The organism is Pseudomonas sp. P1.31 (assembly GCF_001269815.1).
Taxonomy (GTDB): Bacteria; Pseudomonadota; Gammaproteobacteria; order Pseudomonadales; family Pseudomonadaceae; genus Aquipseudomonas; species Aquipseudomonas rustica.
This window is the reverse complement of sequence record NZ_LHVN01000008.1, coordinates 1-55,507: the sequence shown is the minus strand read 5'-3', so window position 1 is coordinate 55,507 and position 55,507 is coordinate 1. Positions and strand designations below refer to the sequence as shown.

At 59.8% G+C, this 55,507-nt stretch carries 55 protein-coding genes, 1 tRNA gene, 1 pseudogene and 1 riboswitch (1 of these 58 cut by a window edge); of the genes and pseudogenes, 34 read left to right on the top strand and 23 right to left on the bottom strand.

Annotation, left to right across the window (positions count from 1 at the left end; all coding sequences use genetic code 11):
* A protein-coding gene (locus AD669_RS06730) for a M48 family metalloprotease (protein WP_053118065.1) crosses the window boundary here: on the top strand, window positions 1–1,353 show its 3' portion. 81 nt of this gene lie to the left of the window's left edge; only the last 1,353 of its 1,434 coding nucleotides appear in the window; its start codon lies beyond the left edge, outside the window; it ends in the stop codon at window positions 1,351–1,353.
* 81 nt (window positions 1,354–1,434) lie between these two features.
* On the opposite strand, the gene AD669_RS06725 is transcribed toward AD669_RS06730, so the two are convergent.
* The 4 genes from AD669_RS06725 to rpoE all read right to left on the bottom strand — a co-directional run bounded on the left by AD669_RS06725 (window position 1,435) and on the right by rpoE (window position 5,248).
* Window positions 1,435–2,868: a DegQ family serine endoprotease gene (locus AD669_RS06725; RefSeq protein WP_053118063.1), complete on the bottom strand. Its 1,434-nt coding sequence runs from the start codon at window positions 2,866–2,868 to the stop codon at window positions 1,435–1,437.
* A gap of 209 nt (window positions 2,869–3,077) precedes the next feature.
* On the bottom strand, window positions 3,078–4,040 hold the full coding sequence (locus AD669_RS06720; RefSeq protein WP_053118061.1) for a MucB/RseB C-terminal domain-containing protein: 963 nt from the start codon (window positions 4,038–4,040) through the stop codon (window positions 3,078–3,080).
* A gap of 8 nt (window positions 4,041–4,048) precedes the next feature.
* Entirely contained in the window at window positions 4,049–4,636 is a 588-nt protein-coding gene (locus AD669_RS06715; RefSeq protein WP_053118059.1) for a sigma-E factor negative regulatory protein, read from the bottom strand.
* 30 nt (window positions 4,637–4,666) lie between these two features.
* Window positions 4,667–5,248: an RNA polymerase sigma factor RpoE gene (rpoE, locus tag AD669_RS06710; protein WP_003172477.1), complete on the bottom strand. Its 582-nt coding sequence runs from the start codon at window positions 5,246–5,248 to the stop codon at window positions 4,667–4,669.
* Between the two features lie 558 nt (window positions 5,249–5,806).
* Here rpoE and nadB point away from each other — a divergent pair.
* Window positions 5,807–7,423, top strand: a complete 1,617-nt coding sequence (nadB, locus tag AD669_RS06705) for an L-aspartate oxidase (protein ID WP_053118057.1) — start codon at window positions 5,807–5,809, stop codon at window positions 7,421–7,423.
* Here the strand turns inward: nadB and AD669_RS06700 are convergent.
* A complete protein-coding gene (locus tag AD669_RS06700) occupies window positions 7,392–7,844 on the bottom strand; it encodes a protein YgfX (protein ID WP_053118055.1) in 453 nt (150 codons plus the stop codon). The genes nadB and AD669_RS06700 overlap by 32 nt on opposite strands.
* On the bottom strand, window positions 7,828–8,082 hold the full coding sequence (locus AD669_RS06695) for a succinate dehydrogenase assembly factor 2 (protein WP_053118052.1): 255 nt from the start codon (window positions 8,080–8,082) through the stop codon (window positions 7,828–7,830). Before AD669_RS06695 ends, AD669_RS06700 begins: the two co-directional genes overlap by 17 nt.
* A gap of 150 nt (window positions 8,083–8,232) precedes the next feature.
* Between AD669_RS06695 and AD669_RS06690 the strand changes: the two genes are divergently transcribed.
* Window positions 8,233–9,174, top strand: a complete 942-nt coding sequence (locus tag AD669_RS06690) for a folate-binding protein YgfZ (RefSeq protein WP_053118051.1) — start codon at window positions 8,233–8,235, stop codon at window positions 9,172–9,174.
* A 34-nt stretch (window positions 9,175–9,208) separates the two neighbouring features.
* Window positions 9,209–10,030, top strand: coding sequence for an HDOD domain-containing protein (locus tag AD669_RS06685; protein ID WP_053118049.1), 822 nt, complete (start codon window positions 9,209–9,211; stop codon window positions 10,028–10,030).
* 153 nt (window positions 10,031–10,183) lie between these two features.
* On the opposite strand, the gene AD669_RS06680 is transcribed toward AD669_RS06685, so the two are convergent.
* The gene (locus AD669_RS06680) at window positions 10,184–11,569 is read right to left on the bottom strand and encodes a sensor histidine kinase (RefSeq protein WP_053118047.1); all 1,386 of its coding nucleotides are present in this window, start codon (window positions 11,567–11,569) and stop codon (window positions 10,184–10,186) included.
* A complete protein-coding gene (locus tag AD669_RS06675; RefSeq protein ID WP_053118046.1) occupies window positions 11,562–12,233 on the bottom strand; it encodes a response regulator in 672 nt (223 codons plus the stop codon). The genes AD669_RS06680 and AD669_RS06675 overlap by 8 nt, the downstream gene beginning before the upstream one ends.
* A 236-nt stretch (window positions 12,234–12,469) precedes the next feature.
* On the opposite strand from AD669_RS06675, the gene AD669_RS06670 reads away from it, so the two are divergent.
* From AD669_RS06670 to AD669_RS06650, 5 genes are all read left to right on the top strand, one after another.
* Complete coding sequence (locus tag AD669_RS06670; RefSeq protein ID WP_053118044.1) at window positions 12,470–13,762, top strand: OprD family porin; 1,293 nt, start codon at window positions 12,470–12,472, stop codon at window positions 13,760–13,762.
* A gap of 104 nt (window positions 13,763–13,866) precedes the next feature.
* Window positions 13,867–14,844: a tripartite tricarboxylate transporter substrate binding protein gene (locus AD669_RS06665; RefSeq protein WP_053118042.1), complete on the top strand. Its 978-nt coding sequence runs from the start codon at window positions 13,867–13,869 to the stop codon at window positions 14,842–14,844.
* 56 nt (window positions 14,845–14,900) lie between these two features.
* Complete coding sequence (locus AD669_RS06660) at window positions 14,901–15,359, top strand: tripartite tricarboxylate transporter TctB family protein (RefSeq protein ID WP_053118040.1); 459 nt, start codon at window positions 14,901–14,903, stop codon at window positions 15,357–15,359.
* 1 nt (window position 15,360) lies between these two features.
* A complete protein-coding gene (locus AD669_RS06655) occupies window positions 15,361–16,875 on the top strand; it encodes a tripartite tricarboxylate transporter permease (protein WP_053118038.1) in 1,515 nt (504 codons plus the stop codon).
* Window positions 16,868–17,902: an AbrB family transcriptional regulator gene (locus tag AD669_RS06650; RefSeq protein ID WP_053118036.1), complete on the top strand. Its 1,035-nt coding sequence runs from the start codon at window positions 16,868–16,870 to the stop codon at window positions 17,900–17,902. Before AD669_RS06655 ends, AD669_RS06650 begins: the two co-directional genes overlap by 8 nt.
* Window positions 17,903–18,055: 153 nt before the next feature.
* On the opposite strand, the gene ung is transcribed toward AD669_RS06650, so the two are convergent.
* On the bottom strand, window positions 18,056–18,751 hold the full coding sequence (gene ung, locus AD669_RS06645; protein ID WP_053118204.1) for a uracil-DNA glycosylase: 696 nt from the start codon (window positions 18,749–18,751) through the stop codon (window positions 18,056–18,058).
* 132 nt (window positions 18,752–18,883) lie between these two features.
* Between ung and AD669_RS06640 the strand changes: the two genes are divergently transcribed.
* On the top strand, window positions 18,884–19,996 hold the full coding sequence (locus tag AD669_RS06640) for an enoyl-CoA hydratase/isomerase family protein (RefSeq protein ID WP_053118034.1): 1,113 nt from the start codon (window positions 18,884–18,886) through the stop codon (window positions 19,994–19,996).
* Window positions 19,997–20,050: 54 nt separating this feature from the next.
* On the opposite strand, the gene AD669_RS06635 is transcribed toward AD669_RS06640, so the two are convergent.
* Window positions 20,051–20,458 (bottom strand): hypothetical protein, encoded by a 408-nt coding sequence (locus AD669_RS06635; protein WP_053118032.1) that lies wholly within the window; start codon window positions 20,456–20,458, stop codon window positions 20,051–20,053.
* 180 nt (window positions 20,459–20,638) lie between these two features.
* Window positions 20,639–20,911 carry a hypothetical protein gene (locus tag AD669_RS06630; protein WP_053118030.1) on the bottom strand — a complete coding sequence of 91 codons (273 nt, stop codon included), beginning with the start codon at window positions 20,909–20,911 and terminating at the stop codon, window positions 20,639–20,641.
* A gap of 285 nt (window positions 20,912–21,196) precedes the next feature.
* Window positions 21,197–21,297, top strand: a riboswitch (guanidine-I (ykkC/yxkD leader).
* 63 nt (window positions 21,298–21,360) lie between these two features.
* On the opposite strand from AD669_RS06630, the gene AD669_RS06625 reads away from it, so the two are divergent.
* From AD669_RS06625 to AD669_RS06550, 17 genes and pseudogenes are all read left to right on the top strand, one after another.
* Window positions 21,361–22,428 carry a putative urea ABC transporter substrate-binding protein gene (locus tag AD669_RS06625; protein ID WP_053118028.1) on the top strand — a complete coding sequence of 356 codons (1,068 nt, stop codon included), beginning with the start codon at window positions 21,361–21,363 and terminating at the stop codon, window positions 22,426–22,428.
* A gap of 18 nt (window positions 22,429–22,446) precedes the next feature.
* The gene (locus tag AD669_RS06620; protein WP_053118026.1) at window positions 22,447–23,262 is read left to right on the top strand and encodes an ABC transporter permease; all 816 of its coding nucleotides are present in this window, start codon (window positions 22,447–22,449) and stop codon (window positions 23,260–23,262) included.
* Window positions 23,259–24,047 carry an ABC transporter ATP-binding protein gene (locus tag AD669_RS06615; protein WP_053118025.1) on the top strand — a complete coding sequence of 263 codons (789 nt, stop codon included), beginning with the start codon at window positions 23,259–23,261 and terminating at the stop codon, window positions 24,045–24,047. Before AD669_RS06620 ends, AD669_RS06615 begins: the two co-directional genes overlap by 4 nt.
* A gap of 25 nt (window positions 24,048–24,072) precedes the next feature.
* On the top strand, window positions 24,073–24,798 hold the full coding sequence (locus tag AD669_RS06610) for an urea amidolyase associated protein UAAP1 (RefSeq protein WP_053118201.1): 726 nt from the start codon (window positions 24,073–24,075) through the stop codon (window positions 24,796–24,798).
* Window positions 24,799–24,809: 11 nt separating this feature from the next.
* A complete protein-coding gene (locus tag AD669_RS06605; protein ID WP_053118023.1) occupies window positions 24,810–25,451 on the top strand; it encodes an urea amidolyase associated protein UAAP2 in 642 nt (213 codons plus the stop codon).
* Window positions 25,452–25,704: 253 nt separating this feature from the next.
* Entirely contained in the window at window positions 25,705–29,352 is a 3,648-nt protein-coding gene (gene uca / locus AD669_RS06600) for an urea carboxylase (protein WP_053118021.1), read from the top strand.
* 24 nt (window positions 29,353–29,376) lie between these two features.
* Window positions 29,377–31,149, top strand: a complete 1,773-nt coding sequence (atzF, locus tag AD669_RS06595; protein WP_053118019.1) for an allophanate hydrolase — start codon at window positions 29,377–29,379, stop codon at window positions 31,147–31,149.
* A gap of 214 nt (window positions 31,150–31,363) precedes the next feature.
* Entirely contained in the window at window positions 31,364–32,851 is a 1,488-nt protein-coding gene (locus AD669_RS06590) for a sensor domain-containing diguanylate cyclase (protein ID WP_053118017.1), read from the top strand.
* Window positions 32,844–33,074: a cysteine-rich CWC family protein gene (locus tag AD669_RS06585; RefSeq protein WP_053118015.1), complete on the top strand. Its 231-nt coding sequence runs from the start codon at window positions 32,844–32,846 to the stop codon at window positions 33,072–33,074. The genes AD669_RS06590 and AD669_RS06585 overlap by 8 nt, the downstream gene beginning before the upstream one ends.
* 33 nt (window positions 33,075–33,107) lie before the next feature.
* A complete protein-coding gene (locus tag AD669_RS06580) occupies window positions 33,108–33,800 on the top strand; it encodes a pseudouridine synthase (protein ID WP_053118013.1) in 693 nt (230 codons plus the stop codon).
* A gap of 318 nt (window positions 33,801–34,118) precedes the next feature.
* On the top strand, window positions 34,119–35,003 hold the full coding sequence (locus tag AD669_RS06575) for an alpha/beta fold hydrolase (RefSeq protein ID WP_053118011.1): 885 nt from the start codon (window positions 34,119–34,121) through the stop codon (window positions 35,001–35,003).
* A 156-nt stretch (window positions 35,004–35,159) separates the two neighbouring features.
* Window positions 35,160–35,233: transfer RNA gene (locus AD669_RS06570), tRNA-Gly, on the top strand.
* Window positions 35,234–35,520: 287 nt separating this feature from the next.
* Window positions 35,521–35,823, top strand: a complete 303-nt coding sequence (locus AD669_RS06565; RefSeq protein WP_053118010.1) for a type II toxin-antitoxin system HigB family toxin — start codon at window positions 35,521–35,523, stop codon at window positions 35,821–35,823.
* Window positions 35,823–36,179, top strand: a complete 357-nt coding sequence (locus AD669_RS06560) for a type II toxin-antitoxin system HigA family antitoxin (RefSeq protein WP_053118008.1) — start codon at window positions 35,823–35,825, stop codon at window positions 36,177–36,179. Before AD669_RS06565 ends, AD669_RS06560 begins: the two co-directional genes overlap by 1 nt.
* Window positions 36,180–36,415: 236 nt before the next feature.
* Window positions 36,416–36,596 (top strand): annotated as a pseudogene (locus tag AD669_RS27990) (type II toxin-antitoxin system HicA family toxin).
* 36 nt (window positions 36,597–36,632) lie between these two features.
* Window positions 36,633–37,040, top strand: coding sequence for a type II toxin-antitoxin system HicB family antitoxin (locus AD669_RS06555; RefSeq protein WP_053118006.1), 408 nt, complete (start codon window positions 36,633–36,635; stop codon window positions 37,038–37,040).
* Window positions 37,041–37,113: 73 nt separating this feature from the next.
* Window positions 37,114–37,842, top strand: coding sequence for a bifunctional 2-polyprenyl-6-hydroxyphenol methylase/3-demethylubiquinol 3-O-methyltransferase UbiG (locus tag AD669_RS06550; RefSeq protein ID WP_053118004.1), 729 nt, complete (start codon window positions 37,114–37,116; stop codon window positions 37,840–37,842).
* 222 nt (window positions 37,843–38,064) lie between these two features.
* Here AD669_RS06550 and tam read toward each other — a convergent pair whose 3' ends face one another.
* Window positions 38,065–38,880 (bottom strand): trans-aconitate 2-methyltransferase, encoded by an 816-nt coding sequence (gene tam / locus AD669_RS06545; RefSeq protein ID WP_256218815.1) that lies wholly within the window; start codon window positions 38,878–38,880, stop codon window positions 38,065–38,067.
* Window positions 38,881–39,019: 139 nt separating this feature from the next.
* Here tam and AD669_RS06540 point away from each other — a divergent pair, with 139 nt between their 5' ends.
* Window positions 39,020–39,430, top strand: a complete 411-nt coding sequence (locus AD669_RS06540) for a low affinity iron permease family protein (RefSeq protein ID WP_053118000.1) — start codon at window positions 39,020–39,022, stop codon at window positions 39,428–39,430.
* A 180-nt stretch (window positions 39,431–39,610) separates the two neighbouring features.
* On the opposite strand, the gene AD669_RS06535 is transcribed toward AD669_RS06540, so the two are convergent.
* The 5 genes from AD669_RS06535 to AD669_RS06520 all read right to left on the bottom strand — a co-directional run bounded on the left by AD669_RS06535 (window position 39,611) and on the right by AD669_RS06520 (window position 42,617).
* Window positions 39,611–40,114 carry a DUF4142 domain-containing protein gene (locus AD669_RS06535; protein WP_053117998.1) on the bottom strand — a complete coding sequence of 168 codons (504 nt, stop codon included), beginning with the start codon at window positions 40,112–40,114 and terminating at the stop codon, window positions 39,611–39,613.
* 74 nt (window positions 40,115–40,188) lie between these two features.
* Entirely contained in the window at window positions 40,189–40,347 is a 159-nt protein-coding gene (locus AD669_RS27985; RefSeq protein WP_082341401.1) for a KGG domain-containing protein, read from the bottom strand.
* Between the two features lie 168 nt (window positions 40,348–40,515).
* Entirely contained in the window at window positions 40,516–41,154 is a 639-nt protein-coding gene (locus AD669_RS06530) for a LysE family translocator (RefSeq protein ID WP_053117996.1), read from the bottom strand.
* 60 nt (window positions 41,155–41,214) lie between these two features.
* Complete coding sequence (gene fos / locus AD669_RS06525) at window positions 41,215–41,631, bottom strand: fosfomycin resistance glutathione transferase (RefSeq protein ID WP_053117993.1); 417 nt, start codon at window positions 41,629–41,631, stop codon at window positions 41,215–41,217.
* 74 nt (window positions 41,632–41,705) lie between these two features.
* On the bottom strand, window positions 41,706–42,617 hold the full coding sequence (locus tag AD669_RS06520; protein ID WP_172680084.1) for a LysR substrate-binding domain-containing protein: 912 nt from the start codon (window positions 42,615–42,617) through the stop codon (window positions 41,706–41,708).
* A gap of 77 nt (window positions 42,618–42,694) precedes the next feature.
* Between AD669_RS06520 and AD669_RS06515 the strand changes: the two genes are divergently transcribed.
* Window positions 42,695–43,180: a DMT family transporter gene (locus AD669_RS06515; RefSeq protein WP_053117990.1), complete on the top strand. Its 486-nt coding sequence runs from the start codon at window positions 42,695–42,697 to the stop codon at window positions 43,178–43,180.
* An 89-nt stretch (window positions 43,181–43,269) separates the two neighbouring features.
* Here AD669_RS06515 and AD669_RS06510 read toward each other — a convergent pair whose 3' ends face one another.
* From AD669_RS06510 to AD669_RS06495, 4 genes are all read right to left on the bottom strand, one after another.
* Complete coding sequence (locus AD669_RS06510) at window positions 43,270–44,601, bottom strand: MFS transporter (RefSeq protein ID WP_053117988.1); 1,332 nt, start codon at window positions 44,599–44,601, stop codon at window positions 43,270–43,272.
* 168 nt (window positions 44,602–44,769) lie between these two features.
* Complete coding sequence (locus AD669_RS06505; protein ID WP_053117986.1) at window positions 44,770–45,696, bottom strand: hydroxymethylglutaryl-CoA lyase; 927 nt, start codon at window positions 45,694–45,696, stop codon at window positions 44,770–44,772.
* Window positions 45,693–46,886: a CaiB/BaiF CoA-transferase family protein gene (locus tag AD669_RS06500; protein WP_053117984.1), complete on the bottom strand. Its 1,194-nt coding sequence runs from the start codon at window positions 46,884–46,886 to the stop codon at window positions 45,693–45,695. The genes AD669_RS06505 and AD669_RS06500 overlap by 4 nt, the downstream gene beginning before the upstream one ends.
* A gap of 228 nt (window positions 46,887–47,114) precedes the next feature.
* On the bottom strand, window positions 47,115–48,017 hold the full coding sequence (locus AD669_RS06495) for a LysR family transcriptional regulator (protein WP_053117982.1): 903 nt from the start codon (window positions 48,015–48,017) through the stop codon (window positions 47,115–47,117).
* 232 nt (window positions 48,018–48,249) lie between these two features.
* On the opposite strand from AD669_RS06495, the gene AD669_RS06490 reads away from it, so the two are divergent.
* Together AD669_RS06490 and AD669_RS06485 are read left to right on the top strand one after the other, a co-directional pair.
* Window positions 48,250–49,485 (top strand): aminotransferase class I/II-fold pyridoxal phosphate-dependent enzyme, encoded by a 1,236-nt coding sequence (locus AD669_RS06490; protein WP_256218812.1) that lies wholly within the window; start codon window positions 48,250–48,252, stop codon window positions 49,483–49,485.
* A 15-nt stretch (window positions 49,486–49,500) separates the two neighbouring features.
* Complete coding sequence (locus AD669_RS06485) at window positions 49,501–50,667, top strand: MFS transporter (protein ID WP_053117978.1); 1,167 nt, start codon at window positions 49,501–49,503, stop codon at window positions 50,665–50,667.
* On the opposite strand, the gene yiaY is transcribed toward AD669_RS06485, so the two are convergent.
* Window positions 50,664–51,812 carry an L-threonine dehydrogenase gene (gene yiaY / locus AD669_RS06480; protein WP_053117976.1) on the bottom strand — a complete coding sequence of 383 codons (1,149 nt, stop codon included), beginning with the start codon at window positions 51,810–51,812 and terminating at the stop codon, window positions 50,664–50,666. The two genes, AD669_RS06485 and yiaY, sit on opposite strands and share 4 nt — an antisense overlap.
* Before the next feature lie 156 nt (window positions 51,813–51,968).
* Here yiaY and AD669_RS06475 point away from each other — a divergent pair, with 156 nt between their 5' ends.
* Window positions 51,969–52,988 (top strand): DUF4917 family protein, encoded by a 1,020-nt coding sequence (locus tag AD669_RS06475; RefSeq protein ID WP_053117975.1) that lies wholly within the window; start codon window positions 51,969–51,971, stop codon window positions 52,986–52,988.
* A gap of 92 nt (window positions 52,989–53,080) precedes the next feature.
* On the opposite strand, the gene AD669_RS06470 is transcribed toward AD669_RS06475, so the two are convergent.
* A complete protein-coding gene (locus AD669_RS06470) occupies window positions 53,081–53,623 on the bottom strand; it encodes a helix-turn-helix domain-containing protein (RefSeq protein ID WP_053117973.1) in 543 nt (180 codons plus the stop codon).
* A 106-nt stretch (window positions 53,624–53,729) separates the two neighbouring features.
* Between AD669_RS06470 and AD669_RS06465 the strand changes: the two genes are divergently transcribed.
* Together AD669_RS06465 and AD669_RS06460 are read left to right on the top strand one after the other, a co-directional pair.
* Window positions 53,730–54,512: an aldolase gene (locus AD669_RS06465; protein ID WP_053117971.1), complete on the top strand. Its 783-nt coding sequence runs from the start codon at window positions 53,730–53,732 to the stop codon at window positions 54,510–54,512.
* 23 nt (window positions 54,513–54,535) lie between these two features.
* On the top strand, window positions 54,536–55,417 hold the full coding sequence (locus tag AD669_RS06460) for a dihydrodipicolinate synthase family protein (RefSeq protein ID WP_053117969.1): 882 nt from the start codon (window positions 54,536–54,538) through the stop codon (window positions 55,415–55,417).
* Window positions 55,418–55,507: the final 90 nt, after the last annotated feature.

Genomic DNA, 55,507 nt, shown 5'->3' with positions numbered 1-55,507 from the left:
GGCGACGCCAGTTCTGCCATCGTCTCACCGCAACAGGAATACCAACTCGGTCGCGCCTGGCTGGCGATGTTGCGCAGCCAGGTCTCGCAGCTCAACGATCCGCAACTCAAGGACTACGTCGAGTCCAGCGTGTACAAACTGGTCGAGACCAGCCAGGTCACTGACCGACGCCTCGAATTCATTCTGATCAACAGCCCGCAGCTCAACGCCTTCGCGGCGCCGGGTGGCGTGGTCGGGGTCAACGGTGGTTTGTTCCTCAATGCCCAGACCGAGGGCGAATACGCTTCGGTACTCGCGCACGAATTGGCTCACTTGTCGCAACGCCACTTCGCTCGCGGCGTCGAAGCCTCGCAGCGTATGCAAGTGCCGATGATGGCCGCGCTGCTGGCCGGTATCGTCATTGCGGCGGCCGGTGGCGGTGATGCCGGCATCGCCGCGATTGCCGGCACCCAGGCAGCGGCGATTCAATCGCAACGCACGTTCTCGCGGCAGAACGAACAGGAAGCCGACCGCATCGGCATCCTCAATCTGGAAAAGGCCGGTTACGACCCGCGCTCGATGCCGACGATGTTCGAACGCTTGATGCGTCAGTACCGTTTCGACGCCAAGCCACCCGAATTTCTGCTGACTCACCCGGTGACCGAATCGCGTATCGCCGATACCCGCAACCGCGCCGAACAGGCGAAACCGGGCGGCATCGAAGACACCATGCGCTATCAACTGATTCGTGCACGCGTGCAGTTGATCTACGAAGAAACCCCGGGCCTTGGCGCCAAGCGTTTCCGCGCGCAGCTGGACGAAAACCCGAAAAACGATGTGGCGCGCTACGGTCTGGCCATCGCGCAGATCAAGGGTGGACAGTTGAATGAGGCTCGCGAGAACCTGAAACAACTGCTGGCCAAATCGCCAAACGAGATCATCTACAACCTCGCGCAAGTCGATCTGGACATCACCAACAATCGCCTGCCCGACGCGCAATCGCGTGTTGACCGCATGCTCACGCAGTATCCGGGCAACTATCCGCTGAACCAGGTGCGTGTCGATTTGCTGTTGAAGCAGAATCGCTCTGCCGATGCCGAGAAAGCACTGGAAGGTCTGTTGAAGTCGCGCCCCAACGATCCGGACGTCTGGTACCAAGTTGCCGAGACACGTGGTTTGTCCGGCAACATTATCGGTTTGCATCAGGCTCGCGCCGAATACTTCGCGCTGGTTGGCGATTACCGTCAGGCGATTCAGCAACTCGACTTTGCCAAGCGCAAGGCCGGCAACAACTTCCCATTGTCGTCACGCATCGATGCCCGTCAGCGCGAGCTGATGGAGCAAGAACGCATGATCAAGGACATGATGGGCTGAGTTTTACCCAGTAACACAAAATCTTCGGACACAAAAAAACCGCCTCTTTCGAGGCGGTTTCTTTTTTACCTTGCCGCTGGTTTATTCAGCCAGTTTGAAGGTGATGAAGCTCGCACGACCCTGACGCAGAACGCGCATCGACACCGAACGATTCTTCGGCAACGCTTTGGCGATCTCGCCGAACTCCTTGGTGGAGCCGATGGCCTGGTTGTTCAGGTGCGTGATGACGTCACCCGGTTGCAGACCGATCAGGGCAGCTGGGCCGTCCTGCACTTCCTTGATCACCACACCACCTTTGAGGTCGTAGGTTTTCTTCTGCTCGGCGGTCAGCTCGCCCACGGCAACACCGAGACGGTTGCTGGTGGTTTCAGCGCCAGACTTCGGCAGTGCATCCAGTTCTTTGTCTTCGTCCGGGATGGCGCCAACAGTCAGTTCGACGTTCTTGCGCTTGCCTTCACGAATCACTTCCAGATTGGCTTTGGCGCCAGCCTTCAGTGCGCCAACCAGGTGCGGCAGGTCAGCGGACATAACGATCGGCTGACCGTTCATGCTCAGAATCACGTCGCCAACTTGCAGGCCGCCCTTGGCTGCCGGGCCGTCATCCTGAATCTGTGCAACCAGCGCACCGGCCGGTTTGTCCAGACCGAACGACTCGGCCAGATCCTTGTTCACTTCCTGGATGACCACACCCAACCAGCCACGGCTTACTTTGCCACCGCTCTTCAGCTGATTGGAAACGTCCATCGCCACGTCGATCGGGATGGCGAACGACACGCCCATGAAGCCACCGGAACGGGTGTAGATCTGCGAGTTGATGCCGACCACTTCACCGTTCAGGTTGAACAGCGGGCCCCCGGAGTTGCCCGGGTTGATCGGCACGTCGGTCTGGATGAACGGCACGTAGTTTTCGTTCGGCAGGCTGCGGCCGACGGCGCTGACGATGCCTTGGGTCACGGTGTGGTCAAAGCCAAATGGCGAACCGATCGCGACAACCCATTGGCCGGCTTTCAGATCCTGGGATTTGCCGAGTTTGAGTACTGGCAGGTCTTTGCCTTCGATTTTCAGCAGGGCCACGTCGGAACGCGGGTCGGTGCCGATCAGCTTGGCTTTCATTTCGCTGCGATCAGCCAGACGCACGAGAATTTCGTCAGCATCAGCGATCACATGGTTGTTGGTCAGGATGTAGCCATCCGGAGAGATGATGAAGCCCGAGCCCAGCGATGTCGCTTCACGCTGACGACCACCACCGCCCGGCGAGCGCTGCTGAGGCGGCATGCCGCGCTCGAAGAACTCGCGCAGCATCGGCGGCAAGCCTTCCAGATCCGGCATCTGCTGGTTCACTTTGCGATCCGGCAGTTTCTGCGTGGTACTGATGTTCACCACAGCCGGCGACGCTTGTTCGACCAGTTGCGTGAAGTCCGGCAGGTCGGCCGCTTGCGCAGCAGGCACCGCCTGACCGAGCAATAGCACGGTGGCGAAAATGGACAGATAAGATTTCAAGCTAGGTATCGACATACAGCTCCCGTTACGACGAGCAGGTTTAAGCGATATGGAACAAGAATCACCGGCAACCACAGGCTGGCGCTTTTATTCCAGGAACAACAACAAGGCCAGAGCCGTGAGGCTCTGACCTATAAAAAATTTTCGGGTTATTTGCAAATGAAAATGCTCAGCAAACATTTCATCTCCGTCTCGACGAAGAAGTGGTAGTGACTGGAATCAGCTCACTGCTTGCTGGTGGCGGCACTGTCGTTTCGCATCGACAAGGCGATCCGTTCGGCGGTGCCGATTGGAATCTCGCCAACCACGGTCACCATCATTTCGCCTTCGGGTGTGGTCAGGCGACGGGAAACGGCAACGGTCGGGCCCAGTTGAGTCCGGGTGTCGGTGACGGTCGCGCCGTTCAACGGTTCAAGGAACACCGAAAAACGTGCCAGGCCATCGTCATACATCAGGCTGTTGACCTGTGTTTTGGTTTGCGGATCTTTGTGCGAGGTGCTGCTGGTCAGTTCGAAACCGGGCGGCAACCAGTCCGAACGCCAGACCTGGGCGGTCTTGACGGCGGAGGCCTTGTCGCTGTCCAGCGTCACAGCCTTGCAACCGGCATCGGCTTGCAAGTCTTTGTCGGACGGGACTTCGTCGGTATCTAGACTGGTGAACTGGAAACGTTCGAGCAACTGGCCCTTGTCATTCAACAGCAATGACTTGAGCGGCAGGCCCGTCTGTTTATCCAGATGCAATTCAAAACCGTAACGGTGCTGGTCACGAGGCGTCAGTGAAACGATCACTGCATCGCGACCGGCCACACGCGACTTGCCGATGACAGCAAGGTCATACCAGTTTTTCAGCTTTTTAGGATCCAGGGCACGAGCGGTCGAGTTGGGAGAATCCCCCAGCCCCGCGATCAGGGTGCCGCTGACGCATTGAGTGTGTCCATCAATGCGCACGACTTCCTGAGCCGAGCCGTCGAGCTGAAGCAAACGCTCGCGGACTTGACCGTTCTGGACGCGATGCCAGATGTTGTGGGTAGAAAAACTACCGTTACGCTCGTAAACAAAAGTACCGTGAAAGCTTTGCTGCTGCTCGGCCTGGCCCAGACGGGTCAACCAGTCCTGGGCCTCATCGGCATGGGCTGGAACAATGAACCAGCCACTGAGCAGAAGCGAAAGTAGAGGTATGGCGCGCATGATCCTCCTTAACGGTTTTCCAGGCTTGCGGCACGTGCGTATGGCAGCGCGCTTTCAGTACCTTTCAATGCAGCCTGCTGAGCGTGCTGACGCAGGTAACCTGGCAGACGCTGATCGTGCCAGCCTGGCTGACCTTGCAGTACGCCGTTGGCCATAGGGCCAGTGGCTTCCGAGCTCTCGCTGTAGCCTGCCAGAACAGCCGGGCCTTTCACCTGAGGGGTGGCCAGGGTTGTCTGGTTGCTTTGCTGAGCCAGTTCCACACCAGCGATTTCGTCCTGGTTGTACAGGCGAACACCGGCCAGAACGGCAACAGTTACCGAGGCTGCAACAGCCAGACGGCCAAGGTTGCGCCATGGGCTGCGGGATACTTTGGCCGGAGCCGTTTCGTCTTCCAGCGCAGCAGACACAGCCGCAGCGATATCCAGACGTGGCAGCAGCAGATCCTTGTGCATGGCTGCCCGAGCGATCTGGTAACGAGCCCAGGTCTCACGGGTTTCGACGTCATCAAGTGCATTAATCACTCGACGCAATTCCAGTTCGTCCGCTTCGTTATCCATCACTGCGGACAGCGATTCCTGCAGGGCTTCACGACTCATGGCGTTCCTCTCTTGGCTATCGCCGCTGTCTCAGTTTTCCTGCAACAACGGCTGCAGGGCTTTATCGATGGCCTCCCGAGCGCGGAAAATCCGGGAGCGCACGGTACCCACCGGACACTGCATGACGCTCGCAATGTCCTCGTAACTCAGACCATCGAATTCACGTAAAGTTAACGCCGTACGCAAATCCTCTGGCAGTTGCTGGATGGTTCGATGGACGGTGCCTTCGATCTCATCCCGCAGCAACGCACGTTCTGGTGATTCGAGATCCTTGAGGCCGTGATCGCCGTCGTAGAACTCCGCATCCTCTGAACTTACATCACTATCCGGCGGCCGACGGCCGCGAGAAACCAGGTAGTTCTTTGCCGTGTTAATGGCAATACGGTACAGCCACGTATAAAACGCACTGTCGCCGCGAAAGTTTCCAAGTGCTCGATACGCCTTGATAAAGGCTTCCTGAGCCACGTCCTGGGCTTCATGGGTGTCGTGCACAAAACGCACGATCAACCCGAGAATCTTGTGCTGATATTTCAGCACCAACAGATCGAAAGCTCGCTTGTCGCCGCGTTGAACGCGCTCGACCAGCTGCTGATCCTCTTCCTGGGTTAGCATGAACACTCCTCGATAAGCCCGAAGGAGACTTGCATAACTAAACGACCAGACTTGCAAACATAGACTCGGGCTTTTCGCAAAAGTTCTCCCCCTCCAGGCAAGTTTCCTGCGGGCTCTGATTTGGCACGCACGAAAAACGCAGCACGGGATAAACCGGCTGCGCGAATAATCTTGTTATCGGTTTCGCCGGGCAGGAATCCAACCGCAGATTCCGCACTGAAGCCGACACGTCCCTTGTTTCTGGCACCGACTATTGATCTTGGGCCTTTGGCAAAAGTTCCAATTATTTATAGCCGTGCCTACCCGACATTGGGCAACCCTGGGCGGAAAAAGGCTGTTTCAGCGCCGATACAGTCGTCTTTTCCCAAAACCGGCGAAAAAAACTTCCGACGAAGCACCCGGTTTTTCCCGTCACAGTAGTTTCACAATGCCATATAGGCCCGGCTATTGTGCCGCCCCACCCCTCTATATACTAGTGGGCTGTGTGGCTGACTTGACTCGCCGATCCAGGCGAATCGCGCCACCCCCGACCCGGGTCGCTTTGAGCGGAATCCTGTAATGAGCCAACAATTCCAACATGATGTTCTGGTCATTGGCAGCGGCGCTGCCGGTTTGAGTCTCGCGCTGACCCTGCCGGGTCATTTGCGCATTGCCGTATTGAGCAAGGGCGATCTCGCCAACGGTTCGACCTTCTGGGCCCAGGGTGGCGTTGCCGCCGTGCTGGACGATACCGATACTGTCGAATCCCACGTCGACGACACCCTGAATGCTGGCGGTGGTCTGTGCCACGAAGACGCCGTGCGTTTTACCGTCGAGCACAGCCGTGAAGCCATTCAGTGGCTGATCGACCAAGGTGTGCCATTCACCCGCGACGAACAGTCCGGCACTGAAGACGGTGGATTCGAATTTCACCTGACCCGCGAAGGCGGCCACAGCCATCGGCGCATCATTCATGCCGCTGATGCCACCGGTGCAGCCATCTTCAAAACCCTGCTGGCCCAAGCCAAAGAGCGCTCGAACATCGAACTGCTCGAACAGCGCGTTGCCGTTGATCTGATTACCGAACGCCGCTTGGGCATGGAAGGCGATCGTTGCCTCGGCGCTTATGTGCTGAACCGCAAGACTGGCGAAGTCGACACCTACGGCGCACGATTCGTGATCCTCGCGTCGGGCGGCGCCGCCAAGGTCTACCTCTATACCAGCAACCCCGATGGCGCTTGCGGCGACGGCATCGCCATGGCCTGGCGTTCGGGCTGCCGCGTGGCGAATCTGGAATTCAACCAGTTTCACCCGACCTGCCTGTATCACCCGCAAGCGAAAAGCTTCCTTATTACCGAAGCCCTGCGTGGCGAAGGCGCCCATCTGAAGCTGCCCAACGGCGAACGCTTCATGTATCGCTTCGACAAACGCGCCGAACTGGCCCCGCGCGACATCGTTGCCCGCGCCATCGACCATGAAATGAAGCGTCTGGGCGTCGACTGCGTCTATCTCGACATCAGCCACAAACCCGAAGAATTCATCAAAAGCCACTTCCCGACTGTGTATGAGCGCTGCCTCGGGTTCGGCATCGACATCACTAAACAGCCCATCCCGGTCGTCCCCGCCGCGCATTACACCTGTGGCGGCGTGATGGTCGATCAGCAAGGCCGCACCGATGTGCCAGGTTTGTATGCGATCGGCGAAACCAGCTTCACCGGCCTGCACGGCGCCAACCGCATGGCCAGCAACTCGCTGCTGGAATGCTTCGTCTATGCCCGTTCGGCGGCGGCGGACATTCTTGCGCAACTCGACGATATCGATGCGCCAAGCGCCCTGCCCGTCTGGGACGCCAGCCAGGTCACCGACTCCGACGAGGACGTGATCATTGCGCACAACTGGGATGAGCTGCGCCGGTTCATGTGGGACTACGTCGGCATCGTGCGCACCAACAAGCGTCTGCAACGGGCGCAGCACCGCGTGCGTTTGCTGCTGGACGAGATCGACGAGTTCTACAGTAACTATAAAGTCAGCCGCGACCTGATCGAGCTGCGCAATCTGGCGCAAGTGGCGGAATTGATGATCAGCTCAGCCATGGAGCGCAAGGAAAGTCGCGGTCTGCATTACACCCTCGACTACCCGAACCTGCTGCCCGAAGCGCTCGACACTATTCTGATACCGCCCACCTACGCCGGCTGAACTTGAGCCGCACTCGCAGGCGTCGATGCACATCGGCGACCTGCGAGTCCCGCGGCACACAGATCGATCTGACCCGCCACTCGCCGCGCAAACGAAAGCGCAGCACCACGATCAATGGCAGCGCCAGACTGTCCGGGCGCAGCTGCACCGCTTGCCAGCCAGCCGCCTGATTCCACAATTGCCAGCCATCGGCATCACGGCGCAATCCGCAGAATGCTCGTGGATGACTCAGCAGGATCTGCCGTGGCAACACCCAAACGCCATGCAGCAGACAAGCAAAAGCCCCGAGCAGACTGGCCCAGAGTGGAATAGATAGAAGAAACAAAGCACCCAGTGCGAACGCCTGGGCCAACAGATACGCCGCCAGCAACTGCCGTGAGGCATGCCAGCGGCATTCGAACGTATTACTTGGGCTGGACACGATCCAGGATCATGCGAACCATGCGCTGCAGTTCCGGATCTTCAGACTCGCTGCGCTCCATGAACCAGCCGAACATGTCCTGATCCTCGCACGTCAGCAGACGCACATACAGATCGCGATCCACCTGATTCAACGTCGCGTAGACCTCCTTCACGAACGGCACCAGCAACACGTCAAGCTCAAGCATGCCGCGACGGCTGTGCCAAAAGAGGCGATTCAGTTCAACTTGTTCGACCATGGGGCCCTCCTCAAATTTGGCGGCAAGTATACAGCCCCCAAGCGGGTCGCACAGTCGGCTTTGGTCGGGCACCACCGATCCTTTATCAACTACCCATTTCAACAACGCACCCTTATGATGTGCCCCAGACTTTTTACCCTGCGAAGACCCATGGCCGATTCTGCTTTTTTCTGCACCCTGTCTCATGAAGGCGTTCTCGCGGTTCGCGGCGCGGATGCCGGAAAATTCCTGCAAGGCCAGCTGACCTGCAACCTCAATTACCTCAGTGACACCAAGGCCAGCCTCGGCGCGCGCTGCACGCAGAAAGGCCGGATGCAGTCGAGTTTCCGCATTCTGCTCGAAGGTGACGGCGTGGTGCTGGCGATGGCCAGCGAGTTGCTCGAGCCGCAATTGGCCGATCTGAAAAAATACGCGGTGTTCTCCAAATCGAAACTGACCGACGAAAGCGCCGCCTGGGTGCGTTTTGGTCTGGCGCACGCTGACGCCGCCCTGAGCAGCCTTGGTCTGGACTTGCCGGCAGAAACCGACAGTGTCGTGCGCAACGAAGGGTTGATTGCGATTCGCGTCTCGCCGGATCGCGCCGAACTGTGGGTACCGGCCGATCAAGCCGATGCAATCAAAACCAAACTGTCCGCCGCACTGCCAGAAGCCGCATTGAATCAATGGCTGCTGGGCCAGATCCGCGCCGGCATCGGTCAGGTCATGCCGAGCACGCGCGAGCTGTTCATTCCGCAGATGCTCAATCTGCAAGCCGTCGGTGGCGTGAGTTTCAAGAAAGGCTGCTACACCGGCCAGGAAATCGTCGCGCGCATGCAGTACCTCGGCAAACTCAAACGTCGCCTGTATCGCTTGAGCCTAGACGCGAGCGAACTGCCAGAACCTGGCACACAGCTGTTCGCTCCGAGCCACAACAGCTCCATCGGTGAAGTGGTGCTGGCCGCCAACGCCGAGCAAAACATTGAACTCCTGGCGGTGCTGCAGGCCGAAGCTGCCGAAGCGGGCGATCTGCATCTGGGCAGCCTTGAAGGGCCTGCGTTGCAAGTGCTCGATTTGCCCTACGAACTGGATCGCGACCGCGAAATCCAGCGTTGATCGCAGCCTGGTTGCAACACCCTAGAGAGTCCAAATGAGCGAACTGGCGGAAAAGGTCCAACGGGATTTGGTTGAGGCCATCGATAACGATGACCTGGTTCTGCCAACGTTGCCGGAAGTGGCCCTGCAAATTCGCAAGGCTGCTGAAGATCCGGAAATCAGTGTCAGCGACCTTAGCAAAGTCATCGGTCGCGACACCGCACTGTCGGCGCGCCTGATCAAAGTGGTCAACAGCCCGCTACTGCGCGCCGCGCAAGAAGTGACCGACCTGCACACCGCGATCACGCGGCTGGGCATCAACTACAGCAGCAACCTGGCGATCGGTCTGGTGATGGAGCAGATTTTCCACGCCCGCTCCGAAGTGGTCGAACAGAAGATGCGCGAAGTCTGGCGTAGCAGTCTGGAAATCGCCGGGGTCAGCTATGCGCTGTGCCGCCGCTACACCCAGCTCAAGCCGGATCAAGCGGCGCTGGGCGGGCTGGTGCATCAGATTGGTGTGCTGCCAATTCTGACTTACGCCGAAGATCACTACGAGTTGCTGTCGGATCCGGTCAGCCTCAACCATGTGATCGACCGCATTCATCCGTTGCTCGGTGACAAATTGCTGCGGGTCTGGGAGTTTCCGGAACGGCTGGTGGAATTGCCGGGGCGTTATCAGGATTTCAAACGCGATTCGACGCAGATTGATTATGTCGATCTGGTGCAGGTGGCGAATCTGCATTGCCGTAAAAGCACCGATCATCCGTTTGCGCGGATTGATCTGACGACTGTGCCGGCGTTCAGGAAGTTGGGGATTGATCCGGAGAACAGAGCGCTGTGCGTGGATCTGGAAGAATCGCGGTCGATGTTTTACTAAAATTTGTGGCGAGGGGATTTATCCCCGATGGGTTGCGAAGCGACCCTGAAATCAGTCGACTCGGTTTACCTGACACACCTTAAATTGAGGAATTGCGACTGCTGCGCAGCCGATCGGGGATAAATCCCCTCGCCACAAAAGCCAATTTGCCCATCACCCGGCAACAAAACTCACCCGCACCTTCAACCCCGCCTCCTCGCCATCATGCAGACTGATCTGCGCCAGATGTGCCCGGCAAATCTCGCCGACAATCGCCAGTCCCAACCCTGACCCGGCCACCTGCTGATTGCGCCGGTAAAACCGTTCAAACACGCGATCACGCTCTTCCAGCGGAATCCCCGGCCCGTCGTCTTCAACCTCAAGCACCGCCGGCGCCGTCACGCGCAGAATCACATTGCCGCCCGGTGGTGTGTGCGCCAAGGCGTTGTCCACCAGATTGCTCAGCAACTCATTGAGCAACGTCGGCTCACCGCGCAACCACACCGGCTCGTCCGCTTCCAATGCCAACGCAACACCGCGTTTGTGCGCCAGCGGCGCCATGGCCATGCCCAATTCACGGGCCAACTGGCTAAGGTCGAGTAACTGCGCGCCACCCTCGGCAATCGCCCGCGCGCCGTTTTCGACACGTGCCAGCGACAGCAACTGGTTGGCCAGATGCGTCAGGCGATCGGTGCTTTGCGCTGAAGATTCCAAGGTCGTGCGCCACGTCTCGGGCTCGTTCGAGCGCAGCCCCAACTCAAGCCTCGCCTTCAACGCGGCCAGCGGAGTGCGCAACTCATGCGCGGCATCGGCAATGAACTGGGCCTGACGCTCGAACTGCACGCGCAACCGCTCGGTGAAATGGTTGAGCCCGCGCACCAACGGCCACAGCTCATGCTGCACTTCAACCAGCGGCAATGGCCGCAAATCATCCGGCTGACGCTCTTCCACCGCCGTGCGCAGACGCTCCAGCGGGCGCAACGCCGCACTGACGGCGAACCAGACGAGCAGCAACGCGCCAATCGCCAACATGCCCAGACGCAGCAACGTATCGGCGGCCAGACTGCGCGCCATGCTCACGCGCGCCTCGTCGGTTTCGGCGACACGGATTTCCGCCATGCCGTTCATGTTCGGTTCGGTAACGGCTTTCAGCAGGCTGACCACGCGAACGTTTTGGCCCTTGTAAGTGGCGTTGTAGAAACGTGCCAGCGCCGGATAACTGTCCGTTCGAGGCGTGCCCGGTGGCGGGCCGGGCAGATTCTCATAACCGGAAATCAGCTTCTGATGGATGTCGTTGACCTGGTAATAGATACGCCCGGCGCTGTCGTAGGCGAAGGTATCGAGGGCCACGTAAGGCACATCGGCACTGAGACTGCCATCGCGTTGCGATAACCCTGCGGCGATGGTTCGCGCCGAGGCCAGCAGCGTACGGTCGTAGGCGATGTCGGCGGCTTCGCGACCGTTCCAGTACGCGCTCAATCCGCTGGCGAGCATCAACACCACCAGCAACAACGCGAGGTTCCACAGCAACCGCCAGCGCAGGCTGCTGGGCTTATGCATCGCGGCTTTCCAGCAGATAGCCGAGGCCACGGAAGGTGACGATCGCTACGGGTTGACCATCCAGTTTTTTGCGCAAGCGATGCACGTAGATTTCGATGGCGTCGGGGCTGGCTTCTTCGTCGAGACCGAACACCTGCGCGGCCAGTTGCTCCTTGCTCATCACGCGGCCCGGTCGGGCGATCAGCGCTTCCAGTACGGCTTGCTCGCGGGAGGTCAGCGTCAGCAATTCTTCGCCGAGACTGAAGCGTCGCGTGTCGAGATCATAGGCCAGCACACCGCAGCGCTGCTGGCGTTCGCCGCCGAGCACACTGCGGCGCAACAAGGCTTTAACCCGCGCCTCCAGCTCTGTCAGTTCGAACGGTTTGGCGAGGTAATCGTCGGCGCCGAGATTGAGACCGTGCACGCGATCTTTCACATCACTGCGCGCGGTCAGCATCAGCACCGGCAGGTTTTTGCCGCGTGCGCGCAACCGCGCCAACACTTCAAAACCGTCCATGCGCGGCAGGCCGACATCGAGGATCGCCACGGCGTATTCCTCGCTGCTCAAGGCCAGATCAGCGGCCACGCCATCGTGCAACACGTCCACGGTCAGACCGGTGCTCTTGAGCGCCTGGGCAACACTTTCGGCCAGTTGCAGATGGTCTTCGACGAGCAGGACACGCATGGATTTTTACCTCGTTCAGGGATGGCCGACGCCACTCTTTGCCGCGGAGTTTACAGCCGCAACCGCCGCTGTGAAGCCCGAAAACCGTGAAAGTCAGCTGAAAGGTTAGTGAAAGGTTAGCCGGTTAGAGTCGGCGCACGGACAGTCCCGACTGCCGTCGCTGCTGCCACACAGCGATACGAAAAACGCCACGAAGCGTTTTCGACCAATAAGAACAATAAACGGAGTACACCCGCATGCCGTCCATGCAGCCTCAGGCATTCACGCCTGTTCGCCCTTCCCGTTTCAGCCACACCGCCCTCGCCAGTGCCGCCGCCCTTGCCGGTTTTTCGCCGCTGAGTTTTGCCGACTTCATTGAAGACAGCAGCGCCACCTTCGAAACCCGCAACATGTATTTCAACCGCGACTTCCGCGATGGCACCAGCGCCCAGCAATCCAAGCGTGACGAATGGGCTCAGGGCTTCATGCTCAATCTGCAATCGGGATACACCGATGGCACCGTCGGTTTTGGTGTCGATGCGCTGGGCATGCTCGGCGTCAAACTCGATTCCAGCCCGGATCGTACCGGCACCGGCCTGCTGCCGACCCACGATGACGGACGCGCGGCGGACGAATACTCCAAGCTCGGCCTGACCGGCAAAGTGAAAATCTCCGCCACCGAACTGAAAATCGGCAGCCTGATTCCTGAACTGCCGATTCTCAAACCGAACGACGGACGCATCCTGCCGCAGACGTTTGAAGGCGGTTTGCTGACCTCCAAAGAGATCAAAAACCTGACCTTCACCGGTGGCCGACTGGAGAAAGCCAAGGATCGCGACAGCACCGATTTCGAGGACATTGCCCTCAACAACAAGAACAGCCGTTTCGCCGGTACCGCTGCCGGCAAGCACTTCGACTTTGGCGGCGTCGATTACAAGTTCACCGACAAGATCACCGGCAGTTACCACTTCGCCCAACTCGACGAAGTCTACAACCAGCACTTCTTCGGCCTGGTCGCCTCGCGGCCGATGGGCCCGGGCACGTTTGGCACAGATCTGCGTTTCGCCGTCAGTGATGATCAGGGCGCGGCCCGTGGCGGCGAGATCGACAACCGCTCGCTCAACGGTCTGGTCAGCTATGCGCTGAGCGGGCACAAGTTCAGCGCCGGTTATCAACACATGTCCGGCGATAGTGCGTTCCCGTACGTCGATGGCAGCGACCCGTATCTGGTCAACTTCGTGCAGATCAACGACTTCGCCGGCGCGGAAGAACGCTCCTGGCAGGCACGTTACGACTTCGACTTCGCCAAGCTCGGCATCCCCGGCCTGACCTTCATGAGCCGCTACTTGAGCGGTGACAACATCAAGCTCAAGACCGGCGAGGAAGGCAAAGAGTGGGAGCGCAACACCGAGATCAAATATGTAGTACAAAGCGGCGCTTTGAAGGATGTCGCCGTGCGTTTGAGGAATGCCACTTACCGTTCCAATTACTCGGCTCGCGATGCGGATGAAGTGCGGTTGCTGGTGAGCTATAGCGTTGCTCTTTGGTAATTGATTGAAATGCCTTGGCGCTGTGATCGGAAGATCAAAAGATCGCAGCCTTCGGCAGCTCCTACACAAAAAGCCCTTACAACAAGAAATCTGTGGAGAGACCAATGAATTTTTCACTGCGTAAAGTTGCTTTAGCGGCCGGCATGATGCTGGTGGCCGGGCAGTTGATGGCCGAACCGAAACGTCCGGAGTGTATCGCCCCGGCCTCGCCCGGCGGTGGTTTTGACCTGACCTGCAAACTGGTGCAGAGCGCACTGGTCAACCAGAAGCTGCTGAGCAAACCGATGCGCGTGACCTACATGCCCGGCGGTGTCGGCGCGGTGGCGTACAACGCGGTGGTCGCTCAGCGTCCGGCCGATGCCGGCACGCTGGTCGCGTGGTCGAGCGGTTCGTTGCTGAACCTGGCGCAAGGCAAGTTTGGTCGTTTCGATGAAACCAACGTGCGTTGGCTGGCAGCCGTCGGCACCAGCTACGGCGCCATCGCAGTGAAAAACGATTCTCCCTACAAGACCCTCGACGATCTCGTTCAAGCGCTGAAGAAAGATCCAGGCTCGGTGGTGATCGGTTCCGGCGGCACCGTCGGCAGCCAGGACTGGATGCAAACCGCGCTGATCGCCAAGGCAGCCGGGATCAACCCGCGTGAGTTGCGTTACGTCGCCCTCGAAGGTGGTGGCGAAATCGCTACCGCCCTGCTCGGCGGCCACATCCAGGTCGGCAGTACCGACATCTCCGACTCCATGCCGCACATTCAAAGTGGCGACATGCGTTTGCTCGCGGTGTTCTCCGACAAGCGCCTCGACGAGCCGGAAATGAAAGACATCCCGACCGCTCGCGAGCAAGGCTACGACATCGTCTGGCCGGTGGTGCGCGGGTTCTACCTGGGGCCAAAAGTCAGCGACGAAGACTATGCCTGGTGGAAAGACTCGTTCGACAAACTGCTGGCCTCCGACGAGTTCGCCAAGCTGCGCGATCAGCGTGAACTGTTCCCGTTCGCCATGACTGGCCCGGAGCTGGACACCTACGTGAAGAAGCAAGTTGCCGACTACAAAGTGCTGGCCAAAGAGTTCGGCCTGATCCAGTGATCGCCTCTGTCTAGCGGCTGCGTTCCCGATTGCGGGGACGCGGCACAGGAGCTCCCATGCTTATTCAACGCATTTTCGCCTCGGTGCTGTTGCTGGTCTGTGTCGGCCTGGCACTGATGGCATGGCCGTACCAAGCGGCTTTTTCCTACGAACCGGTCGGCCCGCGCGCCTTCCCGCTGCTGATGCTCGGTCTGATGGGCGCGGCACTGTTGTACATGGTGTTTCGCCCGGCACCGATCAAACACAGTGAGGACGAGCCGCCACTGGATCGCGAAACCCTGACCAAGATTGCTATCTGCGTCGCCCTGCTGCTGGTGTTCGCCGGTCTGTTCGAACCGCTGGGTTTCATCCTCAGCAGCATCCTCATCGGCATCCCGATGGCGCGCCTGTATGGCGGTCGCTGGATGCCGAGCATCGTAGTCACCACGCTGATGGCCATCGGTCTGTACCTGCTGTTCGACCGCGTGATGGACGTTCCGCTGCCCCTTGGCCTGCTCGACGTGCTGGAGAACTGATATGGATACCCTCGGTTATTTGGGCCAAGGCTTCGGCGTCGCGCTGAGCCCGTACAACCTGGTCACGGCCCTGACCGGCACGCTGATCGGCACCGTCGTTGGCTTGCTCCCGGGCCTCGGCCCGATCAACGGCGTGGCACTGCTGATCCCGATTGCCTTTGCTCTTGGTTTGCCGCCGGAATCGGCGCTGATTCTGTTGGCAGCGGTGTATCTGGGCTGCGAATACGGCGGCCGGATCAGCTCTATTTTGCTGAATATTCCGGGCGAAGCATCGACCGTGATGACCACCCTCGACGGTTACCCGATGGCCCGCAAAGGTCTGGCCGGTGTAGCGCTGTCGTTGTCGGCGTGGAGTTCGTTCATCGGTGCATTTATCGCCACTTGCGGCATGGTGCTGTTCGCCCCGCTGCTGGCGAAATGGGCGATAGCCTTCGGCCCGGCGGAATACTTCGTGTTGATGGTGTTTGCGATTGTCTGTCTCGGCGGCATGGCCGGGGATCGACCGTTGAAGACGTTTATCGCGGCGTTGATCGGCCTGTTCCTGTCGAGTGTCGGCATCGACGCCAACAGCGGCGTGTATCGCTTTACCGGCGACAACATTCACCTGACTGACGGCATTCAATTCGTCGTGCTGGTATTGGGCCTGTTCTCGGTCAGTGAAATTCTGTTGCTGCTGGAGAAAACCCATCGCGGCCAGGAAGCAGTGAAAGCCACCGGGCGCATGATGTTCAACTTCAAGGAAGCGTCTTCGGTGTTCGTGGTGAACATTCGCTGCGGCCTGCTTGGTTTCATCATGGGCGTGTTGCCGGGTGCTGGCGCGACGCTGGCCAGCGCCGTGGCGTACATGACCGAAAAACGCATTGCCGGTGCCAGCGGCAAATTCGGTCAGGGTGATGCCCGTGGCCTCGCCGCGCCGGAAACCGCTATCGGTGCGTCGGCTTGTGGTGCTTTGGTGCCGATGCTGACGTTGGGTGTGCCAGGTTCGGGCACCACGGCGGTGATGATCGGCGCCCTGTCGCTGTACAACATCACCCCGGGCCCGCTGCTGTTCCAGCAACAACCGGACATCGTCTGGGGCCTGATCGCCTCGTTGTTCATTGCCAACATCATGCTGGTGATCCTCAACATCCCGATGATCCGCATCTTCACCCGCATCCTTGCCGTGCCGAACTGGGCCCTGGTGCCGGTGATCGCGATCATCACCGGGATCGGCGTTTATGCGGTGCACGCCACTACGTTCGACCTGTTCCTGATGGTCGGCATCGGCATCTTCGGTTACATCCTGCGCAAGCTCGACTTCCCGTTGTCGCCGGTACTGCTGGGCTTCATCCTCGGCGGTCTGATGGAGCAGAACCTGCGTCGTGCGTTGTCGATCTCTAATGGCGCACTGGAGATCCTCTGGTCGAGCCCGATCACCTTCGGTGTCTGGGTGCTGACCGCGCTGATGCTGGCCTTCCCGCTGATCCGCATCTGGCGCAAACGTTCGGTCGCGCGTCGCGCCATTGCCGATGTTTGATCGCGCCTCACTGAAATCCTGGTGGGGAACCCCGCTGGTCGGTCTGCTCGGCGGTTACCTCGCCAGCCAGATCGGCTGGCCACTGCCATGGATGGTCGGCTCGTTGCTGGCGATCATCCTCGTGCGCTGCCTGACGCCGTGGCAGCTCACCGAGATTCCTGGCGGCCGCAAGTGTGGTCAGTGGATCGTCGGGATTGGCATCGGGCTGCACTTCACCCCGGTGGTGATGGAGCAGGTGCTCAGTCATTTCGGCTTGATCTTCTTCGGTGCGCTGGTCACCAGTGTGTCGGCGGTGGTTGGCGTGTGGTTGATGCGCCGCACCGGTGAGGATCGCGCCACGGCGTTTTTCTCGAGCATGCCCGGCGGCTCCGGCGAGATGGTCAATCTCGGCGCGCGCAATGGCGCGATGCTTAGCCATGTGGCGGCGGGGCAAAGTTTGCGGGTGCTGGTAGTGGTGTTGTGCGTGCCGGCGGCGTTCAAGTATTTGCTCGGTGACGGCAACCCGATTTCTCACGCTGGCAGCGTCGATTGGCGCTGGCTGGCGATTCTGTTTCCGGCGGGCGGTTTGCTCGCTTGGCTTTGGCAGCGTTTGCGCCAACCCAATCCGTGGTTATTCGGGCCGTTGCTGGTGAGTGCGACGGTCAGCATTGCCTGGGATTTGCACATCGGTTTGCCCGATGGCGGTAGTCAGATTGGCCAGTGGTTGATTGGTAGCGGCTTGGGTTGTCACTTCAACCGGCAGTTCTTCCGGCGTGCGCCTTCATTCATGGGGCGGACGTTGATTGGCACGGCACTGACCATGTTGATTGCGACACTGGCGGCACTGGGTTTGAGTGCGCTGACCCATCTGGATCTGCGTTCGCTGACGCTGGGCATGATGCCTGGCGGGATTGCCGAGATGAGTCTGACGGCGGAAACACTGCAGTTGTCAGTGCCGCTGGTGACGGCGATGCAGGTGATGCGGTTGTTGTTTGTGCTGTTTCTGGCGGAGCCGTTGTTCAAGTACTGGAATCGTAGTCCGGAGTAAGCCTGCAAGACCGAGTTGCCTTCTTCGCGAGCAAGCTCGCTCCCACATGATCGTTCCCACGCTCTGCGTGGGAATGCAGCCCGGGACGCTCCGCGTCCCAAGCGGACGCAGAGCGTCCATTGAGGCATTCCCACGCAGAGCGTGGGAACGAGATTACGCGACAGGCGGCAAGCGCCACTCGATCGGCGTTTCGCCATTCTGCTCAAGAAACTTGTTCGTCCGGCTAAAGTGCCCACACCCCAAAAACCCGCGATAAGCCGACAACGGCGACGGATGCACCGACGTCAGCACCAGGTGCTTGGTCGCGTCGATCAGCTTCTGCTTGCTCTGCGCATGCGCGCCCCAGAGCATGAACACCAGATGCGGTTGGCGCTCGCTGACCAGTTCAATGATCCGGTCAGTGAAAAACTGCCAACCCTTGTCCTTGTGCGCATTGGCGTTGGCGCGTTCGACGGTCATGGTGGTGTTGATCATCAACACGCCCTGATCGGCCCAGCTCTGCAGGTAGCCGTGAGTGGGAATATCGATGTTCAGGTCGCGCTTCAACTCTTTATAGATGTTGACCAGCGACGGCGGCGCCGGCACGCCCGGTTGCACCGAGAAGCACAGGCCATGGGCCTGACCCGGGCCGTGATACGGATCCTGGCCGAGGATCACCACCTTCACTTTTTCCAGCGGCGTCGAGTTCAAGGCATTGAAAATCATCGGCCCCGGCGGGTAGATTTCCTTGCCGGCCGCCCGCTCCTGCTGCAGAAAATTGCGCAACTCTGTCATGTAGGGCTGGTCGAACTCAGCACGCAGTGCCTCCTTCCAGCTCGGTTCGAGTTTGATACGGTCGTCAGCAGTCATGGTCATACCCGGCAAAAACAATGGGGCGAACCCTAGGAAAGCCGACCACGCTTGTCAATTGATCTGATGCAGATCCGGCACTTTCCCCCACAACGATCATACTGATCGTTCAAATTCCCGATCGAGGTCACGATGAATCTGCACTTCGAAGAACTCACCGGCACCGACGGCGCCCGCATCGGTATCGCCAGCCTGGATGCTGAAAAGTCGCTGAACGCGCTGTCCCTGCCGATGATCAACGCCCTGAGCGACAAACTCGACGCCTGGGCCAAGGATCCACAAATCGTCTGCGTATTGCTGCGCGGCAACAGCGCCAAAGCCTTCTGCGCCGGCGGTGAAGTGCGCAGCCTGGTTGAAGCCTGCCGTGCCCACCCCGGAGAAGTGCCGCCGCTGGCCGCGCAGTTTTTCAGCGCGGAATATCGATTGGATTACAACCTGCATACTTATCCGAAACCGCTGATCTGCTGGGGCCACGGTTATGTGCTGGGCGGCGGTATGGGCCTGTTGCAAGGCGCGAGCACGCGGATCGTCACGCCGAGCAGCCGCTTGGCGATGCCGGAAATCACCATTGGCCTGTATCCGGATGTCGGCGCCAGTTGGTTTCTCGCGCGGCTGCCGGGCAAGCTCGGTTTGTTCCTCGGCCTGACCGGCGCGCACATGAATGGGCGCGATGCGATCGATCTGGATCTGGCCGACCGCTTCCTGCTCGACGAACAGCAACCGGAACTGATCGAAGGCCTGCTCCAGCTCAACTGGCAGGAACAGATCGATCGGCAGCTCAACAGTCTGCTCAAAGCGCTGCAACAGGAAGCCGTGGCGCAAATGCCCGAAGCGCAGTGGTTGCCGCGTCGTCAGCAGATCGACGAATTGCTCGACGTCAGCGATGTGGCCTGCGCTTGGAAAGCCATCAGCCTGCAACGCGACAGCAGCGATCCATTGATCGCCCGGGCCGCGAAGACCATGAGCGAAGGCTCGCCGCTGACCGCGCATCTGGTCTGGGAACAGATCATTCGTGCGCGGCACCTGTCGCTGGCCGAGGTTTTTCAGATGGAATACACCCTGAGCCTCAATTGCTGCCGGCATCCGGAGTTCAGCGAAGGCGTGCGCGCGCGGTTGATCGACAAGGATCAGAAACCGCACTGGCACTGGCCGGACATCAACAACGTGCCGGACGCGGTGGTTGAGGCGCACTTTCACAAGGTTTGGGAAGGTCGGCACCCGTTGGCGGATTTGACGCAGTATTAAAATTCGCGCACAAAAAAAGCGGCGCTTCATGCGCCGCTTTCTGTTTGCGGATGATTACCAGCGGTTGCCACGTCCGTTGTGATCGCCGCGACCGCTGTGTCGGTCGTAGTTGCCACGACCACGGCGATCATTGTCCCAACCGCCGCGACGGTGGCCGTCCCAGTTGCCGCGGTCATTGCCGTGCCAGCGACGGCTTTCGTAGTAGCGTGGGGCCGGTTGATAGTGGCGCGGCGTCGATTGGTAATAACGCGGTTGCTGGTAGTAGCGCGGTGCCGGTTGATAGTAACGCGGCTGGGCGTAATAGCGGCTGCCGCCGTTGTAATAAGTGCCGCCTGTGTTGTAGTAGGCCGGTGCCGGTGACGTGTAAACCTCGGAGCTGTAATACGAGTCCGCGTAGGAGTAAGGGGCGCAACCGGTAACCGAAAACATCAACGCAGCAAGCAGAAGAATTCGTCTATACATGGCGGCCTCCTGGACCGCGGGTTGGCCGTACCAGCGACGCTGGCAGGCGACAGCCATTTAATCGGTGACTGTCGAAAAATCAGACAGCGTTTTCCGAATCTGGTGCGACCCTGCAACAAGTTGAAACAAGTGATTTATGAAAGCTTGTTCATCCGCCAGACGCGGTCATTCAGCCGCTGATTAATGGTGGCCACCGTGATATCCGCCGCCGTGATAACCGCGTCCATAACCGCCACGATAACCGTAGCCATACCCGCCGTAGTAATAACGCGGGCCGCCGTAAAAGTAGCGCGGGCCGTAATAACCACCGTAGTAATAGGGCGAGTAGTAACCGGGATAGTAGGAAGGGGCGTAATACACATCGGCGGGTGGCCCGTAGTAATAACAACCGGACAGCCCCAGACCGAGCACTGCGCACAGCAGCACCCGACGCAACGTTTTGTGAGTGAGCATGGCGGCCTCCTGAAAGACCTGCGAGCGCAGTCGACGCAGGCCGGCTGACACCTGTTTTGACTGGCATTCGCAAACCAAGTGCCAGCCGCAAGATGACATCGGATCAGCGGCATTCACGCTGCATCGCGGTGCATCGGCGCACCAACACAAAGCGCCGCCCCGTCGTCGCGTCAAATCCGATCCGACCCACAGCCCCGTGCCAGAGCGCTCTCCGTAACTTGGCACGCCTCTCGCTTTAGCAAAACTGTGCAGGAGTCATATCACAGGTTCGCGGCACCACAATTTGCAATGGCTGACTAGGGTTCCGGCTCGCAATCGCGAGTGGCTGGTCCGAGAGTTGGCGACCTCCAGTTGAGGTTACACGGCGGGACAAAAGCCCGGGAGACAAGCCACCGTTCGCGGTGCCGCGTTGCCTTCCTGTCCGCCCTTGATCAACTGGAGAATCCGCCATGACTCGACTACGTTTGCCCGCCCTGCTCGCCGCCGCGTTCGCTGCGCTCATCAGCAGCCAAGCCCCCGCCGCTCAGAAAGGTCACTTCAGCGTCTGCTGGACGATTTACGCCGGCTGGATGCCATGGGAATACGCCGGCAGCCAGGGCATCGTCGATAAATGGGCGAAGAAATACGGGATCAAGATCGACGTCGTGCAGCTCAACGATTACGTCGAATCGATCAATCAATACACCGCTGGCCAGTTCGACGGCTGCACCATGACCAACATGGATGCGCTGACCATTCCGGCCGCCGGCGGCGTCGACAGCACGGCGCTGATTGTCAGCGACTTCTCCAACGGCAACGACGGCATCGTCCTCAAGGGCGACGGTAAAAAAGTCGCCGACCTCAAGGGCATGGACGTCAATCTGGTTGAACTGTCGGTCTCGCACTACCTGCTGGCCCGCGCGCTGGATTCGGTCGACCTCACCGAGAAAGACCTGAAAGTGGTCAACACCTCCGACGCCGACATCTCCGCCGCTTTCAACACCGACCAGGTCAACGCAGTGACGACCTGGAACCCGATGCTCTCGGACATCAAGGCCAAACCGGGCGTGACCGAAGTGTTCAATTCCAGCCAGATTCCCGGCGAGATCATGGACATGATGGTGGTCAACAGCGCCACCCTCAAAGACAACCCGGCACTGGGCAAAGCCCTGACCGGCGCGTGGTTCGAAGTGGTCGATCTGATGAACGCCAAGAACGCCGCGAGCAAGGCTGCGCTGGAGCACATGGCCAAAGCTTCGGGCACCGACCTCGCTGGATTCCAGGCACAACTCGACACCACCAAACTGTTCGCCACGCCAAGCGAAGCGCTGAACTTCGCCACCAGCCAACAACTGCCGGAAACCATGCGCAAGGTCGCTGAATTTTCCTTCCAGCACGGCTTGCTCGGTGAAGGCGCAAAAGACACCAGCGCGGTCGGCATGGCCTTCGCCAACGGCGTGACCAGCGGCGACACCGGCAACCTCAAGCTGCGTTTCGATCCGACTTACGTGCAGATGGCTGCCGACGCCAAGCTGTAAGCCACGGAGGATTTGGCCATGCGCCTGATCAATCGCCACCCGGATCGCCCCAGTCGCCTGTTGTTGGTGATCCTCCCGTTCGCTCTGCTGCTGTTCGCCTATTTCATGGGCTCGGCCGAGCGCCTGGCGGACAACCCTAACGACAAACTGCTGCCCAGCGCCATGCAGATGACCGATGCGGTCAAACGTCTGGCCTTCAATGCCGACAGCCGCACCGGTGACTACCTGTTGTGGCAGGACACCGCGTCGAGTCTGCGGCGCTTGGCCATTGGGCTCGGCATCGCTGCACTCGCCGGGCTGTGCCTGGGCATTGCCGCCGGCACACTGCCGCTGTTCGGCGCGCCGTTGTCGCCATTATTGACGGTGTTGTCGATGGTGCCTCCGCTGGCGATCCTGCCGATTCTGTTCATCGTTTTCGGTCTGGGCGAGTTGTCGAAAGTCATGCTGATCGTGATCGGCATCACACCGGCGCTTGCTCGTGATCTGGAGCAGCGTGCCCGCGAAATACCGGTCGAACTGCTGATCAAGGCGCAAACCCTCGGCGCTTCGACCTGGACGCTGATGCTGCGCGTGGTGCTGCCGCAACTGTTGCCGCGCTTGCTGATCTCGTTGCGGCTGATGCTCGGCTCGGCGTGGTTGTTCCTGATTGCCGCTGAAGCAATCGCCTCCACTGACGGCCTCGGCTACCGGATTTTTCTGGTGCGGCGTTATCTGGCGATGGACGTGATTCTGCCGTACGTGGTGTGGATCACCCTCCTCGCCTGGCTGATGGATTGGGGCCTGAAATACCTGACGCGGCGGGCGTTCCCTTGGTATGAGGGGGCGGCCAAATGAGCTTCATCACCGTGAAAAACGTCTGGCAGCAATACGCCGATCAAGTGGTGCTCGAAGGCTTGAATCTGAACGTCAACGAAGGTGAATTTTGCACCTTGGTCGGCGCCTCCGGTTGCGGCAAATCGACCTTCCTGCGTCTGCTGCTCGGTCAGGAAACGGCGAGTCGCGGCGAGATTCTGCTCGACGGTCAAGCGCTGGCCAGTGAGCCGGATGCCAGTCGTGGCGTGGTGTTTCAGCGCTACTCGGTGTTCCCACATTTGAGCGTGCTCGACAACGTCGCCCTCGGCCTTGAACTGCCGCGTGCGCCGCTGCTGGGGCGGTTGTTCGGCAGCGGCAAACGTGACGCGCGCGAACAGGCTGCAGCGCTGCTGCACAAAGTCGGCCTCGGTCATGCGCTGGACAAGTACCCGGCGCAGTTGTCCGGCGGTATGCAGCAGCGGCTGGCGATTGCTCAGGCGCTGATCATGAAACCGCGCGTGCTGCTGCTCGACGAGCCGTTCGGCGCGCTCGATCCGGGCATCCGTAAAGACATGCACGCCTTGCTGCTGGAGCTGTGGCGCGAGACCAGACTGACCGTGTTCATGGTCACCCATGATCTGTCCGAAGGCTTCAGCCTCGGCACGCGTCTGCTGGTGTTCGACAAAGTGCGCCTCGACCCGCACGCCCCCGGCGCCTATGGCGCACGCATCACCTACGACATCCCTTTGAACAGCGACCGCCGCGCCCAACGCGCCGCCGTCGACGCCCTGCCGTTGCCACTGGCAGGCGCCCTTCGCACCGCTTGAGAGGACTGCTCTGATGAATAAGCCGATGACTGATTCGACCCAACTGTTTCTACCCTTCGCCGAAGAAATGCTCCCCGGTGGCGGCCACCGTTCCTTCGTGTTGAAGCGCGGCCAATTGCTGCGCCTGACCGACCTGCGCGGCGGCGCCAACGTCAGCCTGACCCTGCTCAACGCCAACGAAAAAACCGAGCGGCTGAACCTGCCCGACAGCCTCAAATGCCAACACACCGCCAAGCTCACCAGCGGTCACTGCCTGTACTCGGACATGGGTCGCGTGCTGGCCGCAATCACCGCCGACACGTGCGGCTGGAGCGACAGCCTCGGCGGTGTGCTCTGCGCCGAAGAAGTCGCCGAAAAGTATGGTCAGGGCCGCTATCAGGAACTGCGCAATGGCTTCTACCGCAACGGCACCGACAACCTGTTGGTGGAACTCGGCAAGTGGGGTTTGGGCCTGTCCGACCTGTTGATGACCCTCAATTTGTTCAGCCGCGTCAACGTCGATGAGGCCGGGCGTTTCCACTTCGTCGAGGGCAATTCCAAGGCCGGCGACTACATCGAACTGTACGCGCCGATGGACACGCTGGTGGTGCTCACCGCACTGCAACACCCGATGGATCCGGCGCCGGAATATGCACCAAAACCGCTGAAGCTGAGCTGGATGAACGCCGACGCCAGCGTCGCCGAACACTGCCGCACTTCGCGCCCGGAAAATGAGCGCGGCTTTATCAACACCGACCGTTTGTTCGCCTGAGGATCGCTGCCATGTCAGTTGCTATCGCCACTTCGCAAAAACAACCCGACGCTGCGGTGTACCGCGCCACGATCCCGGCCGGTGAGCCGTGGCTGATGGAGGTCAAGGCCGGGCAGACCCTGCGCATCCTTGATCTGGAAGGTAATCAAGCGGTCGATACGTTGTTCTACAGCGTCGCCAATCCCAAGGAACGCTACGACGTGCAACGCACTTTGCGCCGGCAGAACAGCGTCTATCTGAGCACCGGCAGCGTGCTCTATTCCAACCTCGGCCACGCGATGCTGACCATCGTCGCCGACACCTGCGGACGCCACGACACCCTCGGCGGTGCGTGCGCGCAAGAGAGCAACACCGTGCGTTACGCCCTGGAAAAACGCTACATGCACAGCTGCCGCGACAACTACCTGCGCGCGTGTGTGCATGACGGACGCTTGGGCAAAAGCGACATCGGGCCGAACATCAATTTCTTCATGAATGTGCCGGTCACGGCGGACGGCGGGCTGACGTTTGAAGACGGAATTTCGGCGCCGGGCAAGTATGTGGATTTGCGCGCGGAGATGGACGTGATCGTTCTGATTTCCAATTGTCCGCAGTTGAATAATCCGTGCAATGCCTACAACCCGACACCTGCGGAGCTGCTGGTATGGAACTGACTATCCGCCGTTTACGCCGCTTGCTTTTCGCCCTGTGCCAGGCACGTTCCGGGCAGTGCATCAAATAACCGCTCCCCTGTAGGAGCTGCCGCAGGCTGCGATCTCTTGATTTTGCTTTTTGAAAATTCAAGATCAAAAGATCGCAGCCTGCGGCAGCTCCTACAGGTGCAGCGTGGATTTAAGTCATCCGGGACGGCCCGGATGTCTGTCGAAAAACGGCGGGACGGCCCGCTTCCCCTTCAGGGGTTATGCCATGTTCGAAAAAATCCTTATCGCCAACCGTGGCGCCATCGCCTGCCGCATCCTGCGCACCCTCGCCTCATTGCAGGTCAAAGGCGTCGCCGTGTACTCCGAAGCCGACGCCGCCAGCCTGCACATCCTGCAAGCCGATGAAGCGCACAGCCTCGGTGAAGGCGCCGCTGCCGGTACCTATCTGGCCGTCGACAAGATCCTCGCCATCGCCAAGCACAGCGGTGCCGCGGCGATCCATCCCGGCTACGGGTTTCTGTCCGAGAACGCCGCGTTCGCCGAAGCGTGCGAGGCGCAGAACATCGCCTTCATTGGCCCGACGCCAGAGCAGCTGCGCGTGTTCGGCCTCAAGCACACCGCTCGCGCCCTGGCCAAACAGCACGGCGTGCCGATGCTCGAAGGCACCGAACTGCTCGACAGCCTCGACGCTGCGCTGATCGCTGGCGAACAAGTCGGCTACCCGGTGATGCTGAAAAGCACCGCTGGCGGTGGCGGCATCGGCATGCGCGTCTGCCGCAGCGCCAGCGAATTGAGCGAATCGTTCGAGGCAGTCAAACGCCTCGGTCAGAACAACTTCAGCGACGCCGGCGTGTTCATCGAGAAGTACATCCAGCGCGCCCGCCATCTGGAAGTGCAGGTGTTCGGCGATGGTCGCGGTGAAGTCATCGCCCTCGGCGTGCGCGACTGCTCGGTGCAACGGCGCAATCAGAAAGTCCTCGAAGAAACCCCGGCACCAAACCTGCCCGACGGCATGGCCGAAGAGCTGTGCGCGGCGGCGATCAAACTGGCGAAAGCCGTTAACTACCGCAGCGCCGGCACCGTGGAATTCGTTTTCGACAGCGAGGCGCAGCGCTTCTATTTCCTCGAAGTGAACACGCGCTTGCAGGTCGAGCACGGTGTCACCGAACAGGTCTGGGGCGTGGATCTGGTGCGCTGGATGGTGGAGCTGGCCGCCGGTGATCTGCCGCCGCTGAGCGAGTTGTCTCGTCAGTTGAAACCCGAAGGCCATGCGATTCAGGCGCGGCTGTATGCGGAAGATCCGGGGCGTGATTTTCAGCCGAGCCCGGGCCTGCTGACGGCAGTGCAGTTTCCGCCGGCCAACGGTATTCAACTGCGCATCGACACGTGGGTCGAGGCGGGTTGCGAGATCCCGCCGTATTTCGATCCGATGATCGCCAAGGTCATTACCTGGGCGCCCAACCGCGAACAGGCGCGGGCCGAATTGCATCAAGCGCTGGGCGACAGTCTGTTGTACGGCGTGGAAACCAACCGTGATTACCTGCGGCAGATTCTGCTCGACACGCCGTTCGCCAGCTGTGAGCCGTGGACGCGTTGTCTGGAAGGTCTGGTCTATCGCGCCAACACTTTTGAAGTGCTCAGCGCGGGCACGCAAACCAGCGTGCAGGACTATCCCGGTCGCCTCGGTTACTGGGCGGTCGGTGTGCCACCGTCGGGGCCGATGGACAGCCGCGCGCTGCGTCTGGGCAATCGCTTGCTCGGCAATGCTGAAGGCGCGGCGGCGCTGGAAATCACCATGAGCGGGCCGTTGCTGCGCTTCAATTGTGCAGCGGTGATCGCGGTGACCGGTGCGCCGATCGCGCTGATGCTTGAGGGTGACAGCGTGCCGATGAATACCGCCCTGCTGATCCCGGCGGGTGCGACGTTGCATCTGGGTAGCATCAGCGGTGCCGGGGCGCGCAGCTATCTGTGCCTGCGCGGTGGCTTGCAGGTGCCGGATTATCTGGGCAGCAAAAGCACTTTCACGTTGGGTCAGTTTGGTGGCCACGGTGGTCGGGCGTTACGTGCGGGTGATGTGTTGCATGTGCCTGCTTTGAGTGATTGCAGCAGCGGTCAACAACTGGCTGAAGAACACGTCACCGCGCTGCCCGCCGTGCGGCAGATTCGGGTGATTTACGGCCCGCACGCTGCGCCGGAATATTTCACCGAAAATTACATCGGCACGTTCTTTGAAACCCAATGGGAAGTACATTTCAACTCGAGCCGCACCGGTGTTCGGCTGATTGGGCCGAAGCCGGAATGGGTACGCGCGGACGGAGGTGAAGCCGGGTTGCATCCGTCGAATATTCACGACAATCCGTACGCCATTGGCGCGGTGGATTTCACCGGGGACATGCCGGTGATCCTCGGCCCGGATGGCCCGAGCCTTGGCGGATTTGTCTGCCCGGTGACGGTGATCGAGGCGGATTTGTGGCAACTGGGGCAGCTCAAGGCTGGCGATAAAATCCAGTTCATCCCCGTCTCTCTCACTGACGCCCGCAACCTCGCCCTGAAATGGGATCTCCCCTGTGGGAGCGGGCTTGCTCGCGAAGAGGCCGTGTCAGTCAACATTGATGTATCTGACACACCGCATTCGCGAGCAAGCTCGCTCCCACAGGGTTTGGCATCGCCTGTGGTTTTGGAATTGGGTCAGGGTGATCAGCGGCTTGTTGCGCGAGTTTCCGGGGATACGCATCTATTGCTGGAGATCGGCGAACCTGAGCTCAATCTCGTCCTGCGCTTCCGCGCCCACGCCCTCATGCAGGCGCTGGAACACAAAGCCCTGCACGGCGTGATCGACCTCACCCCCGGCATCCGCTCGCTGCAAATCCATTACCAGCCTGAGCAACTGCCGCTCGCCGATCTGCTCGGCATCATCGCCGGCGAATGGGACGCGGTGTGCGCCGCCAACGACCTGCAAGTGCCGTCGCGCATCGTCCATCTGCCGCTGTCCTGGGATGACCCGGCTTGCCAACTGGCGATCGAGAAATACATGACCACCGTGCGCAAGGATGCGCCGTGGTGCCCGAGCAATCTGGAGTTCATCCGCCGCATCAATGACCTGCCGAACCTCGACGAAGTGCAGCGCACCGTATTCGATGCAAGCTATCTGGTGATGGGCCTCGGCGATGTCTACCTCGGTGCGCCGGTGGCCACGCCGCTCGATCCGCGCCACCGTTTGGTGACCACCAAATACAACCCGGCGCGCACCTGGACGGCCGAGAATTCGGTGGGCATCGGCGGCGCTTATATGTGCGTGTACGGCATGGAAGGCCCGGGCGGTTATCAGTTTGTCGGGCGTACCTTGCAGATGTGGAATCGATATCGCGAGGTGGCCGCGTTCGACGGTAAACCATGGTTGCTGCGCTTCTTCGATCAGATCCGTTTCTACCCGGTCAGCGCCGCAGAACTGCTGCGCATCCGCCGCGATTTTCCGCTGGGGCGCTTCGATCTGAACATCGAACACAGCCAGCTCAACCTCGCCGATTATCAAGCGTTTCTCAGGCGCGAAGCCGAGGGCATCAGCGCCTTTCGCGCTCAGCAACAGGGTGCCTTCAATGCCGAACGCGAACGTTGGATCGCCAGTGGTCAGGCGCATTTCGACAGTGAAAAAGCGCTGGTCGAATCCTGCGAGGACGCGCTGCTGGCGGAGGGTGAACACAGCGTCGACAGCCACATCGCCGGCAATCTCTGGCAGGTGCAGGTCGAGGCTGGCAGCCGTGTTGCGGCCGGCGATGTGCTGGTGATTCTCGAGTCGATGAAGATGGAGATTCCGCTGCTCGCGCCGATGGCCGGCGTGGTGCGCGAGATCCGTGTGCAACCCGGTTCGGCGGTGCGTGCGGGACAACGGGTCGTGGTGCTGGAACTCGACTGAAGCCAATTGAATAAGGATCAACCCATGAATCTGCAACTCGATGTTCTGCTCCAGGCCTACCGCAATGGCGACACCACACCGCGTCAACTGCTGCCGACACTGCGCGACAAAGCAGCCGCGCTGAACCCGGATTATCACCTGTTCATTCACCTGCTCAGCGTCGCCGAACTGGAGCCGTATCTGGCGGCCCTCGATGGTCGTGATCTCGACAGTCTGCCGCTGTACGGCGTGCCGTTTGCGATCAAGGACAACATCGATCTGGCCGGCATTCCCACCACCGCCGCGTGCCCGGATTTTGCTTATGTGCCGGAGCGCTCGGCGACCATCGTCGAGCAACTGATCGCGTTGGGGGCGATTCCGCTGGGCAAGACCAACCTCGATCAATTTGCCACGGGGCTCAATGGCAGCCGCTCGCCTTACGGCGCTTGTCCGAACAGCGTATTGCCGGAATATCCATCGGGCGGTTCCAGCGCCGGTTCCTCGTTGGCGGTGGCGTTGGGCGTGGCGAGTTTTGCTTTGGGCACCGACACCGCAGGCTCCGGTCGGGTGCCGGCGGCGTTGAATAATCTGCTCGGATTGAAGGCCAGCAAAGGGCTGATTTCCACCGCCGGTGTGGTGCCCGCGTGCCGTACGCTGGATTGCGTGACCACGTTTACCGCAACGGCGCGCGAGGCCAGTCAGTTGCTGGCGCTGACGGCGAAACTCGATCCGCGCGATGAGTACAGCCGCCGCAATCCGTCGTGGAATGATGGCTCGGCGTTTGGTGCGCCACGGCCGTTTCGTTTCGGTGTGCCGCGTGCGCAGGATCTGCAGTTTTTCGGCTGTGTTGAAGGGCCGCTATTGTTCGGCGATGCCATCGACCGACTCAAGGCCTTGGGTGGCGAAGCGGTTGAAATGGATCTGACGCCATTTCTTGAAGCGGCGCGTTTGCTTTACGAAGGGCCGTGGGTCGCCGAGCGTTACAGCGTTGCCGGCGAATTGATGGAACAGAATCCGCAAGCCGTTTTACCGGTGATCCGCGCCGTGCTGGCCAAAGCCCCGGCGGTGAGCGGCGTGCAGACTTTCCGCGCACAGTACCGGCTGCAAGCGTTGAAAGCGCTGTGCGATCAAGCGCTCGAAGGTCTCGACTGTGTACTGACGCCGACCATCGGCCGCCCGGTGACACTCGCCGAACTGCACGCCGAACCGGTGCTGCGCAATTCCGAACTGGGTTACTACACCAACTTCATGAACCTGCTCGACTACGCCGCCGTCGCCGTGCCGAGCGGATTTATGGCTAACGGGATGCCGTGGGGCGTGACGTTGTTTGGGCGGGTGTTTACCGATCAATATCTGTTGAGTGTGGCCGATGCGATGCAGCGTCAGCAGGACACTGCATTGCCGACGCCCGCGAACGTAGCGCGCAATGATCGTGCGCGGATTGTGGTGTGTGGCGCACATCTGCAAGGGTTGGCGTTGAACTGGCAACTGACGCAGCGCGGTGGGCGGTTGCTGGAAACCACGCTGAGCTCGCCGGATTATCAACTGCATGCCTTGGCCGGCGGCCCGCCATTGCGTCCGGGAATGGTGCGGGTGAAGGACGGCGGCGTAGCGATTGCGGTGGAGGTGTGGGAGTTGCCGAGCAGCGAGTTGGGTTCGTTTCTGATGGGGATTCCGGCGCCGTTGGGATTGGGCAAGGTGCAATTGGCGGATGGGCGCTGGGAGAGTGGGTTTATCTGTGAGCCGTATGGTCTTGAAGGCGCCAAAGACATCAGCCACCTCGGCGGCTGGCGGGCCTACCTGAAAACCCTGGCCTGACCGCCATCTGTAGGAGTGAGCCTGCTCGCGATAGCGGTATGACATTCACCGAAGATGTGACTGATCTACCGCTATCGCGAGCAGGCTCACTCCTACAGGGACAGCGTAGCAACATGGAAATACGGGAACGACCATTCGCGCCGCACATGGAGCAGTTATTTCCCCGCAGTCCCACTAGAATGCATGCCATCGGGCCACTGCCAACGGAACTGCCATGCCGCATCGATCTGCGCTGTACTCCCAACGCTCGCTGGTACTCACGCTGATCGCCCTGCTCGGCGCCGGTTTCCTTGCCACGTCCCTGCTGAGCTACTACGCCTCGCGCGCCTCGATCCGCGACAACATCGTCAACACCGAGCTGCCGCTGACCTCCGACACGGTCTACTCGGAAATCCAGAAAGACCTCGTCCGACCGATCCTGATTTCCTCGATGATGTCCCGCGACACCTTCATGCGCGACTGGGTGGTCAACGGCGAACAAAACCCCGAGCAAATGACCCGCTACCTCAACGAGGTCATGACCCATTACGGCGCCTACACCGCGTTTTTCGTCTCCAACAGCACCCTCACCTACTACCACGCCAAAGGCGTGCTCAAGCAGATCAAAGTCGAAGAACCGCGCGACGCCTGGTACTTCCGTGTGCGCGACATGAAGGATCCGTACGAGATCAACGTCGACCCCGATCTGGCCAACAAGGACAACCTGACCTTCTTCATCAACTACAAAGTCTACGACTACCACGAGCGTTTCATCGGCGCGGCCGGCGTCGGTTTGACCGTCGACGCAGTGATCAAGTTGATCGACAAATACCAGCAGCGCTATCAACGCAGCGTGTACTTTGTCGACACCTTCGGCCGACTGGTGTTGACCGGCGCCGAGGGCGGCCCGGAAGGCGCGCACATCGGCCAGAGTCTTGGCGAAATCGAGAGCATGAAAAGTCTGGTCAGTCAGTTGCCGAAACCGCACAGCGGCAGCTACGAGTATTCCGCTGAAGGCCAGGGGCATTTTCTCAACGTGCGCTTCATTCCCGAGCTGAACTGGTACCTGTTCGTCGATAAACGCGAAGACGGTGCGTTGAACGAAATCCGTCAGTCGCTCTATCTCAATCTGTTGATCTGCTTGCTGGTGACGCTGAGCGTGTTGGCGTTGCTCAACCGCGTGATCAAACGCTATCAGCGCAAAATCCAGGCGCAGGCGACGCTCGACAGCCTCACCGAACTGCCCAACCGTCGCGGCTTCGACCTGCTCGCCGCGCAAGCCCTGCACGAAGCGCAACGCGAGACCAAACCGCTGACGGCGTTGCTGATCGACCTCGATCACTTTAAAGCGCTGAACGACACGTACGGGCACATGGCTGGTGACCAGGTGTTGATTGGCTTCGCCCGCGATCTGCAAAGTTGCCTGCGCCACGCCGACATCGTCTGCCGTTGGGGCGGTGAGGAATTTATCGTGTTGCTGAAGGACACCGACGGCGACACCGGTCAGAACATCGCCGAGAAAATTCGCCAGCACGTCGAACAACAGGAATATGCCTACAACGGTCACACCCTGAATCTGACGGTGAGCATCGGCGCCACCACCCTGCAACGCGATGACACCTTGCACAGTCTGCTGTCGCGGGCCGATCATGCGATGTACCGGGCCAAACAAACCGGCCGCAACCGCACCTGCGTGGAAATGCCTCACTCGACTTATGCCTGATTCCGACGTTAAACCCGACCATTGCCCGGCCTGCGGCGCCCGCAACGACTGCAGCCTGGCCGACCCGCGCACTGCCGACCGCGAGTGCTGGTGCTACGGCGTGAGCATCGACCCGGCCGTGCTCGAAGCGCTGCCGCCAGCACTGCGCAACCAATCCTGCCTGTGCCCGCGTTGCGCGCAGGTCGAGGCGCAACTGCAAGCGGCCAAGCGGCCGATCCCGTAAGATGCGCGCCCCTTCATTGATCGAACACTGAACATGCGCGTCGACCGTTTCCTCAGCAATCTACCGCGCTTCAACCGTCAGCAGGTGCGCCTGTTGCTGGTGGAAAAGCGCGTGCGGATTGACGGAAAAGTCGTCAGCGATCCGCACAGCGAGGTGCTGGAATTCAGTCGCGTAGAGGTTGATGACGAAGTGCTGCAAGTCGGCAAACCGGCACGCTATTTCATGCTGCACAAACCGCCCGGTTGCGTCAGCGCCACCCGCGATCCGCAGCATCCGACTGTGCTCGACCTGATCGATGAACCGGACAAGGACGACCTGCATATCGCCGGGCGCCTGGACTTCAACACCACCGGCCTGATGCTGATCACCAACGACGGCGCGTGGTCGCGACGCCTGACTCAACCGCAGACCAAACTGCCGAAGGTCTATTACGTCGAGACCGAGCAGGAAATTGGCGCGGAATATGCGATCACCTTTGCCGAGGGGATTTACTTCGCGTTCGAGGATCTGACCACGCAGCCGGCGCAACTGGAGCTGCTCGGCCCATGCTCGGCGCGGCTGAGCATCGTCGAGGGGCGTTACCATCAGGTGAAGCGCATGTTTGGTTTCTTCAACAACAAAGTCCTGCGCTTGCACCGTGAATCCATGGGGCTGTTGCAGCTTGATGACGCGCTAAAACCGGGCGAATACCGCGCTTTGCGCACCGAAGAGATTCATTTGTTCTAAGCCCGCGACCGCTCAGCAGAAGTTGTCGAACAATTTACCAACGGCACTTGCGCGATCCTGCCTCCCCTGCTTGAATCAGGACGTCGGCCGAAATATGACCGACGAGTCACAACATACTTCCAAGAAACTTTTTGTCGGTCGTCAGCCCCAAGGGCTGCGCCTCAGCCGACAAACTGCCCGCCAATAACAATACCCGTCGACCTGCCTTATCGGATCGACATGGGCCAAGCAAATTCCAGGCGTATGCCTACCTGTCACAAAGCTCGTGCAATCTCACCATTGCGCGCATACCCGCTTGCTTGCCAGGAGTCTTATGACATGAGGCCAGAAATCGCTGTGCTGGATATACAGGGTCAGTATCGGGTTTACACGGAGTTCTATCGCGCAGACGCCGCAGAAAAGACCATCATTCTGGTCAACGGCTCGATGGCCACGACTGCGTCGTTTGCACAAACCGTGAAGAACCTGCACCCGCAATTCAACGTGGTCTGCTACGACCAGCCCTACGCGGGTCGGTCAAAAGCCCACAACCGCCACGAGAAACATCTGACAAAGGAAGTCGAAGGGCAAATCCTGTTGGAGCTGATTGACCACTTTGGCGCAGAGCACGTGCTGTCGTTTTCCTGGGGCGGTGCTGCGACTCTGGTCGCCCTCGCCCACCAGCCTCGGCGTATCGAACGGGCGGTGATCAGCTCGTTCTCGCCGGTGATCAACGCGCACATGCTCGACTACCTTGAACGTGGCGTCGACTACCTCGGCCAGCGCGACGGCGACCGCGTCGGCCATCTGGTCAACGACACCATTGGCAAACATTTGCCTTCGCTGTTCAAGCGCTTCAATTATCGCCACGTCAGCAGCCTGGCCGAGCACGAATACGGGCAGATGCATTTCCACATCAGCGACGTGCTACACAGCGACCGGCAGTGCTACTTGAACGCGGCGAAAAAGATCAACGTGCCAGTGCTGTTTTTAAACGGCGAATGGGACGAATACACCGCCGCCGACGATGCGCGCCTGTTCGGCAACCACGTGGCGCAGAGCACCTTCACCACCCTGCAAGCCACCGGGCATTTTCTCGATATGGAGCACAAAGCGGCGTGCCGCGATAGCCAGAACGCCTTGCTCGGCTTTCTGAAACCGGCGCAGCAGACCAGCCGAACGCGTTACTCGTTTGTTCAGGATCAACATGCATTGGCTATTTGAAAAAGTGTCGTCGCGCGCGAGCCTGCGGGGTTGAGCTTTTGATTTGCGACCCGCAGTGCTCTCCCGCGATTGACCGTTTTCAACGATTCAAAGGCTTATTTTGCAAAAGAAACTTCAAATCCGTGGCCGAGTCTGGTACAAAGTCAGCCGCTCTGAGCGGGTATAGTTTAATGGTAGAACAGTAGCTTCCCAAGCTTCCGACGAGGGTTCGATTCCCTCTACCCGCTCCAATCAAATTTTGTCTCACGTCGTGATTTTTTGACGGGGGATGCAGGAATACAGAAAACCGGCCTATAGGGCCGGTTTTTTTGTGTCCGGGGTTTGTAGAGTTCGATATTCCGTAGGTTTTCTCTCCTCGCCTCGTCTTGTCACTCCTTGCAAAACAAACCTCGGTTTTCTAGTTCAGATGCCTTCTAACCTGAAGCTGGGGCTGCTACCTCGCCCTGTTCCTTTGACATCAGTGATTGCATCACTGGACATTGACGACTAACATCTCCCAAAACGGGAGGATGCATGGATGCGGATAATGGCAAGATCAACTTTGCGGCAATTCTGGGAAAGCCATCCTGCTTTCGCTGACTCCGAGACACCGCTTGTTGAATGGTATCGCCACATGGAAAAGGCCGAATACCGTACGCCACAGGCAGTAAAAGCCGAACTGAGAACCGCAAGCGTCCTTAAAGGCGCGAGAGTGGTGTTCAATATCGGCGGTAACAAGTATCGAGTGATTTTGGCGATCGACTATCAACGGCAGCTCGGCCTCATCCGCTTCGTTGGCAGCCATGCCCAATATGACCAGATCAACGCGGAGACCGTGTAATGAACATCAAGCCCATTCGGAGTCCGGAAGACCTCGCCGCCGCGTTTGCACGCATGGAGCAACTGTGGGGCGCCGAACTCAATTCGCCTGAGGGCGACGAGCTGGAAATTCTCGCATTGCTGATCGAGAAGTACGAAGACCAGCATTTTCCAATGCCACCTTCCGATCCGATTGAAGCGATTAAATTTCGCATGGAACAGCAGGGGTTGACGCCACGTGATCTGGAACCGTTCATTGGCACCAGTGGACGCGTATCCGAGGTATTGAATCGCAAGCGCAAACTGAGCCTGTCGATGATCAAGCGCTTGCATGAAGGCTTGCGAATCCCCTACGAGAGCTTGCTTGCAGGGGCTTGAATGCTTCTGGCTGCAAGATAAACCGGTTTTAACGGCCGGTTTTTTTGTGTTTGGGGTTTGGTAAAAACTCGAGCGCAAATCCTTGAAACACACCCTCCTTACCCTCCCCTGAGCCTTACCTAGACTGCACTAAGCCGATGCGCCCATCAAAGGACGATGACCGCACAGGGATTAGCATGTTGATCACAATAATTCAGTAGGCATAGTAACCACCAAGCACACCACAAGGAGGTGTTGTGAATAGCCGTTTTTTAATCGGCCAACTCGTCGCAGACGGTTGGTATCTGGTGCGGATCAGAGGCAGTCACCATCACTTCAAGCATCCGAGCAAACCCGGATTGGTCACTGTGCCGCATCCGAAGAAGGATCTTGCTCAAAAAAACGGCCATCCGTATTTTGCAGCAGGCGCTGCTTTGACTCACTCAGTCAGTTGCGCCATGGAGGACAACACACATGCTTTATCCGATTGCGATTTCAATAGGTGATGACGAACACGCCTGGGGCGTGGAAGTGCCGGACATTCCTGGCTGTTTTTCCGCAGGTGATGACCTCGACGATGCTGTCGCCATGGCTCGCGAAGCGATCGAAGGCCATTTCGAGATTCTGGCCGAGGACGGTGCGCCTATCCCGTCCGCCAGCAAACTGGGCGTGAATGTGGCCAATCCGAAATACGCCGGTTGCGCGTGGGCGGTGGTGGACATCGACGTGGTCAAATATTTGGGCAAAGCCCAGAAGCTCAACATCACCCTGCCGGGGCACCTGCTTAATCGTATTGATGAGTATGTGTTGCACCATCCGGAAGAAAAGAGCCGCTCGGGGTTTCTCGCGTCGGCGGCTTTGAAGGTGTTGCAGCAGGGTTGAATTCGTCTTTGTCTTAACGGGTATTGGAACTGAGCCATTCACTGCGACGACATTTTGAAAGAGTACTCATCCCATGACGCAAAACATCTACGACGATCCCGAGTTTTTCCAGGGCTACAGCCAGATGAACCGCTCCATCGGCGGGCTTGATGCCGCGCCGGAATGGCCGGCACTCAGAGCGTTGCTGCCGGCCATGCATGGTTTGAATGTGGTCGATCTGGGTTGTGGTTATGGCTGGTTCAGCCGTTGGGCCAGTGAGAGCGGCGCCGCCAATGTGCTGGGTCTGGATGTTTCGGAGAAGATGCTGGAGCGCGCGCGGCAGACAACGGTGGCGACGAATATCCGTTATGAACGTGCCGATCTTGAGCAGCTCGACCTGCCGGTTTGCAGTGTTGATCTGGCGTACAGTTCACTGGCGCTGCACTACATCAAGAACTTGTCGGGGCTGTTTGCTCATCTGTATGCGGCGTTGAAACCGGGCGCGCACTTTGTGTTTTCCATCGAGCATCCGATTTTTATGGCCCCGCGTAATCCGGGGTGGCTGGTTGATAGCGAGGGCAACAAGCGTTGGCCGCTGGACAGTTATCAGATGGAAGGTGAGCGGGTGACCCATTGGTTGGCCGAGGGCGTGATCAAGCAGCATCGTACGATCGGGACGCTGCTCAATTCGTTGATTGAGGCGGGGTTCACTATTCGTCATGTCAATGAATGGGGGCCGAGTGATGCCGAGGTGGCGGCGCAACCGGCGCTGGCGGAAGAGCGGGAGCGGCCGATGATGATGCTGGTCGCGGTGCAGCGTTGAATGGATTCAACCTTGGAATAGCCCCTCACCCTAGCCCTCTCCCAGAGGGAGAAGGAACTGACCGAAGAACCGTCCGAAGCTACGCCGACCTGCGATATCGAGCCGAACTCAGGATCTGAAAAGCCCCAAAATCAGCCCCCTCTCCCTTGGGAGAGGGCTGGGGTGAGGGGCTCGCCGGACGTAACGCCGCCGCTCTCCAGTCGAACAACGCATTCGTTCGTTTCAGCGAGTCGCGACGATAAACAACCGCGGAAACGGCAACAGCACCGACCCATCCGCCAACGCCGGATAAGCCTTCGCGACTTCCCTCAGGTATTGCTCCAGATATTCCGCCCGCTCCGCTTCAGTCAGCGGACTCAAAAACGGAATCAACCCGCTACCCTTGAACCACTCAACCACCCCTGCCGCGCCACCCGACAATTGATGGTGATACGTCGTGCGCCAGACATCGACCCGCGCACAATGCGGCCGCAGCATCGAGAAATAATCGCTGGCACTCGCCATGTCCGTTCGCTGCCCCGCCGCGCCGGCGAGCTTTGCGGCCCACGGGCCATTGGCGGCGACTTCACGCATCAAGCGATGGGATGGTTCATTGAGGTTATCCGGCATCTGAATCGCCAGACTGCCGCCCGCCGACAACTTACGAGCCAACGCCGGCAGCAACGTCGCGTGATCCGGCACCCACTGCAACACGGCATTGGCGAAGATCACATCAAACGGCCCGGCGTCCGCCCATCGATCAATCTCTGCCACCTCGAACTGCAACTGCGGTAAACGCTTGCGTGCCGCGTCGATCATGTCCGGCGAGCTGTCCAGCCCGCAGACCTGCGCCTCAGGAAAACGCTGCAGCAGAAGCTCCGTCGAATTGCCCGGGCCACAACCGATATCAACTACCGATCGCGCTTCTGCCGTGGGAATCGCCGCCAGCAGATCGCGGGCCGGACGGGTGCGTTCATCTTCGAAAGCGACGTATTGCTTGGCGGACCAACTCATTGCGTTCTCCTGTAAGGCGTTTGCTTCAAAACCTGGAAAAAACAGCTGCCGCTACCATACCGTGATCCAACTGGCCGGCGCTGCCCTACCAACGTCCGGTTCCATTCGCTGATTTGTAATTAGAATTTTCACAACGCCGTCAGTGTCTGAATTTCATGCACTCCCCCCAATAAGGAATACGGCTATGAAATTCGCGAAGATTTCCCAGAAGCTTGCTCTGTGGGCCGGTAGCCCGAAGACGTTTATGGGGGCGTTGATCCTGATTGGGCTGTGGGGGTTGAGCGGGCCGATCTTTAATTACAACGATACGTGGCAACTGATCATCAACACCTCGACCACGATCATCACGTTTCTGATGGTATTTCTGATCCAGAACACGCAGAACCGTGACACCGACATTCTGCATTTGAAGATTGATGAGTTGCTGCTGGTGACCAAGGAAGCGCAGAACGCGATGCTCGGGCTGGAAGCGCTGGATTTGAAGCAACTGGAGGCGTTGCGCAGGCATTACCGCTCGTTGGGCGAGGGCGAGGTGTTTAACCTTGAAGGGCTGGGTGGGAAGAGCAAGTCGAAGCAGGATTTGAATGAGTGCTAGGTTTATCGGGCGAATAAAAACACTTGTGGCGAGGGGATTTATCCCCGTTGGGCTGCGAAGCAGCCCCATTTCTTGCTGCCGAATTCAACCTGACACACTGCATTGAATGGTTTAACGACTGCTGCGCAGCCGAGCGGGGATAAATCCCCTCGCCACAGGGAATCTGTGTTGTCTGTGAGATTAGCGGCTGGCCTGTAAGGCTCTCGCCATTTCCAGGTGATTCTGCAGTTTCGGCAGGGTCTCGTCGGCGAAGGCTTTGATCTCCGGCACATCAGTGGTCTGCGCTTCCTGCTCGATCTGCTGAATGGCCTCTTCGGTGGCTTTGACCTGACTCGCGGCATAGGCCTGGTCAAACGTCGCGCCGTCCTTCACCTCTGGAATCAGCTCTTTAGCCTTGTCGGCGATTTCTTCGCGCGGCGCGATCGGCAGGTCGAGCTTCTTGGCAATTTTCGCCAGATGCTGATTGGCGGTGGTGCGGTCATTGATGACGACGATGGTGTAATCCTTGACCTCTTTGGATTCAGTTTTCCCGTGGGCCAAGCGGCTGGCTTCGATATCAGCCATGCCTTTGGCCGACGCATCGTTGATGAAATCGGCAGGCGACTGGGCAAAAGCACTGGTGGCGCACAGGCTCAACAGCGAAACAACACTCAAATTGCGTAAACGGGTGGCCATCCGGCTCATGGTCGCGCCCTCCTTTTCTCAAAATTCAAGCGGGAGCTTACGCCCCCGCCTCTCAATCAAAACGACTTCACTGACTACTTCGATTTCTGACCGGGCTTGCGGCCCATTTCTGTTTTCGCAGGGTCTTTGTCGACAGTCGTTGTAGTGGTTTTCCCACCTTTGCGACCGGCTTCAGACGCCTTCGTTCGATCGTTAGCGAAGTTTCCCGAGTTCGAGTTTCTTGAATTAGGCATGATTCTCTACCTCTTGGTAATGATCGTGGCGAGCAGGTGCCCGCCTAGATTGAGAATTTTCTGTCCAGCAAAGGTTTAGAAAAGTTGTCGATGCACTGACGAACGGTGGAGCGCAATCAGCTAATGCAGCGCCCGATGATTGCCGCGCTGCGCGATGTACAGTCACCCTCAAGCCTTGTTCGGCATCAGCCCCGGCAACGCATGCACCAACGCGTTGATGGCGAAACCGATGAACATCACCCCGCACAACCGGGTGATCAGCAACTCGTGGCGCTGATACAGCGTGCGCACCCGCTGCGCGCCGACAACACCGATGAGAATAGCGTAGGCGAGCAGCCCGCCAAGGAAGCTCAGGGCGATCAGCGCCGGCAGCATTGACCAGTTGAGCAGCTCGGCACGGCTCGACAGCAGCGCAGTAAACGTCGCCACCGCCACCGGGTAGGCTTTGGGATTGGTCAGCCCGAACAGAATGCCGTGCCAAAATGGATTGCGCGCCGCGCCCTGCGGTTCGTCCGCATTGCGTCGCTGCGCCCGCACCGCGCGCCAGCCGAGCCAAAACAAGTACAGACCGCTGAGCACGCCGAGCACGTCAAACGCCGTACTGCCGATTTCACGCGCGCCAACAATCGCGATCAGCGCCGTACTGCACCAGACCACATCGCCGAGCAGATGCCCGCAGAGAAACCCCGCCCCGGCCCGTCGCCCATGGGCCGCGCCAATACCGAACACCGCCAGCACACCCGGCCCCGGCGTGATGCCGTAAATGAAACCCGAGGCCAGAACGGCCATTAGCAACGATAGAGTCATGGAAAACCTGCAAGCGCCAGAACACGTGGCGGCCAGTCTATATCAGCCGATTGCGCCTGATCACTGCCCGTCGTAAAAACGCATGCCGGTGTACGGTTTCTGCCGACACGCTGCGAGTCGCGAGGCCAGATCGCCGACGTGAGCTTCGAGCTTGTGGCCATCAGGATCGAGGAAGTAGAACGACGCACCTTCGCTGCGGTTATCGCGCCATTCCCGCACGTTTGCTGCTTTTAGCGTTTGTACGAATAACGCAAAATCCGCAGCGTTGAGGCTGAAGGCGTAATGGGTGTAGTCGGCGCCCGGCTCGCTAGTGCGTAATGGATCGAGCGACAGGCAGAGCCACAGTCCCGGAAGCGAAAGATAGGCACCGGCGTCCCACGTCGCCTCGACGCGCAACTGCAATACGTCACGATAAAACGCCAGACTGCGGTTCAGATCGCTGACGGCGAGGGTCAGGTGGTTGAGGCCGGTGAGCATCGGTTCAGTAACCTCTGAGGTATTCGGAAGTAAGGTTCAGACTTCACTGCCACGTCCCGTTCCTTGATGACTGTTCAGCCGCGCACTATCCCCTCCTCAATCTTCCGATTCAACCAATTCAACGCTTGATCCCCACCCCGTCGCTTGTGCCAGGCCAGCACAAACGTAAACGGCGGAATATCAAACGGTGGCGGCACAACAATCAAATCCCCATGCCCCAAATCGCGCACGCTGCGCGATGACACCGTGAGAATCAAATCCGTGCCACTGATCAACTGCGGCGCGACGTTCCAGTGCGGCAGGCTGATCGCGACGCGACGGCGTTCGCGCAGGGAGGTCAGGGCTCGCTCGATTTCCGGTGTGCCGCTGCCGCGCATTTCCAGCAAGACATGCGGGCGCGACAGGTAGGTGGGCAGATCGAGCACGCCGTTGGCCGGCAAGGTCTGGCGGTCGAGCAGGCAGACGTAGCGTTCTTCGAACAGCAGCGTGCTGCGCAATTCGTGGGGCATTTCCGGGAAGACGCCGGCGGCGAGGTCGATATCGCCATTGAGCACGCCTTCGAGCATGCCTTCGCGGCTGGCGTGGCTGATTTGCAGGTCGATGCCCGGCGCTTCGCGGCGCAGGGTCCGGATCAGATCGGGGAGGATGATCGCCGCGCCGTAGTCCGACATCGCTACGCGAAAGGTGCGTCGGGCGCTGGCGGGATCGAAGGTGTTTGGTGCCAGCAGCGATTGCACTTGAGCGAGTGCTTCAGCGAGCGGTGCGACCAGTTCCAGCGCTCGCGCAGTGGGCGCCAGAGTTGCGCCGGCGCGCACCAGCAGCGGGTCGCCGAGCAAATCACGCAGACGCGCTAGCGCATGGCTGACAGCCGGTTGGCTGAGGTGCAGGCGCTCGGCGGCGCGGGTGACGTGTTGCTCGCTGAGCAAGGCGTCGAGGATCACCAGCAGGTTGAGGTCGATGCGGCGCAGATCATTCATTTGATGCATGTTCTGGATGACGAAACGGAATTTAAATCTGCGCGACGAATACTCTAGAGTCCAGCAAAACCTGTTGGAGAATGATCATGAGTACGTTGCAGTGGGCCGGTCTGTTGGCGTTGGCCGCGTTTGCCGGGGCGGTGGTGCCGTTTCAGAGCGCGATCAACAGCAACCTGGCGCGCGGATTGGGCCATCCATTGTGGGCGACGTTGGCGTCGTTGTTGGTGAGTGTGCTGGTGTTGCTGCCGGTGATTTTGGCGTTGCGGTTGCCGCTGCCGTCGCTGGCGTTTATCAGCAAGGCGCCGCTGTGGATGTGGGCGGGTGGCGCGTTTGGGGTTTGTTTTGTGGCGCTGGCGGTGGTGTTGCTGCCTAAGCTCGGGGCTTCGGGGTTTGTGGCGATGGCGCTGGCGGGTCAGGTGCTGGCGTCGATGCTGCTGGATCACTTTGGCTTGTTTGGGTTGGTGGAGAAACAGCTGACGTTGCCGCGGGTGTTTGGCGCGGTGTTGTTGATTGCGGGGGTGGTGTTGATTCAGTTTGGCAACTCGCCGGGAAGAGTTTTGGCACCGCAATAAAGATCAAAAGATCGCAGCCTTCGGCAGCTCCTACAGGATTGGATTCGCACTCTGTAGGAGCTGCCGAAGGCTGCGATCATTTCAGCGGTTCAGTACTTATCGAGCGTGCGCAATTTCTGCGGCAACCCCCACAGCAACAACGCCGCTGCGATCAACGCCGCCACGCCAATGACATACAGCGCTGGCGTGGTGCTGCCGGTGAGATCCTTGATCCGCCCGACCATCACCGGGCTGACGATGCCGCCGAACTGCCCCAGCGTATTGATCACCGCGATCCCGCCCGCCGCACCTGCGCCGGCACCGGCCAGCAACTTCGGTGGCAGCGTCCAGAAGCTTGGAATAGCGGCGATGATGCCGGCGCCGAGCAAGCCGAGGGCGACGATCAGGAACGTGGTGTGATCGGCGAAAATCCCCGCACTGAAGAACCCTATCGCGCCAACCACCACCAACCCCGCGACAAACTTGCGGCGCTCGCCGGTTGCGTCCGACAACCGCCCGATCACGATCATGGTGATCGCACCGCAGATGTACGGAATGGCGGTCAGTAGACCGATCATCACCGGGCTCTCGGTGCCCGCGCTGCGGATCAGTTGTGGCGCCCAGAAATTCAGTCCGTAAGACGCGACCTGAATCAGAAAGTAGATCAGACCCAAGGTCAGAAACCCCGGAATCCGTAGCGCCGCCAGCAACGAACCGCCGCTCTTGTGCGGTTCGTGATGGGCAATGCGGCTGGACAGCAATTTTTTCTCGTCAGCGGTCAGCCAGTGCGCGTCCTCGATGCGATCCTTGAGCAGCATCAGCACCAGAAACCCGAGGCCGATGCATGGCAGACCACCGAGCAGAAACAGCCAATGCCAGCCGCGCATTTGCAGAACGCCGTCGAGGTGTTCCAGCACCAGCCCGGAGAACGGTGCGCCGACCAGACCGGCAAACGCCGAGGCCAGAAACAGCATCGAGGTGATGCGTCCACGGAAGTGCTGCGGGAACCACAGCGTCAGGTAATACAACACGCCCGGCGCAAAACCGGCTTCCATCGCGCCGATCAAAAAGCGCAGCGCGTAGAACTGCCATTCGCTGGTGACGAAGACCATCAGCGCCGTCGCCACGCCCCACGACATCATGATCCGCGCGATCCAGCGGCGGGCGCCGACCTTGTAGAGCATCATGTTGCTCGGCACTTCGAACAGCACGTAACCGACCACGAACAGCCCGGCACCGAGGCCGTAAGCGGTGTCGCTCAGACTCAGGTCGGCTTGCAGCTGGAACTTGGCGAAGCTGATGTTGATGCGGTCGAAAAAGGCGAACAGGTAGCAGACCATGATCAACGGCATCAGGCGCCAGGCGACTTTGCTGACCAGGGCTTTTTCGGCGTCGTGATCGACAGACGAGCTCGCGCCCGCCTCCATTACATTGAGGCTCATAGCTTTTCTCCAGGCGGACTGCCGGTGGGCGTCCGATTGTTTTTGTTGTCTGGTTATGACGCTGTTCCTGTAGGAGCCGAGCTTGCTCGCGAAGGCGTCAGGGCAGTCGCATCACTGCTGAATGACACACCGCGTTCGCGAGCAAGCTTTGCTCCTACAGAGGGGGATTCAGGTGGGGATCGGGTGCAGGTCGCAATTGCGTCCGGCCTTGGCCAGTTGGCCGGGGACTTCGTGGCCGAGGAGATCCGGCAATCCGCGCGAGAGCTTCAACAGCAGCGGCAAGTCGACGCCGGTATGAATGCCGATTTCATCGCACAAATTCACCAAGTCTTCAGTGCAAATATTGCCCGACGCCCCCGGTGCAAACGGACAGCCACCAAGACCGCCCAGCGCTGCATCGAAACGTCGGGCGCCAGCCTCGTATGCCGCCAGCACGTTGCACAACCCCAAACCCCGGGTGTTGTGGAAATGCAGGGTCAGATCCGCCACCGAAACCCGCTGCAAAACCCGCCGTACCAAGCGATCCACCTGGCGCGGATTGGCCATGCCGGTGGTGTCGGCGAGGGTGATGCCTTGAATGCCCAGTTCCTGATAAGCGTCGACAATCTGCAGCACGCGATCCTCGTCAATCTTGCCTTCGAACGGGCAACCGAACGTCGTCGCGATACTGCCGTTGAGCCGCACGCCCGAGCCATCGGCAAAAGCAACAATGTCGGCAAACGCCGCCAGCGAATCCTCGCAACGCATGCGCATGTTGGCGAGGTTGTGGCTCTGGCTGGCGGACATCACCAGATTCAGCTCATCGGCACCGGCCTCCAGTGCGCGCTGCGCGCCTTTGAGATTGGGGATCAGCGCGACGTAAATCACCTGCGGTTGACGCTGAATGCCTTGGAACACCTGCTCGCCATCACGCAGCGCCGGAATGGCTTTCGGCGACACAAACGAACCGGCTTCGATGCGGCTGAAACCCGCCAGCGACAGTTGATCGATGAGGGCGATTTTGTCGACGGTTTCCACCCACGTCGGCTCGATCTGCAAGCCATCGCGAGGCGAGACTTCCTGGACGATCAAGGTTTGCGAATAGTCGGAAATCATTGCACTACTCCCTGGCTTTTCAGGCGTTCGATGTCGAGTTCAGTCAGGCCGAGACCGGCGAGAATACCGTCGGTGTGCTGGCCGAGTGTCGGCCCCGACCAGTTCACGCCACCGGGGGTTTCCGAGAGTTTCGGCACGATGCCGGGCATCTTCACGGTTGCGCCGCCGGGCAGTTCGGCGTCGAGCAGCATGCCGCGCGCCTGATAGTGCGGATCGGCGACGATGTCGGCCACCGAATAGATGCGCCCGGCCGGGACTTCGGCAGCTTCGAGGGCGGCGAGCACGTCGTTGATCGGCAGGCTGCTCGTCCAGTGAGTGATCGCGGCGTCGAGCATGCCACTCTTGGCCGCACGGCCGTCGTTGTGGGCGAATTCTTCGGCGTCAGCCAGATCATCGCGACCGATCGTTTGCATCAACCGCTTGTAGATCGGATCGCTGTTGCCGGCGATTACCACGTAAGCGCCGTCAGCCGTAAGGTACGTGTTGGACGGTGCGATGCCCGGCAACGCGCCGCCGCTGCGTTCGCGAACGTGGCCGAGCATGTCGTATTCCGGCACCAGACTTTCCATGACGTTGAACACACTTTCGGCCAGCGACACATCGACGATCTGCCCACCGCCCTGCCCGGTTTTGACCCGCAGCAGCGACATCAACGCGCCGATTACTGCGTGCAAGGAGGCCAGCGAATCGCCGAGGCTGACGCCCACTCGCGCCGGCGGCGAACCGGGGGTGCCGGTGGTGTAGCGGATGCCGCCCATCGCCTCGCCGATCGCACCGAAACCGGGGCGATCGCGGTAGGGGCCGGTCTGGCCGTAACCGGAAATGCGCACGAGCGTGAGGTTGGGATTGAGCGCGTGGAGTACGTCCCAGCCGAGGCCGAGTTTTTCCAGCGCGCCGGGGCGCAGGTTTTCGATGATCACGTCGGCGTCGGTCGCCAGTTGTTTGACCAGTTCGATGCCTTCCGGGGATTTCAGATTGAGCGCCAGCGACTGCTTGTTGCGCGATTGCAGGTACCACCACAGCGACGTGCCTTCGTGCAGCTTGCGCCATTTGCGCAGCGGGTCGCCCTGACCCATGGCTTCGATCTTGATCACCTCGGCGCCGAACTCGGCAAGCATGCGCGCGGCAAACGGCGCGGCGATCAGGGTGCCGATTTCGATCACTTTGATCGCACTCAGGGGGGCAGTCATCGCGGGGTACCTCTTGTTCTTGGAATATGCCGGCAAGACTAGAGGTGCGATGGTGGAAGAATCCAACCTTCGTTCGGCAAAGGGCGTTCGCGAAATGCGAACGCACCGCCCCTGTAGGAGCTGCCGAAGGCTGCGATCTTTTGATCTTGCTCTTAAAACAACAGATCAAAAGATCGCAGCCTTCGGCAGCTCCTACAGGGGGTATCTGCGACACAAATGATAGGTATGTCAGCCACGCAAATGCTCAAACAACAACCGGCTCACCGGCGACAACCCCGCCTCATCGCGCACCACCACAATCAACGCGCGATCCGACCAGTCATCGGTCAACGGCACCGCGTGCAGCCCCAGCGCCTGGCCGAACAACTCATACGCCCGCTGCGGCAAAATCCCGATGCCCATGTTGGCCTGCACCATCCGGCACACCGCATCAAACCCCGGCACATGAATGCGAATGCGCAGCACCTTGCCCGCCTGCCGCGCCGCCGCGTGGGTGCGCATGTTGATCGAACTGGCCGCGTGCAAACCGACGTAATCACTGTCCAGCGTTTCGGCAAACGCCACCGATTCACGCGCGGCCAACGGATGCTCCGGCAACATCACCACCACCAGTTTGTCCTCGCGGTACAGCACGCTGTGCAGGCCCTTGATGTCGCTGTCGTTGGAACAAATACCGAGATCCGCGACGCCATCGAGCACACCCTGAATCACCCCGGCACTGGGCCGTTCTTCAAGGTCAGTCTTGACCTGCGCATGTCGCGCGGAAAAGTCGCGCAAGTCTTCCGGCAGAAACTGGATGATCGCCGAGAGGTTCGCCAGCATGCGCACATAGCCGCGCACACCGTGGCTGTGCTCGCCCAGTTCCAGGCCCATCTTCTCGACGTTAAACAACATCTGCCGCGCATGGTGCAGCAGCGTTTCCCCCGCCGGCGTCAGCGTCATGCCCTTGGCCTGGCGCACGAACAGGCTGATGCCCAGCGCCTCTTCCAGCTCCATCAAGCGCTTGCTCGCCGCCGACACCGCGATGGCTTCGCGCGCGGCGGCGCGGGTCAGCGTGCCCTCTTCATGCACGGCGACAAACAGTTGCAGGGTGATCAGGTCGAGGCGGCGAATCAGGCTTTTTTGCAGCATGGAAGTCTCGCTGGCGGGGACATTCGAGTCGGCAGGATAGCCCGGTTTTCGTTGAAGTCAGACATGTGATTAATCCGCCGACGTTCGTGGCTTCGCCCTACAAACAAAACTCTATCGCCTCTCAGGATTCGCGGAATCGGCCTATTTTTGTCCGACTTTTCGCTCTGTAAAGTCTGGCAACACACACAAATTGCAACACCCCATGGATCGCTACGCTCAAGGAATGTCGCCTGTGAATCTTCCGTTGCACACCCCGAATCTGTATTCCAATTTCCGCAAGATCATCGCCCTCGCCGACTACGATTGGGACATCGCCGAACAGGGCAAAGTCGCCGGTCTCAATGTCGAAGTAAAAAGCCCCAACCACCTGCTCGATCAGTACGGGCGTGAATTCCATCACTTCTGCACGACCTCTTATCTGGGGCTCGATCATCACCCGGCCCTGCTCGAAGGCGCCATCGCTGCCCTCCGTGAAACCGGTAGTTTGCGCGTCGCAAATTCGAAGAACCGCTGCAAATTGGCGATTCTCGAGCAGTACGAAAACGAGTTGTCGCAACTCTTTGATACGGTCTGTCTGAGCACTTTGTCTTGCAGCGCCGCCAGTGCGGGGATCCTGCCGTTGCTGGCCAGCGGCATCTTCACCGAAGGTCAGCCGCCGGTGATGGTCTTCGACCGCCACGCGCACTACTCGATGAATCATTTGAAAGCTGCGTGCGCCGATGAAACCCGCGTGGTCACCGCGCCGCACAACGACATGGATTTTCTCGAACGCGCCTGCCAGCAACATGGCCGCGTGGCGTATGTCGCCGACGGCGCGTACAGCATGGGCGGCGTCGCCAACATGGAAGGTCTGTTGTATCTGAAGGATCGCTACGGGCTGTTTCTGTATATGGATGATTCCCACGCCTTGTCGGCGGTCGGCCAGCACGGCGCGGGCCTTGTGCGGCCACGGGTGGCGGCGCTGGAAGAGGATTGCCTGATCGTCGCGTCGCTGGCCAAGTCGTTCGGCGCCAGCGGCGGCTTGGTGATGTTGGGCAATCAGCGACAGAAAACCCTGATCCAGCGTTACGGCGGGCCGAGCAACTGGTCGCAGAGTCTCAACTGCGCGGCGATCGGTGCCGGCAGAGCGTCGATCCGCCTGCACCGCAGCGCCGAATTCGCCGCGCTGCAAAGCAACCTTCAGGCTAATATCCGCCTCTTCGACAGCCTGATCAGCACCGATCAATGCCACAGCAACATGGCCATCCGCTTGATCAAATGCGGGCAGGCGGCGGTGGCCAATCAAGTGGCCAGCGAATTGGCCGAACAGGGATTTTTCACCAGTGCGGTGTTTTTTCCGGTGGTTGCACAAGGCAAGGCAGCCATCCGCATTACGCTGCGCGCCGACATGCCGCCAGCGCTTATTCGGCGCTTCTGCGAACTGATCACCGAGCTGTTGCGCACCCACCGTTGTGATCTCGACGACTGAAAACAGGGACGAATCATGAACGCCAGCGTCACTCTCCTGATCACCTGTAGCACGGTTTTTCTCGCCCAGTTGGGCATGAGTATTTATTTGCCGGCGCTGCCGGAAATCGCCCGCTATCTGGCGGCGGATCCTGCGCAGGTGTCGTGGGGCTTGTCGCTGTACCTGATCGGCATGGCGCTGCCGATGTTGTTCTGGGGCAGTCTGGCCCAGCGCATCGGCCGCAAACCGGTGTTGCTGGCGGCGCTGGCGATTTACGGCCTGGCCAATCTGGCCTTGCCGCTGGGTTCGACGCTTGAGTGGTTTTTGCTGCTGCGACTGCTGCAAGGCATCGGTGCAAGCGGTATTTCGGTGATGGCGCGGGTGCTGATCCGCGACAGCTTTCGCGGCGATCTGCTGGCCAAGGCGTTGTCGTGGATTTCGATCTCGTTCGTAGTGGCGCTGGGCATCGGCCAATACTTGGGCTCGATCATCGAGGTGACGCTGGGCTGGCAGGCGATTTTCTACCTGCTCGGCGTGGTCTGCCTGGTGATGGCGCTGATCGTTTCGCGGGTGGCTTTCCCTGCCGTCGCTGACGAACCGATCAGCGCCTCATCGTGGTCGGCTTATCGGCAGATTCTGCTGCATCGGGCATTTCTTTTGCCGGCGCTGGCCGGTGGTTTGGGCTACGGCGTGATCATCGCCTTCAACACCGCAGCGCCGCTGGTTTTGCAGGGGCCGTTCGCCTGGTCGACGGTGGATTACGGTTTGCTCGGCTGGCCAATCAGCGCGGCGTATTTTCTGGGTGCGCTGGCGGTCAATCACTTCGTGTTGCGCACCGGTCAGGCGTGGTTGATGACCGTTGGCGTCGGTCTGGTGCTGGCCGGTAGCGGCGTGATGTTGCTGGGCAGTCTGGCGGCCAGTTCCATCGCGCTACTGTTTTGGCTGCCGTATTGCGTGGCGGTGTTCGGGCAGTCGTTGAACTACCCGATCAGCCTGTCACGCGCCAACGATGGCGCGCCGATTGCCGGTGCTTATGCGATGGCACTGAGCGGTTTTATCCATCAATTGATGGCGGCGATCATCGGCGCGATGGCCAGTCTGATCGCCAGTCCACAGGCTTGGCCGTTATCGTTGCTGTGCACGTTGCTGGCCGTCGGCGCGATGCTCTGCGTGAAGTTCGCGCCGGGGGATGGCAAGCGTTAGAAGGCGTTGCGGAAGATTTCCTCGATTTGCCGTTGATCCGCCGCGCGCGGATTGGTAATGCCGCAGGCGTCTTTCAGTGCATTGGTGGCGAGGATCGGGATGTCGCTGAGTTTGGCGCCGAGTTCGCGCAGACCGCTCGGGATGTCGACGTCTTTGGCCAAGGTGCGGATCGCGGTGATCGCCGCTTGCGCGCCCTCCTCGGCGCTGAAACCACGAATGTCGGCACCCATGGCGTGGGCGACATCGGTCAGGCGATCGGCGCAGACCAGCGCGTTGAAGGTCTGCACATGCGGCAGCAACACGGCGTTGCACACGCCGTGGGGCAAGTCGTAGAAACCGCCCAACTGGTGCGCCATCGCATGCACAAAACCGAGCGAGGCGTTGTTGAAAGCCATGCCGGCGAGGAACTGCGCGTAGGCCATGTTCTCCCGCGCGGCGAGATCTGTGCCGTCGCGCACGGCCAGGCGCAGGTTGTTGCTGATCAGGGTGATTGCTTTCAACGCGCAGGCGTCGGTGATCGGATTGGCGGCGGTCGAGACGTAAGCCTCGATGGCGTGGGTCAATGCGTCCATACCAGTCGCGGCGGTCAGGCCTTTGGGCATGGCGACCATCAGTTCCGGGTCGTTGACCGATAGCAGCGGCGTGACGTTGCGGTCGACGATGGCCATTTTCACGTGACGCGATTCGTCGGTAATGATGCAGAAACGGGTCATCTCGCTGGCAGTGCCGGCGGTGGTGTTGATCGCGATCAGCGGCAGTTGTGGCTTGCTCGATTGATCAACACCTTCGTAATCACCGATTTCCCCGCCGTTGGTCGCACACAGGGCAATGCCCTTGGCGCAGTCGTGGGGCGAACCGCCGCCCAGCGACACGACGAAATCGCAGCGGGTTTCCTTGAGCAAACCTAGCCCGGACTCGACGTTGGCGATGCTCGGGTTCGGTTTGGCGCCGTCGAAAATCACCGAATCGATGTCCTGCATCGCCAGCTTCTCGGCGACCATCGTCGCCACGCCGGCCTTGGCCAGCCCCGTGTCGGTGACGATCAGCGCTTTGCGAAAACCGTAGTTGCGGATCGCGACCATGGCTTCGTCGAGGCAGCCGTTGCCCATGATGTTTACCGCCGGAATGAAAAAGGTGCTGGTCATGCGCGCGTCTCCTGACAGGGGCCGAATCGACTGCTGCGATTCAGCGGATAAGCACAGCATCGACCGATCGGTCAGCGCCGATGTTGATCTGGCTCAATGCCCGCTCGTGATAAAGTCGCCGCCCATCAGCCCCTATGTTTTGAGACCGCCTACGCAATGACCGATTTTCTGGATGTCGACGCCAGCCTTGAAGACTGGAACACCCTGCGCGCCGCGACCGAGTTCAACGGCCTGCTGGTGGGCAATGGCGCCAGCCGCGCGGTGTGGGACGATTTCGGCTACGACTCGCTGTTCGAAAACGCCCGCACCGTCGAAGAGAAACCGCTGAGTGCGTCGGAACTGGCGGTGTTCGACGCCATGCAGACGCGCAGTTTCGAGCAGGTGCTCGGCGCGCTGAAAACCACCAGCCGGGTCAACAAGGCGCTGGCCGTCAGCTCCGCCGCCCCGCGCAATCGCTACTACGCCATCAAAGAAGCGCTGATCAACACGGTGCACGCCGTGCACATTCCGTGGCGCCTGGTGAAAGCCTCGACGCTGGCGACGCTGAATGAAGAACTGGCGCGCTATCGCACAGTGTTCACCACCAATTACGACTTGCTCAACTACTGGGCGCTGCAACACCAAAGCGATGCCATCGACGACCTGTTCAACGGCGCCAACGCGAGTTTCGATCTGGCCGAAAGCGCCACTGACAAACCGCGTCTGCTGTACCTGCACGGCGGTCTGCACCTGGTGCGCAATCAGGACGGCACCGCGCGCAAACTGACCTCAACCGAAGGCACGCTGCTCGGCAGCTTCGCGATCAACAATACGATCAAGACGCTGGATGACGTGCCGCTGTTCCTCACCGAAGGGCCGAGTGCGGACAAGCTCAAGACCATTCGCAGTTCGGATTATCTGTCGTTCTGTTATGAGCAATTGCTCGGGCATGGCGACAGTTTGTGCATCTTTGGCCACGCGTTGGCCGAGCAGGATGCGCACATTGTGCGGGCGCTACGCTTGGCGAAACCGAAGACTGTGGCCATCTCGATTTATCCGCGCAGTGCGGCGTTTGTGCAGCATCAGAAGCGGCACTACGCGCAGGTGTTTGAGGGGACGGGGGTTGAGTTGCGGTTTTTTGATGCGAAGACGCATGCGCTGGGCAGTCCGAAATTGTCGGTGCCGGTCGAGGTTTGATGTAAGCCGCACCGACGCCTTCGCGAGCAAGCTCTGCTCCTACAGGGATCGCATTCCTTCTGTAGGAGCAAAGCTTGCTCGCGAAGCTTTTATCAATCCTCAGCGCTGTGCACCACCACCAGCAACTGCGCCTGCAACTCCCCCACCGATCGGATTCGGTGCGGTTTCTGTGCATTGAAGTGCAGCGCATCGCCGCGTTGCAGCAGCACTTTCTCGTTCATGAAATCCACTTCAACTTGCCCTTCGTGAACGAACAAAAACTCCTCGCCCAGATGCTCCTTGAAGGTCTTGTCGCTGAATTCGCTCGGCGGATAGATGATGAACGGCAGCAAATTGCGCTCGCTGACCTGATGCGCCAGCACCGCATACCCCGGGCTCTGATCATTCGCCGCCAGTGACTGCCGCTCGTGGCTGCGCACCAGGCTGTAGCTGTCGAGGCTGACGTTGTCTTCCGAGAACAATTCCTCGACCTTCACGTTCAGCGCTTTCGCCAGTTTCAACGCGGCGGCAATCGACGGGGTGTTCAGCCCGCGCTCGACTTTCGACAGATAACTCTTGGTCATGCCGGATTTTTCGGCCAGTGCCTCAAGGGTTACGCCAAGTTTTTTTCTCAATAATTTCAAACGGATAGACATGCGCAGCGGTTATTCCATCAAGGAAGCGACAATTTGTGCTTGCCAATGACACTTTGTGTCATATAGCCTCTTTCGTGTCATTTGCAATCACCCAAAGGACACAGACATGGCCAAGACATTAGCACTACCCAAAGACCAACTGGTCAAACAAGCGCTGACCCAGATGCAAAAAAGCCTTGCGGATAATACGTGGACAGACCGGCAAAAGCTGGCTTTGACTTGCCGGATTCTTTTCGAAAACGGTCACGACTCCGGCCTGGCCGGACAAATCACTGCCCGTGGCCCGCAGCCCGGCACCTATTACACTCAGCAATTGGGCCTGGGTTTCGACGAAATCACCGCGAGCAACCTGCTGCTGGTCAACGAGGATCTGGAGGTTCTCGAAGGTCACGGCATGGCCAACCCGGCCAACCGTTTTCACAGCTGGGTGTACCGCGCTCGCCCGGACGTGAACTGCATCATCCACACGCATCCGACGCACGTTGCCGCGCTGTCGATGCTGGAAGTGCCGCTGCAGATTTCGCACATGGATCTGTGCCCGCTGTACGACGACTGTGCGTTTCTCGAAGGCTGGCCGGGCGTGCCGGTGGGCAATGAAGAAGGCGAGTTGATCGCCGGTGCGCTGGGCGACAAACGCGCGATTTTGCTTTCGCACCACGGTCAGCTGTCGACCGGCACGACGATTGAAGAGGCGTGTGTCATCGCCCAATTGATCGAACGTGCGGCGAGGTTGCAGTTGCTGGCGATGGCGGCAGGCACGATCAAACCGATCATCCCCGCGCTGGGCCGCGAAGCCCATGACTGGATCGCCAAGCCGAAACGCCACGCCGCCGCCTTCAACTATTACGCTCGGCAGAACCTGCGCCAACACGCCGATTGCCTGAACTGAAACCTCATTACGGAGACGCTCCCATGTCCAACATTCACGGCATCATCGGCTACACCATCACCCCGTTCAGCGCCAATGGCGAAGGGCTCGATCTGCCAGCACTCGGCCAATCGATCGACCGCCTGATCGCCAGCGGCGTCCACGCCATCGCACCATTGGGCAGCACCGGCGAAGGCGCGTACCTGAGCGATTCGGAGTGGGATCAAGTTGCTGAATTCAGTATCAAGCACGTGGCCAAACGTGTGCCGACCATCGTCAGCGTGTCCGACCTGACCACCGCCAAAGCCGTGCGCCGCGCACGCTTCGCCGAAGCTCATGGCGCCGACGTGGTGATGGTGCTGCCGGCCTCGTACTGGAAACTCACCGAAGCGGAAATCCTCTCCCACTACCGCGCGATCGGCGAGAGCATCGGCGTGCCGATCATGCTCTACAACAACCCGGCCACCAGCGGCACCGACATGTCGGTCGAGCTGATTCTGCGCATCGTCAATGCCGTGGAAAACGTGACCATGGTCAAGGAGAGCACCGGCGACATTCAGCGCATGCACAAGCTGCAATTGCTCGGCGAAGGCCAGGTGCCGTTCTACAACGGCTGCAATCCGCTGGCACTGGAAGCATTCGCGGCCGGGGCGAAGGGCTGGTGCACGGCAGCGCCGAATCTGATTCCGCAGTTGAATCTGGATCTGTATGAAGCAGCGATGGCGGGCGATCTGGATCGCGCGCGGGATCTGTTTTATCGCCAGTTGCCGCTGCTGGACTTCATTCTGAAGGGCGGCTTGCCGGCGACGATCAAGGCCGGGTTACGCCAAACCGGGCTGGAGGTGGGTGATCCACGCCTGCCGGTATTTGCATTGAGCGCGGCAGGCCAGACCCAACTACAAGCAATCCTGAAAACCCTGCGCTGATCCCCCGGCAATCAAAACCCCTGTAGGAGCTGCGGCACGCTGCGATCTTTTGATTTTGATCTTCTAAAAATCAAGATCAAAAGATCGCAG

Coding starts and splice junctions, on each gene's coding strand:
- AD669_RS06605 (WP_053118023.1), top strand. CDS start 24,810: ATGTCAGTTGCTATCGCCACTTCGCAAAAACAACCCGACGCTGCGGTG.
- AD669_RS06680 (WP_053118047.1), bottom strand. CDS start 11,569: ATGCATAAGCCCAGCAGCCTGCGCTGGCGGTTGCTGTGGAACCTCGCG.
- AD669_RS06540 (WP_053118000.1), top strand. CDS start 39,020: ATGAAATTCGCGAAGATTTCCCAGAAGCTTGCTCTGTGGGCCGGTAGC.
- AD669_RS06585 (WP_053118015.1), top strand. CDS start 32,844: ATGCCTGATTCCGACGTTAAACCCGACCATTGCCCGGCCTGCGGCGCC.
- AD669_RS06660 (WP_053118040.1), top strand. CDS start 14,901: ATGCTTATTCAACGCATTTTCGCCTCGGTGCTGTTGCTGGTCTGTGTC.
- AD669_RS06640 (WP_053118034.1), top strand. CDS start 18,884: ATGAATCTGCACTTCGAAGAACTCACCGGCACCGACGGCGCCCGCATC.
- AD669_RS06555 (WP_053118006.1), top strand. CDS start 36,633: ATGCTTTATCCGATTGCGATTTCAATAGGTGATGACGAACACGCCTGG.
- AD669_RS06665 (WP_053118042.1), top strand. CDS start 13,867: ATGAATTTTTCACTGCGTAAAGTTGCTTTAGCGGCCGGCATGATGCTG.
- AD669_RS06530 (WP_053117996.1), bottom strand. CDS start 41,154: ATGACTCTATCGTTGCTAATGGCCGTTCTGGCCTCGGGTTTCATTTAC.
- atzF (WP_053118019.1), top strand. CDS start 29,377: ATGAATCTGCAACTCGATGTTCTGCTCCAGGCCTACCGCAATGGCGAC.
- AD669_RS06580 (WP_053118013.1), top strand. CDS start 33,108: ATGCGCGTCGACCGTTTCCTCAGCAATCTACCGCGCTTCAACCGTCAG.
- AD669_RS06670 (WP_053118044.1), top strand. CDS start 12,470: ATGCCGTCCATGCAGCCTCAGGCATTCACGCCTGTTCGCCCTTCCCGT.
- AD669_RS06500 (WP_053117984.1), bottom strand. CDS start 46,886: ATGACTGCCCCCCTGAGTGCGATCAAAGTGATCGAAATCGGCACCCTG.
- AD669_RS06720 (WP_053118061.1), bottom strand. CDS start 4,040: ATGCGCGCCATACCTCTACTTTCGCTTCTGCTCAGTGGCTGGTTCATT.
- nadB (WP_053118057.1), top strand. CDS start 5,807: ATGAGCCAACAATTCCAACATGATGTTCTGGTCATTGGCAGCGGCGCT.
- fos (WP_053117993.1), bottom strand. CDS start 41,631: ATGCTCACCGGCCTCAACCACCTGACCCTCGCCGTCAGCGATCTGAAC.
- AD669_RS06485 (WP_053117978.1), top strand. CDS start 49,501: ATGAACGCCAGCGTCACTCTCCTGATCACCTGTAGCACGGTTTTTCTC.
- AD669_RS06630 (WP_053118030.1), bottom strand. CDS start 20,911: ATGCTCACTCACAAAACGTTGCGTCGGGTGCTGCTGTGCGCAGTGCTC.
- AD669_RS06620 (WP_053118026.1), top strand. CDS start 22,447: ATGCGCCTGATCAATCGCCACCCGGATCGCCCCAGTCGCCTGTTGTTG.
- AD669_RS06695 (WP_053118052.1), bottom strand. CDS start 8,082: ATGGTCGAACAAGTTGAACTGAATCGCCTCTTTTGGCACAGCCGTCGC.
- yiaY (WP_053117976.1), bottom strand. CDS start 51,812: ATGACCAGCACCTTTTTCATTCCGGCGGTAAACATCATGGGCAACGGC.
- AD669_RS06715 (WP_053118059.1), bottom strand. CDS start 4,636: ATGAGTCGTGAAGCCCTGCAGGAATCGCTGTCCGCAGTGATGGATAAC.
- rpoE (WP_003172477.1), bottom strand. CDS start 5,248: ATGCTAACCCAGGAAGAGGATCAGCAGCTGGTCGAGCGCGTTCAACGC.
- AD669_RS06505 (WP_053117986.1), bottom strand. CDS start 45,696: ATGATTTCCGACTATTCGCAAACCTTGATCGTCCAGGAAGTCTCGCCT.
- AD669_RS06655 (WP_053118038.1), top strand. CDS start 15,361: ATGGATACCCTCGGTTATTTGGGCCAAGGCTTCGGCGTCGCGCTGAGC.
- AD669_RS06465 (WP_053117971.1), top strand. CDS start 53,730: ATGGCCAAGACATTAGCACTACCCAAAGACCAACTGGTCAAACAAGCG.
- AD669_RS06550 (WP_053118004.1), top strand. CDS start 37,114: ATGACGCAAAACATCTACGACGATCCCGAGTTTTTCCAGGGCTACAGC.
- AD669_RS27985 (WP_082341401.1), bottom strand. CDS start 40,347: ATGCCTAATTCAAGAAACTCGAACTCGGGAAACTTCGCTAACGATCGA.
- AD669_RS06635 (WP_053118032.1), bottom strand. CDS start 20,458: ATGTATAGACGAATTCTTCTGCTTGCTGCGTTGATGTTTTCGGTTACC.
- AD669_RS06685 (WP_053118049.1), top strand. CDS start 9,209: ATGAGCGAACTGGCGGAAAAGGTCCAACGGGATTTGGTTGAGGCCATC.
- AD669_RS06650 (WP_053118036.1), top strand. CDS start 16,868: ATGTTTGATCGCGCCTCACTGAAATCCTGGTGGGGAACCCCGCTGGTC.
- AD669_RS06515 (WP_053117990.1), top strand. CDS start 42,695: ATGAGTACGTTGCAGTGGGCCGGTCTGTTGGCGTTGGCCGCGTTTGCC.
- AD669_RS06510 (WP_053117988.1), bottom strand. CDS start 44,601: ATGAGCCTCAATGTAATGGAGGCGGGCGCGAGCTCGTCTGTCGATCAC.
- AD669_RS06520 (WP_172680084.1), bottom strand. CDS start 42,617: ATGCATCAAATGAATGATCTGCGCCGCATCGACCTCAACCTGCTGGTG.
- AD669_RS06535 (WP_053117998.1), bottom strand. CDS start 40,114: ATGAGCCGGATGGCCACCCGTTTACGCAATTTGAGTGTTGTTTCGCTG.
- AD669_RS06725 (WP_053118063.1), bottom strand. CDS start 2,868: ATGTCGATACCTAGCTTGAAATCTTATCTGTCCATTTTCGCCACCGTG.
- AD669_RS06575 (WP_053118011.1), top strand. CDS start 34,119: ATGAGGCCAGAAATCGCTGTGCTGGATATACAGGGTCAGTATCGGGTT.
- AD669_RS06590 (WP_053118017.1), top strand. CDS start 31,364: ATGCCGCATCGATCTGCGCTGTACTCCCAACGCTCGCTGGTACTCACG.
- AD669_RS06690 (WP_053118051.1), top strand. CDS start 8,233: ATGGCCGATTCTGCTTTTTTCTGCACCCTGTCTCATGAAGGCGTTCTC.
- AD669_RS06675 (WP_053118046.1), bottom strand. CDS start 12,233: ATGCGTGTCCTGCTCGTCGAAGACCATCTGCAACTGGCCGAAAGTGTT.
- AD669_RS06565 (WP_053118010.1), top strand. CDS start 35,521: ATGCGGATAATGGCAAGATCAACTTTGCGGCAATTCTGGGAAAGCCAT.
- ung (WP_053118204.1), bottom strand. CDS start 18,751: ATGACTGCTGACGACCGTATCAAACTCGAACCGAGCTGGAAGGAGGCA.
- AD669_RS06495 (WP_053117982.1), bottom strand. CDS start 48,017: ATGCTGCAAAAAAGCCTGATTCGCCGCCTCGACCTGATCACCCTGCAA.
- AD669_RS06470 (WP_053117973.1), bottom strand. CDS start 53,623: ATGTCTATCCGTTTGAAATTATTGAGAAAAAAACTTGGCGTAACCCTT.
- AD669_RS06625 (WP_053118028.1), top strand. CDS start 21,361: ATGACTCGACTACGTTTGCCCGCCCTGCTCGCCGCCGCGTTCGCTGCG.
- AD669_RS06610 (WP_053118201.1), top strand. CDS start 24,073: ATGACTGATTCGACCCAACTGTTTCTACCCTTCGCCGAAGAAATGCTC.
- AD669_RS06615 (WP_053118025.1), top strand. CDS start 23,259: ATGAGCTTCATCACCGTGAAAAACGTCTGGCAGCAATACGCCGATCAA.
- AD669_RS06560 (WP_053118008.1), top strand. CDS start 35,823: ATGAACATCAAGCCCATTCGGAGTCCGGAAGACCTCGCCGCCGCGTTT.
- uca (WP_053118021.1), top strand. CDS start 25,705: ATGTTCGAAAAAATCCTTATCGCCAACCGTGGCGCCATCGCCTGCCGC.
- AD669_RS06460 (WP_053117969.1), top strand. CDS start 54,536: ATGTCCAACATTCACGGCATCATCGGCTACACCATCACCCCGTTCAGC.
- AD669_RS06475 (WP_053117975.1), top strand. CDS start 51,969: ATGACCGATTTTCTGGATGTCGACGCCAGCCTTGAAGACTGGAACACC.